Origin of the sequence: Paenibacillus sp. NPDC058367, from assembly GCF_042723305.1 — a bacterium.
Classification (GTDB): Bacteria; Bacillota; Bacilli; order Paenibacillales; family Paenibacillaceae; genus Paenibacillus_AQ.
In genome coordinates, this window is the sequence record NZ_JBHXIZ010000009.1 from 33,713 (window position 1) to 91,383 (window position 57,671).

Consider the following 57,671-nt stretch of genomic DNA (forward strand, 5'->3'; position numbering starts at 1 on the left):
CTATTTACTCTATCCATTCTATCCCCGCCATCTGAGGAGCATCGTTATATACACAATGAGCCGAATGATCAGAGGGAGAAGAGGATGAACGAAACTTACTAAAGAGTATTCCATCCTTTCCGGAATGGGACGCTATAGAATAATGAAACCTCAGAGCTATGACTTCTCGGCTGAGATTCTTTTTTGTTATTTTTGGAAGACTCCACTTCTTGCGGTACAATAGATGCGTGGAAGAAGATGAAGCGGAGGAACATTTATTTATGATACGTACACTTGCGGTGACGCATACAGGTGAGGTGCTGACAGACATACCTTTGCAGGATATCCGGCGGGAGGATTATGCATGGATATGGGCAGACTTTGCTACACCTTCGGCAGAGGAGACGCTGCTGCTGGATCACTATTTTCATTTTCACCCTTTGGCGATTGAGGACTGTATGCATGTGCTACAGCGGCCGAAGCTGGATCATTATGAGGAAGTACAGTTTTTTGTGCTGCATGCGCTGAATGAAGAGACGCTGGATGCTGAAGAGATTGACCTTTTTTTGAGTGCGAATTACCTCGTGTCCTATCATCATCAGGAAAAAACAGAGATGAATGAAGCTTGGGAGCAGGTGAAGCGTGAAATACATAGTCGTAAAGGCTGGTCGGGTGGTCCGATGGCGGCTGCATATACTGTAATGGACAAGCTGGTAGATAAGTATTTTCCATGCCTCTACAGTTTAGAGGACGAGCTTGCAGATCTAGAGAGCAATGGCGGCAGTGAGTCGGTGGAGGATTTGATGAGCCAAGTGTTTAATGTGCGCGGAAGGCTGCTCAAGATGCGGCGGACAATTGTGCCGATGCGCGATTTGATGTACCGGATCGTGAATTCGCAGCATGTCCAAAGCAACGGTGAGGAACGGATTTATTTTGGCGATATCTATGACCATTTGTTAAAACTGTCGGATATGATTGAGGCAGATCGAGAAATGACTGCGGATCTACGTGATAGCTACATTTCTCTTAACTCCAACCGGATGAATTCGATCATGAAAACACTAACAGTGATCACCACCGTATTCATGCCGCTGACGCTGATCGCCGGAATTTATGGGATGAACTTTGTAGTGATGCCTGAACTCGAATGGAAGTATGGGTATTTTGGCGTTCTGCTGTTTATGCTAGTGGTGGGTGTTAGCATGTTCAGATGGTTCCGGCGTAGTGGATGGTTTAAGTAAAAATAAAACGTCACCGCTATTTGCGGCGACGTTTTCCGGTAGAGGGAGTAGAGCGCCGGCGTGTGGTTGTAGTAGATTTACGACGCCCAGAGGTGGAGCGTCTTTTTTTGCGTCGACTCGGGCTGTACAGTGCGGCATCCTCTTCGGCGGCCAGTGCGCCTGCTGCTCCTTTTCCTTTGCCGAAGCTACCCATGAAGAGCTTAACCATCGGAGCCATCTGCTGGAAGCCGGACATCACCTTCTGCACTTTACCCATGGAGTTTACGATCCCGTCGATACCGCCCATTCGGTCGATGATACCTTTGATTTGCTCCATATTCCCACCGATTCCGCCCCCGCCGCCTAATCCGCCTAAGCCGCTAAGCAATCCGGCAAGCCCGCCGCTTGCCTTTGTTGTAGCTTCAGCAGCAGGAAGCGCTAGAGCTGTTTCAGTGGCAGCTTCTGCTCCTAAAGCGGGAAGGATTCCGCTCTCTCCTGGAGGGGATGAAGGCGCATATGGACTGAGCCCAGGGTAAGCAGATGCATTATAAGTATCGGTCAGTGAACGCTGGTTTCGGCGGGAATGATTATAGTAATGATCAGGCATAATATCACATTCCTTTGTTAGTGGTTTGCTATACTGTATGTCATGGGCGAACATACGGTATAGACGAATGCCCGGGTTACCCGTGATAGGAGCGGAAAAGGGCGAATGCCTATAATCGTCTTTAAGAAGTGAAAAAAGCGTGTACAAGCTTGATTTTCGGCGCTTATGTAGTACTATAGTGTAGGTGCTATTTCTTATGTAGGAAGAAACAAACGTAGTTTGATACATATTGAGTGTGCGCCACGGGTGGACGTTTGTCCATCGATTTCACTCTTTACAGCGTGAAATCGTTAATGCTTGAAAAATGCGCTCCAGTGCAATATAGTAAAGGCAGGATAGTCGCATGAGGTTTATGTTTCCGGAGCTAGTTTTGTACGGAGCTTAATTAGAGAAACTAATGCTGATAGAACTTTTAGGGGATGAAAAGCTGATGCAACTTAAGAAGTTGAATGATAAAAGTATCGACCAATTATTTGAAGCTATTTTAACGTTAAAAAATATGGAAGAATGTTACGTGTTCTTTGATGATTTGTGCACTGTGAACGAGATTCAATCGCTGTCGCAGCGACTGGAAGTAGCGCGTATGCTCGGCAAAGGCTCCACCTACAACCAGATCGAAGCAGAGACGGGTGCAAGTACAGCTACGATTTCCCGTGTAAAACGTTGCCTGAACTATGGCAATGACGGATATAAATTAACGCTGGAACGTTTGGGACGCTAATTTATGGTACCGGGCGTACTTATTATCAGTCATGGCTCTCGCGATAAGGCTTGGGTGTCAATCGTAGAGGAGGCCGTAAGCGGATTATCGCTAGGTGAAGAGATTCCTGTTGTGGTCTCTTTTTTAGAGCTGGTAGAGGGCCGTCTGATTCAAGATGGAATAAATGAGCTGGAACACGCAGGGATCACAGATATTATTGTGATCCCATTGTTCGTTTCCTCAGGAAGCACACATGTCGATGAGATAGAATATGCACTTGGCGCCAAACCTGAGCCTGAACGTGAGACGGATTTAGCGCTGTTCTCAGTGAAGGATAAAGTTCACTACGGTTATCCTATCGACGATGATCCAGACATCGCTGTAATGATCTGGGACAAGCTACGTGAGCTGTCTACGGAACCGAAGCGAGAGACGATTTTGCTTGTGGGCCATGGCAGTGTATATGATGGCTTCCAGCAGCGCTGGCAGAAAGGTATATCTTCGCTGGCGGGACGTGTACGTGAGGTAAGTGGCGTAGCGGCGGCCGACTATGGTCTGCTGAGTCCGGATAGTATAAGAAGCAAGGTAGAGTATTGGCAAGAGCAGGGTCACGAGGTTCTGGTGGCGCCGCTTTTTTTGAGTGAAGGCTATTTTACTAAGCATGTGGTTCCTAACAGACTTAAAGGGTTAACCTATAAGTATTCTGGTCAAACGCTTCTGCCCCATCCCCTTCTTCCGCATTGGATTGAGAGACAGGTAGAGACACTCCTCGAACAGATTCGAATGAAACGATAAAGCACCTACCCTTGAGCACACTTAATCATAAAAAAAGTGCCCACATCTGTGGATAATACGGGATTTGTTGCATACACATATAAATAGTTGTTTTTCTCTAAACTTAGTGTCATTAATTGCTGTATAATGGAATATTTGCATGAAAGGGCCTTTAACATTGATTGTAGTGGTCCGAATTAGGTATAATCAATTAGGTTATTCTATTATAAAAACAGGTGGCGTTCCGGTAATGAAAACTGCGAGATTGATTTATAATCCCACTTCTGGACGGGAAGAAATGAAGAAGCGGCTCGCCGATATTTTGGACCGGCTGGATATTGGTGGCATTGAAGCTACCTGCCATGCAACAACCGGAGAAGGCGATGCTATGCTAGCTGCTGCAGATGCAGTAGAACGCGGTTATGATTTGATCATAGCAGCCGGTGGCGATGGCACTTTAAATGAGGTTATAAATGGTATGGCGGAGAAGCCTAATCTTCCCCCGCTCGGCGTTTTGCCGCTTGGTACTACTAATGATTTTGCACGTGCAATGGGGATCCCGAAGAACTGGGAAGATTCCTGTGATCTGATCATTCGCCAAGAGACACGTCCGATTGATATCGGTAAGGCAAATGACCGTTATTTTATTAATATAGCAGGCGGCGGTAGTCTAACCGAACTGACATATGAAGTTCCTAGTAAGCTGAAGACCATGATTGGGCAGCTTGCGTACTATTTAAAAGGTATTGAAAAAATGGTCAGCCTATCTCCTCAGGAACTAATCATTCGTGCCAATGGGCAGGAAGTTATTCATGATGAGTTTATGTTGTTCCTGATTGCAAATACGAATTCTGTTGGCGGCTTCGAAAAGCTTGCTCCCGGCGCTCGGATCGATGACGGTCTATTAGATGTTATAGCGGTTAAAAAATGCAACCTGGCAGAGTTTGTCCGTTTAGTCAGATTGGCTCTTCGTGGCGAACATTTGAATGATAAGAAGGTTATTTATTTCCGTACGGACGCGATGGATGTAATCTCTCCAGGACATGTCCAATTGAACTTGGATGGCGAACTGGGTGGAGAATTGCCAGGGCGATTCCGGATTTTGCCACAGCATTTGCGGATTTTTGCTGAGAATAACTAAGCTAAGAACGATTGAAGATTATAGCGGGATATAGTTATGATAATGATTGAAGATAATGTGGGTTTATACAGCGCTGATAATGAAAGAAGTGAACAATAAATAATGAGTAAACACCGCAGTGGACGCAGCACCAGCCGCCCAGTCGGCAAGGCGCCTGTCGCCGGACTGCCTGTGAATAAAAATGATGAGGTTATGCTCGATATTATCGGCATGACCCATGAAGGTGAAGGGGTAGGCCGCGTAGAAGGCTTTACCCTTTTTGTGCAGGGAGCCCTTCCCGGAGAGAAGGTCCGGGCAAAGGTGCTCAAGACCAAGAAGCAGTATGGCTACGCCAAGCTGCTGAATTTAGTAGAGGCGAGCAGCGCCCGCATCGCGGCGCCTTGCGAGATCTATGACCAATGCGGCGGCTGTCAGCTGCAGCATATGGACTATGCGGCTCAGCTGGCGTGGAAACGGCAGCTGGTGGTGGACAACCTGGAGCGGATTGGGAAGCTCCGGGTGAGTGGTGGTGGCGGAGACGCTGGAACGGATCAGGCAGCGGGCATTCTCGTCCGCCCAACACTGGGCATGGACGAGCCTTGGCGATATCGCAACAAGGCTCAGGTGCCGATTGGCGTAACAGAAGGCGGCCTTGTGGGCGGCTTTTACGCGAGAGGAAGCCACCGGATCATCGATATGGAAACATGCTTGATTCAGCATGAAGATAACGATGACGTTGTACGCAAGGTGAAAGGCATCGGCAGAGAACTCGGCATCTCTGCTTATAATGAAGAAACCAGCCGCGGCCTGCTGCGCCATGTCGTCGTCAAAAAAGCCTTCCGTACTGGTGAAATGATGCTCGTCCTCGTAACCAACGGCCGCGACATCCCGCACCTGGACGCCTGGCTCGGGAGCATCCGCGAACAGCTGACAGATGTAGTCAGCATCTGCCAGAACGTCAACACTCAGCGCACGAATGTCATCTTCGGTGACGAAACCCGCGTCCTATGGGGCAGAGACGTCATCTATGACTACATCGGCGATGTACAGTTCGCAATCTCAGCGCGTTCGTTCTATCAAGTGAACCCGGCACAGACTGAGGTGCTGTACGGCAAAACCGTAGAATACGCCGGACTGACTGGCAATGAAACGGTTATCGATGCCTATTGCGGCATCGGTACGATCTCTCTCTTTTTAGCGCAGCATGCGGCTAAGGTATACGGTGTGGAGATTGTACCGGAAGCTATTGAGGATGCCCGGGCGAATGCGAAGTTGAACGAGATGAAGAATGTGGTGTTTGAGGTAGGCGCATCTGAAGATGTCATTCCTAACTGGAAAGAGCAGGGGATTACGGCAGATGTTATCGTGGTCGATCCACCACGTAAGGGCTGCGATCCGCGACTTTTGGAGACGATTCTTGCGATGAAGCCGGAGCGTGTTGTGTATGTATCATGTAATCCGTCGACACTGGCAAGGGACTTGCGGGTGCTCGAAGATGGCGGGTATAAGACAGTGGAGGTAACTCCGGTGGATATGTTCCCTCATACGGTGCATGTGGAGTCGGTGGCTTTGTTGGTGAAGAGTGGAATAGTGAAATAAAACCCTTAACTTAATTGGATTTTTCAATGTGGTACAGATTTAAAATGTTGATGGCACAGATGGCTGTCAACAGGTTTGCTGTAAACTTGATGTGAAAATCCAACCAATTTCAGCCTGAATGAAAAGATGACATCGGGAAACTTGAAGTGAACCCTGTAAAGTAGACAGCAAACAAAAAGTAATATTTAAGCAGCCTGAGTTCGGTATTCATATGGACTCAGGCTGTTTAGTTTCGTTTGGAAACGTGCATGGTTGTAAAAGTGGATGTATAGATAATAAAAGTATTGAATTGAGATCCAATGTAGAAAAGTACGAATAGCTTGTCCTATTTTATTCTTTGCCCCCCGTCCCTAAGTATAAGAATAAGCCCGCTGGATGGCAGTGTCTTTCCCATCCAGCGGGCTATTAGTGTTAGGAACTTAGTGACAGGGTAATTGACCTCGCATTCCTTCGTTACACCTGTCCAAGGAGGGGCTGGTATTACTAACAGGGAGGATAATGAAGATTAATTAAGGGGAGCCTTATCATAAGTAGGGCGAATTTTGTATTTAATTGGCACTAAATAATATGGTAAAATAAAGTAATCCTAAGAATCCTGAGACATAATACAACATGAATTTATATGGACCAGAGGATATATCTATGCTTCAAGATGATAAAAATATTGGTTTTAAGCATTGTTAGCCAACTTGGATCGAGTGTTACATCATGGGGCGAAGTGAAATGTGCTACAAATTTTGATTATTAGCGTGGATGAACAGATATTATTGTGGTTTCCAAAGACGGAAAAGTTATTGCAATCGAGGACTTGAAAATGAATAAAGAGGTAGTGATAGTGTGTTACTAGGAATAACAGTATGTTAAAACAAAGAAAAGACAGCATCCAACTTGTAAGTGAATGGGATTTAGACCCAGCACAAAGAGATAAAAAACTAGAAATATTAAATATGTGGGAGGCTATGATCGGGAAGGCTGACTTTGAATCCATACTAGAAATCTGTAGTAATTTTATTTATTATTCCGAGAGATTAACAGCATTGGCCTATAAAGATATCTTTAATAAAAACAATAGTGAAATAGATAATTTTGAACAATCATTGTTTTTCCCTTTGAGAAGGAAAGATAGAATTGAATCTTCTGTAGATATGTTTTCGAGCTTTAGATTAGCTAACAACATAGATGCTAATAAAACTTATGTAAATGGTGCAATAGACTATCTTATCAAGTACAGAGGGAGTAAAGAATTTAACAATAAGGTTATTAAAGAATTTGATGAGGAAGTATGCAAAATTGACGATTCAATTTACATTTTAAAAATGAATTTAGAAACCTATATTTCAGATCGAAAGACGCATTCTTCAATAAAAAAAAAAATTAGTGAGTTACAAGTAAATAAAGCTAGAAGAAAAGAACGTTTAGACAAATCGATTGAAGATTTTCATCGAAATTATTATTCCATTAAAAATTTGCTTATCATTGATGATTTCATTGGGACAGGTGACTCTGTAAACAAATTTCTAAAGGAAATACATGAAATTATTAATGGAAGTAAAATTAGTGTGAACTTTTTTTTATGGGTGATTGAGGCAAGCGAGTCAGGATTAGAAGCTATAGAACATAAAGCGAATGAATTAGGACTTGAGATTGTTATTCGTTTCTACAAGAAAACAAAGGATGTATTAGCAGAAGATGTGATATTTTCTAGAGATAACTTAGATAAAGTAAAAGCATTAATAGAACAAATAAACAAAAAAAATCGATTAAAACCAAGTCCGTATTGTAAGAATCATGCAATTGCTTCTTTTGTAAACGCACCAAATAACAACTTAACTTTGCTTTCAGAGGAAAGTTCAACATGGAAGGCACTTTTTCTCAGGACCAAAAGAAATAAGATTGAAAGAGAAGTGAGCAGCAAAGATCTGAAAGATGCATATCAATATTTACGTGAGTGAGGATGTGAGGTACGCAGTGAAGTTTTCTTCTTTGAAAAGAGACATTGTATTATTAATTATAAGAGACTATGACATGGCTCAGATTATAAATACTATTAAAGAGTATTTAAATATTACTACTGAGCAAGTTTTTCATGTAATTGATTATCTTATTGTTTCAAAATGGGTTGATTTTGAAAAAGGTAAACTGATAATCACTTTTGATGGTGAGAGCAAATTAGAGCATTCAAATCTTATTAAAATTTCTTTTGAGCAAATGAAAGGATTAAAATATTTTGTCGATGAGAGTCCGTTGGAAAATTATGTTCCTAAAAAGTCCTAAAGGAGGTATAATGTTTAGTGGTGACTAGACTTTTAGCAAGTGCTAATTGAAGTAAGTATGTATTTTATTTCTTATTTCAAACCTTAATGATAATTCTGCAAAAACCGCAGAATCATCACCACCTTTAAATTAAGAACTAAAATGTAATAATATTCTTAATTTAAAGGTGAGGTAGTCACTAAACATATAGAATATGATTAATCGGATTTTACATAATATTAAAATAAGCGATTTACCAGAGGAAGAGAAAATTGATCTCATTCATTATGCTGAGAAATTATACTCCAAGGGATGTCCTATCATTTTCGATACCGATCAGTTAATGGAGTTATTTGAGTTACAAGATCAAGATATAATGGGTTTCATAACCGAAAACACGAATCATTATTATATTAAAAAATCAAACGGAGATTTAAGGGATGTTTGTAAGCCAAATTATAAACTAAAGATTATTCAAAAATGGATTTTAAAGAATATTTTAAATAAACTAGAGGTTTCGGAATACGCCCACGGCTTTGTGAAAAACAGGTCTATTCTAACGAACGCTGAAACTCACAAGTATTCAAAACCATTTTGGGTGTTTTCAATGGATATAAAAGATTTTTTTCCATCCATTAAGTATAAAGATGTTAAGAAAATCTATACGGAAATTGGTTATTCAAACGAAGTTAGTGAAACTCTTAGTTTATTAACGACTGTTCATGGGAAGTTAGCACAAGGTTTCCCCACGAGCCCAATGTTATCCAACCTTTATTTTCGAGGTATTGACGAAGAATTTCAACGAATAGCTAGTGGGTATTATATTCGATATTCAAGATATGCGGATGATATTACTTTTTCAGGTATTCAAAAAAATGGTTATCTTGTACTTTATAAAAATTTAAAAGAAATAGTGACCTCTATTCTAAGCAATTATAATTTTGTGGTCAATGATGCGAAAACTAGATTAATGAGGGATAAACACCCAAAGATTGTAACCGGTCTAGTCGTTACTGCGGAAGGTGTAAGGATTCCACAAAAATATATTCGAAAGCTTAATAAAGAAATTTATTATTGTCGTAAATTCGGGGTAAATGGGCATCTTAAATATCACGGGCTCATCACTATTGCTAATTATAAGGGGTATTTAATCGGATTAGCGAGATATATTTATATGGTTGAACCAGTTAAAGGCGCAAAATTTATAAAAATGGTTAAGGAATTAGATTGGGATTAATAAAAACTTATAAAGTGAATCAATTGAGCCACTTCGCATAATTGGAGTGGCTTTATTTTATATAAATAATCGATATTGTGTAATCAAACCTTTTTCTGTGATTAGATACATTTCGCTTAACTGCATCATGATTCGAAAGAAGAATCGCTATTAGGTGTTTACTGTGAAACTAAAAACCCCAATGTGTAACATAATTAAAGTCATCACAAAGCCTAAATAGTCGTCTCACCAGCCGAGCGAAACTCAGGTATCCACTCCTGTTTCCTCGGCTGTTCTTTTGGAGTAGGGGAGGTCAGGGGAGGGGAATTTAGGGACGAGGGATGATCTAAAAATTACTGAATCCCTTGTTCTATAAATCTTTTCCTGAATGTCTTTCTCCAATTTTCCTCCGATTTATTTTCCCCTGATCCCTGCTATTCCCTCCGATTTGCCCCCGATTTTTCTCTTATTCGTAAGACGACTTTAATTACTCAGGATGAATCAGGGATGAAGGAGGGATGGCGTTAAAGCCAGGAGTAGCAAGGCTTTGAGGTGATTTTGAAGGGGAGGGGGCGTGAGACGACTTTTTAGGAAGTGTACATGTAACAGTGATTCAACCCCCTTTACTTACTTGAGTTTTCCAGTGTCTAGGAAATTTGAAGAAACCCTTGTCAAGTAGACACTAAATAATTGGGCAATTTTAATTCCACTACGGAGAACGTTAAAAGAGCAGGGAGTTAGACGAGCGTAGCCCCTAGGCTCCACCAAAAAAAACCGCCCTGTTCGCAATGTTGCTTACAGGGCGGTTCGCTATGTCATAGAGTGCAGCTTGAAAGTTAGCAGTCAACCTGCACTCAACAAACTATCTTGCACGTTTTTAAGGCTAACTTATTAATAGAGCACTTACACAAACAAACATAAGATTACTCTGCTACAACTTGTTTACCTGCAATCCGGCCGAAGGTGAAGATATCAGCGATGGCATTACCGCCAAGACGGTTTGCACCATGAATGACCCCTGTTACTTCACCTGCAGCGAACAGCCCAGGGATGACTTCGCCTTTTTCATTCAATACGCGAGTCTTCTCGTCGATCACCAAGCCGCCCATTGTATGGTGAACGGATGGTACAGCTTTTTCGATGTAGTAAGGGCCTTTTTCAAGAGATTTCAATCCACCGCGATGTTTGAAATCAAGGTCTTTACCTGTTTTCGCATAATCATTTACTTTATTAATCGTTTCTTTCAAAGTGTTCACGTCAATTTTGAAGAAATCAGCCGCCTCTTCAATCGTATCGGCTTTAAAGAGCAAGCCTTGTTTAACGAGTTGATCGTATTCGTCCTGATGAACTTCGATCGTTTTACCAATATCCTCAATGCCTTGATTCCATAATTGATACGTATATCCGCCCGTTTGGGCAAGAATTGCTTTAGAAATAACGTCACGACGTTCTAATTCCTCAACGAAGCGCTTGCCTTCTTGGTTAATCAGGATCGCACCATCGAAGCGGGAGTCTGCAACCAGGGAAATAACACCTGTCTCAGGATTACAGATTGGATACGTTTGAATACTCTCCATGTTTGTCAGTTTGGCGCCAATCGTTTCTGCCATAACGATACCGTCACCTGTAGATCCTGGTGAATCGGTAGACATATATTTTTCATCCATTTTAGGGTTATACTTTTTACGCATCTCTACATTGGATCCAAAACCACCGGTAGCTATGATGACGCCTTTGTTCGCATGGAATGTGATCTTGTCGCCAGTACCCGAAGTCGCAGTTACACCGGTTACTTTGCCACTTTCGTCCTTCAGCAAGGTTTCGGCTTTCATATTCGTTTTGATCGTGATTTGATCAGCGTCTGTTTTGGCTTTTAACTTAGTAATCAATTCAACCCCTGTATGACCTACAGGAATCAACGCACGTTTTCTGGAATGGCCTCCAAATTGGAACAGATGATCAGGTAAGAACTCTACCTTGATATCATCGCGCAGCCATTCGGCAGATGTTAGAGCATTGTCGGCAAGAATACGAACCATCTTTGGATCCCCGAGGTTGTCTCCGCCTTTCATCGTATCATTATAGAATAATTCAGCCGTGTCATCTGTGATGCCAAGAGCACGTTCAACCCAGTTGTCCGGCGCATTCATCTCACCACCGGAGATCAATGTGTTGCCGCCAACAGCTGGCATTTTCTCGAGCAGAACTACATTAGCTCCAGCGCTCTTCGCTTCGATAGCCGCACTAAAGCCAGCACCCCCGGCACCGATGACGACAACATCATAGGTTTGCTCGGCTTCTTCTTTGTCTTTGCTTCCACTGACTGCAGCGCCAGCGACAAGGGTAAGTCCAGACTTCGTAATTGCATCTTGAATGGCTTCGAGATATCCTTTGCTTGTAACCGTAGATCCGCTAACGGCATCAACTTTTGCGCTGTTAGTTGCCATGACATCTTGCTTGAGCTGCGTATAAACAGGTTCTGCAAGTACTTCATTTTCCTTATGCTCTGTTACTTTAATGTCAGTGATCTTGTTATCTAATAAGGAAACTTGTACTTTAATATCGCCATGTTTACCTTGCCCAACTCCTTCAAAGACTTGAACTCCGTTTGCATCTGCAGCGGGTGCTGCATCTTTACCGCCGCAGGCAGCAAGCGTGAACATAAGACTGAGAACTAGTAGAATAGATAACAGCTTTTTCGTGTGAGTTCGCATAATATCTCCTTCATTCTGTTGTGAATTGGTTACATACATTAGGGAGAGGAAGATTTGCTAGGCAAATCCTTTATCTCTAGCCTAGACATGAATGTTATTTCATGTGAAAATATGCACAAGACCTATTATAGATTTAGTACAGCATTATGTATTTGCACAGATTAGCGTTTTTTTGTCTTTTTCGGGCATGTAAGAAACGGATATTGTGAAGGGCTATGATTACAATGAGATCAATTCACTTAAAAATTACGTTAATCGCAGGAGGCTGCTTCTTGCTGCTGTTCGTTGCATTGCTTGTAACAATATATTTGGAGATGAACCATACGGTTGTCCCTTTGAATAAGAACTTAACGCAGCAAGTGGTTAATGCACGCAGCGACCAGATCGATTATTGGTTTAATCAGCGCATTGGAGAGATAGACATGCTTGCTTCTCTAGCTTCGGACCATCAGTGGACACGAGATGAATTGCTGCAAGAGATCGATAAGTTCGAGGCGAAGAAGCAAGTAGAGTACGAATCCATACGCGTGGTGGATATTCACGGAAATTCCTGGTCAGCAAGGGACAAGCCTTTTTCGATACTAAACCGACCCTACTATCGAAAACTGCTGAATTCAGATTCCAATTATGTGGTGAGCAATCCGATCGTATCCAAAGCGAATGCAGTTGAAATCGTCGTCATTCTCTATCGCGTGAATCCATCGGTGAATGATGAGGTGGCTTATATTGCCGCAGCCGTCTCCGTCAAGAAGATGAAGGAGATTGCTCAAGATGTAATGCTATATGACCAGTCAGGCCAGCTTATCATCGATTGCAGAGATCTGGTTGAAGGAGATGGAACGGAGGATGCAGCAGATAAGAAGAACATGAGTGTATTTGAGGCTCCAATTCAAAATGTGGAAGGCTGGAAGCTAGTACTCGAAGTACCGAATTCAAGTCTATCGCTAGCGGTGATCAAAACCCAGCGGACTGCATTGCTGGTAGGCGTTCTTATCGGTAGTGCGTTTATCGTCTTTCTGATGCTGCTTGCTTCTTCCATTATTCGTCCAATTCAGTTGCTTCGTCAGGTAATGGAAAATGTGCAGAACGGCAACCAAACCATACGAGCAGATGTTACGCGCTCGGATGAGATCGGCGATCTTGGACGAAGCTTCAATGACATGCTTGTTCAATTATACGCTGTGGAGCAGGACCGAAAGGAGATGGAACTCAGACTGATTCATGAGCAGATCAAGCCGCACTTTTTATACAACACATTGGATACGATCCAGTGGATGGCAACGGAACATGGAGCAGACAATGTGGTGGAGATGGTGGAAGCGCTTAGCGCGTATTTCCGATTAGGGCTTGGCACAGGCAGTCCCTACAATCTGCTTGATCAGGAGTTGTACCATGTCGAGAGTTATCTTCATATTCAAGGTGTGCGATATGAGGAGATTCTGGACTACGAGCTTCGATATGATGAAAAGCTTGCTCAGTGCCAAGTCGTTCGCTTCATGCTGCAGCCTTTGGTGGAAAATGCGATTTATCACGGGATTAAGCCACTTGGGGATCAAAAGTGCAAAATTTCGATTACAGCATATAAACAGGTCGATTATTTGGTCATTAAGGTTGAAAATAATGGGGTTATGATTCCTGAAGAGAAGCTTGAACAGATGAATCAAGCCCTTCTTGATGATAAATATGATCGTTCTGCCACAGGTTTTGGGCTATACAGTGTAAACCATCGCATTCGACTAGCTTACGGGGTGCCATATGGCCTTGCAGTGAAGAGCGAAGATGGCATTACCGTTATGGTCATTCGAATACCTTTGGAAGGGGAGCGGAATGAAGATGTGGAAGATTGTCATCGTCGATGATGAAACGATCATTCGCAAAGGCTTGCGACAATACATTGAGGAGAGTCCGTATCTTTTTGAAGTTGCAGGAGAAGCGAAAAGTGCAAACGAAGCATTGAATATGGTGGAGGAAGCCCCACCACATGTATGTCTTGTGGACATCAACATGCCGAATATGAATGGGCTCGATCTGATAAATATATTGCGCGAACGCTGTCCGTCGGTTCTGGTTGTCATCATCAGCGGCTACGATAACTTTGAATATGCGCGTCAAGCCGTGCAACTGCAAGCATTCGATTATGTATTGAAACCTGTGCCGAAGAGTGATCTGAACAAGCTGCTTCATCGGATTGATGAGCATCTTCAGGCAAAATATCCTTTGCATTCACATGAAAGCAGGGTGGATAAGGAGCTGGGGCTTCCCGGGTATACAGGGGATGGAACAGTGCTTATCCAAAAAGTGACCGAGTATATTGACAGTCATTATCAGGATCCGGAGCTGTCTATTACTCGAGTAGCAGCGCTATTTCATATCAACCAAACCTATCTTAGCAAGCGTATGAAGCAAGAAATCGGTGCTTCATTCCTTGACTATGTCACCGAGCTTCGGATATCGAAGGCGAAGGAGATTCTGGATGACGTAATGCCGAATATCAAAATCGGGGATCTGGCCGTGAAGGTAGGGTATAAGAGCCAGTACTATTTTAGTCGTGTGTTCAAAAATAGAGTCGGTTCAAGCCCCTTAGAGTACAAAAAGCATCCGTTCGGTTATGGATAGGGCATCAAGTTAGTAGAACGCCGCAGCAATTAGGCGCCACCATATATAAACACGACGCAACCTCGAGGGGGTTGCGTTTTTTTATTTGGCGGATTGCTTAGAGGACATTGCTAGAAAATAGGTAGGACCTAAGGAGGTAAGCGCTATCTTTATACCTATAAAAATGCGACGTGAAGGCCTTCATGTCAACAAGTGTATACCCGATGTCATTAATTATCTATTTGAAAGAAAGGCCACTTTTCATAATGTTACTATAAGGACATTGACATATGTTATAAGCTTCTGTGACGTGTCGGAATCTCGGAAGGGAGGAAAGAGCATCGAGGTAAGCTGAAATGGAAGCGCATACCATTTAGGAGATTGATGTTTCTTGACTCAAGAATCAGAAGGGAGTTCGTACGATATGAAGAGGAGTAGAAAATGGGTAGCTCTCGTCATGGTTGCGATCATGATCGTAACGATGATGCCGATCGCGCAAGCGGAAGAGGCGCTGCCGCCTACACAGACAGAGGAACAGACACCAGCGAACCCGCCGGGCGAAGCCGATCCGGTCGAGGTGACGAATCCATCAGACCTACCCGGAGCAGGTACGGAGGGTGTTATTGCGTCAGTGTATGGGGCGGTATATCACAATCTTGCAGCGGGCTTATCTTATGAGTGGTCGCAAGAGCCGGAAGCTTCCTATCCGGATGAAGGCAACACACTTACGGATGGTATATATGGGGCAAGCAATAGATCCGACGTAGCATGGGTTGGACATCATTTGGGTAAGACACGCGAAGTTGTGTTTGATTTGGGGGCGAAGAAATCACTCACGGGTATTAAAGCCAATTTCCTCGAAGATTGGCCAACGAACAATGTACTCGTGCCACTCACGGTATCGATGTACGTCTCCGATGACAAAGTGAACTGGGGACTGCTCAAAGACAATGCCACGCAGAAGCTGTGGAATGACGGCAAATACACGGAGACCTATGTGTGGGACGGCAGCAAGGACGGCATTAAAGCGGTCGGCCCAGATGCGAAAATCGCGTATGCTCGGTACGTGAAAGTGACATTCACAATGCATACGCGTGCAATGACCTTCGTGGATGAGATTGAAATCCTCGGTGAAGACGGCAAAGTTGCCGGAGCCATAACTGTTCCAATGCATACGCCGAAATTCTTGGCGGCAGGCGAAGCGACAGCGGGTATCGAGCATCTTGGACTTTTGTATAACGGGCAATATGCGAATGACTTAGGCATCTGGACGAAAGAACGGATCATTCCGAACATTAGTTATGTCGATAAGGACGGCAAGATTAAGGATCGACTCTTCGACGGCGTCCTGTATCTTGGCATTAACTCTCCAAATCCAGGTCGTGATTTCGGCGGGCGGGCTTATCTGGAAGATTGGAAATGGTATCTGGATAAGACCTTTGCGGTAGGCGGCGATATGGATGCGTTAAACGCAGCGGCTAAGGAAGTATCCGATGCGCTGAACGAGTCTGGCGTGAAGGAAAAGGTTGTCCTCATGATTCCGGATCCAGGTGAATCGATCACTAATTTCGGAGCTGTTGAACAAGGTGGAGAATCGCTGAACTTCAATGATTCCGTTGGCAAAGAGAAAGCCCTTGCGAACCGTGAAAAAGCAGTTCAATGGTGGCTGCAGCAAGTCAAATCGAGATGGGAAGCAAAAGGTTACGCTAACCTCGAGCTTGTAGGTATGTACTGGTTCGAAGAGCAAATCAGCACAAGCCAATCCGGACCGGATCTGATCCGTTCCGTGAGCAGCACCCTGCATGACATGGAAATTAGCGGCAAGGACCTGAAGTTCTTCTGGATTCCGCACTTCTTCGCTTATAAAGCGTTCATGTGGAAGGATGTCGGCTTCGATGCGGTGACGATCCAACCGAATTACTTCTTCGAGCCGACGGATATCGAACGCTTGGAGGATTCTGCGAATCTGGCGAAGCAGTATGGCATGTCCAATGAACTCGAGTTCGATGATCGGATGCTGACGGACGGCGTGTTCCGCGAGCGGTATATCGATTACTTGAACAGCGGTGCGAAGACAGGGCTTATGAAGGATGGCTTCAAATCGTATTACCAAGGCAACAATGCAGTCTATAACACCGCGGTAAGTAAAGATCCAGCGACACGCGTTCTTTACGACTGGCTGTATCAATTTGTTAAAGGAACGTATCAGGTCAACGAGGCTCCGCCTTCCGAGGTAGACGTGCAGATGAACGGCAAGCCGTTCCAGAGCGGGATGAAGCTGCCCGATTCAGAATCCGTATCCTTTACATGGAAACTTAGAACGGATGATGGTCTGACGAAAGTGACGGCGACGTATGACGGCAAGCCTTATACAGCGGGTACCGTTATTTCGCTTGCAGGCAAGCTTGGCAAGCATGAGCTTAACATTACCGTTACGGCGGGGCATATGGTGACTAAGTCATATGTTATCGAAGCAACGACAAATGCATCTGGTATGAAAGCGTTAGTCGACCGCTTCGAAAAAGCGAAGCAATTTACGAATTCTGCAACGGTGCGTTCTTTGAACAACTATTTGGAAATGATGAAGCGCTATGAAGGGAACGATGCAGCGCAAGTCACCAAGTATCTCAAAGGCTTTAACGCAAAGCTGGATGAATTCAAGAAGGCGGGTACGATAAAAGATGAGGCGTACAATACGCTGAAGGAAAGCATCTATTACCTCATAGGCAATTTGGCGCAGAATAAAACGGTAGAAGCTTCGTCGACCGAAGGCAATAATGCGAATTATGCACCGGCTAAAGCCGTCGATGGATTCCCTGCTTCAAGATGGGCGAGCGAATACGTGGACAATACTTGGTTCCTGGTCGATCTCGGTGAAGTGAAGGAAATGGATACAGTTCGAATCGATTGGGAATATGCTCGTGCAGATAAATACAAACTTTTTGTGTCGAACGATAAGCAGAACTGGATCAATGTCATGCCAAATGACGGAATTATTACCGCGCATGATGGCAAAGAAACGATTCAGTTCAACCCGGTCAAGGCAAGATACATGAAGTTACAAGGCATAAAAAGAGCAACCGATTACGGATATTCCATCTACGAGTTTGGTGTCTATAACCTCTCGGGCGCTGTAGACGTGAAAGGCATTGAGGGCATACAAGTAAAGGTTGACGAGGAAGCGAAAAAAGTAACGATTGATGGATTGCTGATGAATGGCGTCCTTACAAATGTGAAGTTGAAGGTGCTTGATTCGAAAGGCAAGGTTCATCTCGAAGATGAGACGAAGAGTACAGTCGCGGGAAGCTTCCAATTCACATTCAAACTTACGGGTAATTTAAAGGGAACCAATGAGGCATATCTATCGACTGGCTATATGAGCGAGCCTGTAAAAGTGACCTTTGAATACTCAAAAGAAAACCCAGGTAAAGGTCACGATAAATAATGGAGAAATAATCATCCAAGCAGCAATACGACCCGCGCTGAAACTTCCTGTACCGATTATCGAATTATCTGTCCGAGTAAGACTTATAACCGAAGTAAAAACGTTTGAGGCGTAACATAACAAGCCGATTAGGTACCAGACCACGGGGTCTATACCTAATCGGCTTGTTTCTATGTACAGTATCAAGATATTATTCAGGTTTTAGTGGGATTGTATTATGTATTGTATAATAGAACGACTGCCTCAACAGGTATTTATAACATAAAACATAGGAGGATACATGTCCTGGAGCAAATTGAAGCAACAACTGGAGAGTTTTCTCTGCCCTGCGTTATACGGCAGGGTTGAATATCGCGCAAGCAGTTACCGTTATTTACCTGATAAATCAGGGGATTGTTATATTTCGGTAGATAAAAAGAACGTACTTAATATGAATGATAGAACTAGCTCAATTAGATGGTATCAGACGGAGCAGGAGATTAAGAATGACTCAGATCTTCAAATTCCTATCAACCATGAAGACATTGAAGCGGTTAGAAAAGATAGCAAGGGGATCATCCCGGAGGATCGGCTAATAGTCATTGCAAGAAGCAGAAAAATATCAGAAGTTGCAAAGGAGCTTTTGTCAGCACAGGCATCATTAAGTAAATCGAATTTTATTGTTATAGCTACTAAGTATTTATCTATTTCCATAGAGGAGAGCTTAGAAAGTGACGATATCTTATTGAATATTCTAGCCTTAGTGGACAGACGAGTTGGAAAAAAGCGAATTTTAAACATGAGCGAGAAGATGAAGTTAAAGCATCCAAGTGTGCAATATTTTTATGAACTAAGGCGTAGTATATTATAAAAATAAATAACTTCATTGAATATTCAAGAAACACTCTCTACAAAAATCCCTAATTCTACGCGACTTCTTCTCACCATAACAATAGCCATGATAATGAGAGGGATGTTCGCATATAGTGCATATGGAATCGGAGAATGTCGCTCTACTGGTAAGGAAGGATACAGTGTTATGAGATCCTTATATTTATTGGACTTTACGGACAAGTATGAGGAAGAATCGTTATTCAAGAGATGGCATCATTGCCGTCTCTTTTTTGTTTCACTTTTTTAGTATTGCGCTGACTCTGGTTCCCGCTACCGCATCTTACGATCACAAGTATGAAGACTGCAGCAAAATTAGCGTTGATGCTTATGTTCGAGCTCTCTCTGCTCTGCTCAGCTAGGTGACGGGAATCATAGACGTACTTGTGTGATGTTGCTACGATGTTCCATGGAAATTAAGTGAAAGTGAACACAAGAAATTACAGAAGGAGTTATTTATCGTGAAAAGAATCGTAACACTAAGCACCCGCAAACTGATGGATACCGCAAAACACGGCGGATGCGGCGCATGCCAGACATCTTGCCAGTCCGCTTGTAAAACTTCCTGCGGCGTTGCAAACCAGAAGTGTGAAAATGCAATGAACAGATAGGATTCGGAATTTTACCGCCCATTGCTCTGCTGATGGGCGGCTATTTTTAAGAAATGGACGCTACCGCTACAGGATGGCAAAGCCGTTTCTACTTGTGTGCAAAAGGAGCTTGATTAGTAAGTATGATTCATCAATATAAACTAAACGGATACAATATTGTGCTCGATACCTATAGTGGCTCGGTGCATGTTGTTGATGACCTGGCATATGAAATTATAGCGGATTATGAGAAAGCTTCTGCCGAAAAAATCGTGACAACGCTGTTGGATAAATATAAAGAAGATTCCAGCATTTCCGAGAGCGACATTCGAGAAACCATCGCGGATATCGAGGCGCTTAAAAATGATGGACAGCTTTTTACAAAAGATGAGTATGAGAACCTCTCGCTCGATTTAAAAAAACGAAAAACTTATGTCAAGGCACTCTGCCTCAATGTTGCGCATACCTGTAATTTGTCATGCGACTATTGCTTCGCTAGCCAGGGGAAATACAACGGAGATAGGGCAATCATGAGCTATGAGGTTGGACAAAAAGCTATCGATTATCTGCTTGAAAATTCGGGTCATCATCGTAACCTGGACATCGACTTTTTTGGTGGAGAACCGCTCTTGGCTTGGAAAGTGGTTAAACAGATCGTAGCTTATGCAAGAAGCAAAGAACAAGAATACAAAAAAAAGTTCCGGTTCACCTTTACGACGAACGGAATGCTGCTGAACGATGAGGTCACTGAGTTTTTAAATCAGGAAATGTACAATGTCGTATTAAGCCTGGATGGAAGAAAAGAGGTTCATGACCGGCTTCGCCAAACGGTTAACGGAAAAGGCAGCTACGATCATATTGTTCCGAAGTTCAAGGAATTCGTTCGTAAGCGCGGGGACCAAGAGTACTATGTTCGAGGAACTTACACTCGTAACAATGTCGATTTCACCAACGATATATTTCATATCGCAGACCTTGGTTTTGACAAGATCTCTATGGAACCAGTCATCTGTGATCCAAAGGAACCCTATGCACTTACCGAGGAGGACCTGCCGGAGATATACAACCAGTACGAAATTCTCGCCAAGGAAATGATCGGTCGCGGTGAACAAGGTAAGGGGTTTACCTTTTATCACTACATGCTTGACCTCTCGGAAGGACCTTGCATCCAGAAGAGAATCACTGGCTGTGGGTCAGGAACCGAATATCTTGCCGTCACCCCTTGGGGAGAGCTTTTTCCTTGCCACCAGTTCGTAGGGGATGAAGAGTATAGCATGGGGAACCTCTGGGATGGCATCACAAAACCTGAGCTGCAATGTCAATTCCAAGAGAGCAACTGCTACTCGAAGCCGGAATGCAAGGACTGCTGGGCTAAACTCTACTGCAGCGGTGGTTGTCCTGCCAATGCGCTACACGCGACTGGTTCCCTGGTCGGAACCTATGACTTCAGCTGTGACATCTTCCGCAAAAGAGTTGAGTGTTCCATGATGGTAAAGGTGGATGAATCCATTAGAGCGATGGAAGGGTAATCTAGCTAGTTAACGTAACGGACGAATAAACTATAACCGAGAAATAGAACTTATAAATGAAGTGCTTTTTCTCGGTTTTTTTGTATGAATTCGGAGAAGAAGGACTGTAAGACAAGAGAGACGATCAGTTTCTGCAAAGTGCAGATTACTGATCGTCTTTTAATCTGAATCTATGGAATAAATTCTGTGGGTTGCTCGATAAATTTGGAAGCAAGGAGCAGGACGGGGCGGAGGAACGTGGAGATTAGGCTGCCAAGTTAGAATAAAGACGTGAAACGATTGAGGATCGGATAAATGGAGAAGGGGCAAACCCGGAGCCAACAAGCCTGTCCTCTGTTTTGTTATGGAAGGTGGAATTACATGTCCTGAAGCAAATTGAAGCAACAACTGGAGAGCTTTCTCAGTCCTGCGCTAGAGGGAATTGGATAAAATGTGAAGAATATATACCCAGTTGTAATACTTTCGCCATGTTCATTACTCCCAAAATAAGCAAATATAGATACAGAAGCTGATACGATTATGCAGCCGCTTAGAAAATTATCGAGCTGCTCCGATTGTTGTTGAAGGAATTATAGGAAGAGGTGTTGTGAACGATGGTTATTTTCTTCGATAGAGCTAAACGGCCACTTTGGGAGGGCAGACCCTCCATTTACTCCCATATTCAGGGGCAAGGGGAATCCGTGGACGGATCGCTGCCGGATGACGAAGAATTCTGGTCCGGTGATAAAATCAGATGGGTAGCGGGCGGTATGGATGGAGCATTCGGACATCATGCCGGAACTGCTAAGATGACGGATGAGGCACGAGAGCTGGTTCACCTGCTGGCAAAGCAATCCAGAAAGCCTAAGAATTCAACAAGAAAGGCCCTATATACTAAGCTTGTGAAGATAGATATAGGCGGAATGATGGATGGCGTTCTGGATGAGGTACGCAAGCAGCCCGGGATACAGCCGGACTCCGTATTACATGAAGCGAAATGGTTAGCGGAGAATGCAGCGCACCGAAATGCCGTTAAATTCGGGATTGCCTTACTGGGCCTTTTTCAGAACGAGCAAGTTAAGGATTTGCTTCTAACGTTGGGGAGACATGAGGAATTTACGCTTTATGCCGTGGTTGCGATTCATAATGGAATGGAAGACAGCAATCAAGTTCTTTTTGAATTGGTTCAACAGGTTCATGGCTGGGGGAAAATACATATCGTCGAGAGACTTGACCCTGCTAGTCAGGAGATAAAAGATTGGCTGCTACGGCAAGGATGCCACAACAACGTGATGAACGAATATTTAGCCTGTATTTGTGCTAGAAATGGTGGCTTGAGGGAGGCACTTTCTGCTGACCAGGTAGATAGTGCATTATTGGATGGGGCAGCCGATATCATTGAAGCGCTATTGAATGGCGGGCCTGCTGAGGACATAGATGATTATGAGCATGCTCCACAGGTGTTATTTGATTACGTGAGGCTCACTGGGAAGATAGGGGGAACTGCAAAGCATCTGTCATCTATATTTAGCATTTACGATTTCCTGGCTGAGGATGAGGAGAATTGGACCGTACGGATGTCTGCAGGCTGGAGCGAGCAGTTAAGAAGCGATATCAGCGATGCTTGCCAATCGATTATGGCTAACATCAAGTGGATGAGTATCGTTATGGATACTGTTAACAGCGGTGATTCGCCGGACCGTTACTATGGCGTAGCTTGTGCTGAAAAGCTTGGCATTGATATTTGGGACACTCTCTACAATCAGCTTGCAGCTAACCCGCTACAGGATTTCTATTACTATCAGCTCATGAAATCGAATGATCCAGACCGAATTCATAGGTTCGTACAATTCGCCATCGAACACCTTCCTTTGCAACAAATCGCAACTAGCCCAGGGAATGAGATGGGATTCGGCGAAGAATATGCAGCACATAGGAAATTGGGAGCTATCTTGCAGAGCCTGGATCGGTTCGAGGGGATAGGGGCAGAGTTGATCCTCACTGGCCTGAATAGTCCAGTGACCTCCAACCGGAACATGGCGATCAAGGCATTGGAGGGCTGGGACGTTTCATCCTGGGGGGAGAAGCTGGTTCACGCAGTCTCTAATTTATCAGTAGTCGAGCCTGACGACTCGGTAAAAGAACGGCTAGACCAACTCCGTGAGGCAAAGGGGTTGTAAGTATGAGGAATATTCATGATGGAGGAGCTGAATGGTTGTATGGCTTATATAAAAAGAACGTACTATTGTATTGAATATTCTGGCTTTGGTGGACAGAAGAGTTGGTGAGAAGCGGTTTTTGAGCATGGCTGAGAAGATAGTGTTGAAGCAACCGGTTGTGTGATGTTTTTATGAGTTGCGGGGTGGGACGTTAAGCAATAAGAGTGAAGTTAAGGACGTGGTATGCTTTTACGCCCTTTTTATTTTAGAGTGAGTATGTTAAACGAAATTGAATAGACGATGTGGTTTTCTTATTTTCGGTAATACAACTTTAACCTACTGTGGAATTCAGATTAAATTAAACACAAGGCGATTATGTCAGCCAATAGATTGTAAATACCCCTTTAGTTCCTCCCATCCCTCGGTTTCATCATTAGATTTGATGCGGATCAACTTGAATTCAGTGTATGAACATAAATCATCTTTCATTTTGTCATTCAAAATTGTTTTTGGATCCCGGCGATGATAACTTCCGTCGTATTCAATAGAGCAGAGCGGCTGCAAAGATTCCCTTTCGTAAATAACAAAGTCCATGTGACTCGAAAAGTAGAAGTTTTTTAAAGAATAGTCTAATGGTAGATTGATTGATAATACATCTTTTATGGGGACTTTAGGAAAGACAAGCAAAGGCATACCGCCAAGGAATATTAGCAGTTTATTATAAATCATCCGCTCACCTTCATGCATGAGCTTAATACGGTTTTCTTGCCGGATAATCTGGTTAAATGCAATGGATAATTCAATTGAGGGGCGATGAAAATTGCTTGCTTCAATTGTATAAATATAACGGCTCAATTTCGTTAAATAACCTTGCCCGTTATCAATTTGTGCAAGATTTCCGACAAGCATGAAATAATCAAGTGCACGGGTAAGGGCTACATTAATTAACCGGTAGCTGTTCTGTACAAAGTTAATCTGAAAAGATGTTGAACCTTGTGAAATCACTGTGCTGAAAATAATAGCCTTACATTCACCGCCTTGAAACGTATGAACAGTTCCTATTTTTATATTAGGTTTTCCGCTGAACATTTTTATGAGATGTTCTTTCTGAGCTGAGAAAGGTGTTACGATACCGATCTGATCAATGCCATTTTGTTCAAGTTTATTCACAATTGTATGGATTTCATTTAATTCATGATGATTGATCGTTCCTGATACAGAACCGTATACATTAGTAGAATATATTCCGGCTGTATAGGGTTGTCTCTCTGGTTCATGACGCATCATCCGTAAGCGGTTATGGTAAAATTGCTGATTGCTGAAGGACGCAATGGATGGAATGCAACGATAGTGATAGTTGAGGAGGTGTGTACCCCCTTCGCTTAGTTGGCACGCCTGTTCAGCTCTTTCGAATGCAGAATTATTCAGATAACAATAAGGTTCAGGGTCTATTCCTGGCGCATGTGTTTCAAACAAGTTTCTGCTAAAAGTATCCTCAATCGAAACAATATGACTCAATTGATTGGTATCCCCGAATAAACAGGCCTTACGTGCAGACTGGAGCAAGCAAAAAATACTTGGAATCGAACACTGGGATGATTCATCTATGATAGCAAGATCTAAGGACATTCCGGCTGGAATACAGTTGCGTGCAGATAGACTGCTAACGAGGAGTACAGGGAACAGTTTAAGGAAAGAAGGAAAAGCAGACGAGCTGTTTCTAATATTTCCTTTCTCACGCAGCTCTTGAATAAGCCCTTTGATTTTTTGGAGCTCTTTCATATCTTTGAGAACAGGACTGGCACTGTGAAGCCACTGGTACTGCAAAAGGTGCAGGTCAATTTCATTTTTCTTCTTATATAAATTCTTCAGGTCAACTGAGGCATCCTGTTGTTGTTTCTTTATCGAAGCCAGCTCTTCTACAAGTTGAGAGCAGCGTAATTCAAGGTTGATAACTTTGATAATCTCCTCACAGAAGGCCAGGGATTGAACCGGGGTGCTGCTGTCAATATGCTCCCAGAGCTGTATTGCACCAATGGACCTTAGCTGCTTTTTCATACGGAATTTCAAATAGGTATGTATTCTTCCGGCTATGTATGAACGAAACCTTCTGAATATATCATTGCCGTACAGTTGCAGCGGTTTATCTAACAGTTCACGTAAACGAAACTCTATTTTTTCATTGGCGATTGAAATGGACTTTAAATCATTTTTCATAGGGATCAAGTGATTCAGACGTAATCTGTCATTTAGAACATTAATTAGGTCTTGAAGCTGATTAATTGTGCTGGTCATATCAATAATTTGGTTCTCTATTTGTTCAGCACGAGTTATTTCATCCATTAAGGCTTTGCTCTTATTTTTATAATCTGAGTAAGTCTCTGCAGAAAGCACATTATATTGATTGTTGTTCACTATCTCTATCATACGGTCTAAAGCAGACTGAAGCGGTACTGCAGCTTCTTTGTTTTTTGCAATATTTCCTAAACGGACGTAGCCAAAGAAATACTTGCTTATTCCGTTAGCATCGAGTTTCTCCACAATATTATCTACGGCCTGGTTATTTGTACTTGCAATGACACAAGTTTCTTGATGATTGACCTGATTGGCGATTAAGTTCAGAATAGTCTGTGTTTTGCCGGTGCCTGGAGGTCCTTTAACAATATTAATCGTATGATTTATATCATGCAGAACAGTATTTTGAGGGAGATTACCAGGTACAATATGAATTAGCATTTGATCGTCAGACATATTTGGTACAGCATAGCTATGGTTTAGATAACTCTTTAAAACGGGACTCGGTTCAAACTTATCGTTCAAGATCCCCTGAATCTCTTGTGAGATATGGTAATTACTAAAGTCAGAATTCTTTGCCTGGAATACAGTATAGGCTGTTACGATTCTTGTTTCTTCGAGATCTGCAATCTCAAGCAGTTGTGTAATCATAGTATTGTCATCCAAAAAACAGGTAGGATTTGAGGAGAATTGTTCTTTTAGGTTAGTGAGGATGTTTAGAGACTGCTTATCAGCCAATGATTTATACACTTCCTGATGAAATCCGCATTGATCAGCTTTATAAAGATTATGATCTGATAGGAATGTTGAATTACTCCACAGAATTAATGGGAGATAAATAAAGCCGCCTTTCTTATTTACTCTCAATAGAGGGTAGCCAAACATAATTGTTTGATCGTCTTTTAAATCATGGCTTAGTTTTTCATACCGTTCAACGACAAACTCTATGTTTAATGGATCTATTTGAGCCTGGTTTAGATCGGAAGGTTTGAGTTGGGTTGAATAATAGCTTTCATATTTTAAGCATTCTAAATAATACTGGAGCAGGTTCTTGGTAATCATTTAGTTCTCCTTATGGGAAATAAAGCATGTATATTTATATTATCCTATAAAAGTAATGAATTTGATATGGGGTAATCAACATACAGATTAGGAGTTGCGTGTACTACAGGTGATTTTAGAGATAATTGGCGGGAGTTGCCCAGTACGTTATTCTGATAATCTGATGATACCTGTGCCGATATAAAAAGCTGGTGAGTAGCAGGAACAGGATAGTGGAAATTATTCCGATAAAGACCTTCCTGGATTATATTATAGGTGAGGTGAGCTTAGCTTAGCGTAAGCGATTGAAATACAATAATGGGCGTTACTCCTAAAATGTGCAGTTATCTTTTTTGGTACTTTGATAGTAATACAACAGGTGGAAAAGCTTTATAGAACAGCGTAACTTATTCATGCTGGTTAACGCTGTTCTATTTTGTTATTATAAATATACGAACATTAGTTTTTATTAAGGTTAAAATTTGATTGAGGCAGGGTAACAATAATGAATAAAGCACCAACTATTTTTTCATTTTTTTCGGGAGCGGGATTTTTGGATCTTGGCTTTGAAAAAAGTGGATTTAATGTTGCATTTGTGAACGAATATCATCTGCCGTTTATGGAGACATATCAGTATTCCCGTAATCACATGGGGATGTCACAGCCGGAGTACGGGTATCACTTAGGAGATATCACCGAGTTTGAGCGTAATCCTAAAAGTGAGCTCTTGTCAAAATTGATTAACCAAACCAAAAGTGAGGATCGGCTTGTTGGATTCATTGGCGGACCTCCATGCCCCGACTTTTCAGTAGGCGGTAAGAACAAAGGGCATGAAGGGGAGAATGGGAAGCTGTCTGCAACTTATATTGACTTAATTTGTAAACAATCCCCTGACTTTTTTTTATTTGAGAATGTTAAAGGGTTATGGCGTACCAAAAAACATAGGGCTTTCTATGAACTGATGAAAGATAAGCTACATTCCCACGACTATGTTACAACTGAACGGTTAATTAATTCCATTGAATATGGTGCACCTCAACTCAGGGAACGTATTATATTAATCGGCTTTAAGAAAAGCTTGTTGAATAAGCTCGGGATTGAGTTAGAAGCAGGTCAGACACTCACTGATGTGTTCCCATGGGAAGATCATCTTAAGTATCACATTGAAGAAATTAATGCAATGCCATGGCCGGGAATGGAACCGTTCGCTGAGAATGGAAAACGTGAAAGACCAGCCGGCATCAGTGAAGAATTAACCGTTAATTTCTGGTTTGAGAAAAATGATGTCGGGAATCATCCTAATGCCCACCAGCATTTTACCCCACAGGCTGGATTGGCCAGGTTTTTAACCATTCCGGAAGGGGATGATTTGAAGAAGTCTTATAAGCGGCTGCATAGATGGAGACCTTCTCCGACTGTGGCTTACGGTAATAATGAAGTACACCTTCATCCCTATAAAGCCCGCAGATTATCTGTTGCTGAAGCATTGGCACTGCAAAGTTTACCAAAGGAATTTCAATTACCTCAAAACATCACGTTATCCAACGCATTCAAAACAGTAGGTAATGGGGTTCCTTATGAAGCATCTAAAGGAATTGCTGTAACTATTCTGGATTTTTTGAAGGTGGGAGAGTATGGAGAAGCTAACCGCAGCTAATCTTGTACATGAAATTGGTATGTTACCAAGGGATGGTATTTTTAATTATATTAATAGCAAAACACCAACTTTGGTTAAGATCATTAATATTGTAAGACCGCAAGGGCCGATTAAAATTCAAAGAATTAGGCCTAACAAAGGTGAAACTTGGGAAAAGGCGAAAATTCAGTCTATATCTGTTCCAATGATTTGGAGACTAGCTAATGCCTTAATGCCAGATCATCCGATAAATGTAGACAGGATATTTGGCGGCAGCTACAATACCCGGTCTGCTCTAGAAGCTCTACTGGTGCATACACCGCAATTTTATTATTGTTATCCTGGACGCATAGAGAGTATTAGTTCAAAAAATAAGATCAAACCTGGTCATAAACACTTGATGTGGTGTCCGGATCACCCTCATGCTCCCAATATGCTGGTAAAAGCAGAAGTTGAGATGGTTATCTCGGAGGTACCAAGTACTGAGATTGTTTATGATGCTCTAGTTCTTCCGGATGAATATCATAGTCCCGGACTAGACATAGAACTGAAACGCAGACACTCCCAAATGCAAATTGCACTTATAGAAATCGGGCAGCACCTTGGCTTTAAAACATGGGTTGCCCAGAACGATAAAGGAATAATATATAAAAATCAGAAGCTTGGTGAAATGGAAGGCGTAATTGGATCATTGAGAAGAGAAGAAAATTTGATGTCGTCTTTTAATGAAGCTCAAAAAGCGGCTTTACTTATTGATTGTATCTGGTTTAAAAATGGCAGACTAATGCCAGCGGTAATGGAAGTTGAGCATAGTACAGGCGTGACGAGCGGCTTAACCCGTATGAAGGGGTTACAGGATGTACTTCCGCCGTTTCCTACCCGTTATGTTATCATTGCACCGGACGAGGACAGGGAGAAGGTTTTTAGAGAAGCATCACGCCCGCAGTTCCAGTCACTAAATGCAAGGTTCTTTCCTTACAGCGCAGTTGAAGAGATGTATGCCCTTTTTAAACGGCGTAATATTAAAGGTGTTACAGAAGAATTCCTGGATAGTTACATGGAGCCAATTCTGGTCCAGTTAGCTTGATATTGAACAAGCAATGTAAATACTCAGTAAAGTTTTCCCGGGTTTAAGTTTGGATCCATATCCATCATGATGGAAGTGATATTATGGCTGACAAAATAAGCAAGGAAAAACGAAGTGAAAATATGAGGGCAATCCGCTCTGTGTCAATGCTGGAAAATTTGGTTACAAGAGCAGTTTGGGCAAAAGGGTTACGCTTCAGGAAAAATGTTAAAGGTATGCCTGGGAAACCGGATATTGTTATAAAAAAGTATAAAACAGTTATTTTCATAGACTCGTGTTTTTGGCATAACTGTCCTATACATGGAACGATACCTAAGAGCAATACTGAGTTCTGGATTGAAAAACTTATGAAGAATAAACAAAGGGATATTAATATTAGTAACTATTACACTGGAGAAGGCTGGAGTATTCTTCGTGTGTGGGAACATGAAATCAGATCTGATTTTAACACGGCTATAGAAAAAATTACAGACTTTATAAACTTGGCTAAATCAAAGGAGTCCTTTCTGTAGGGACTCTTTTTTATTTATAAAAGAACATGAATTTTAATGTCGATAGAGAACTTATGTTCCTGTATAATCGAATTATTAATAATATCTAATTCATGTATTTAACATGTATTAATAGTAATTAGAGGGAAAACCCGAAAAAATGTCGAAGAATAAATATGGGATTTATGAAAGGGAGCACAAGAATATGCGGATAGATTTTACAATCATGAAACCGGAAATTCCGGTGTTATCCTTTTTTAGCGGTGCAGGCTTTTTAGATATCGGCTTCATGCAAGCTGGCTTTAAGACTGTCTGGTCTAATGAATATGACCGCAATTTTGTGAAGGGATTCGAATATGGTCTTAGCTCTATGACGGGACAACATCACAGAATAATAAATAATACATCAATTATCGGAATTGGGCCCAATCAAATTATGCGGGAAGCATTTCATAATACTGCAGTTCCTGATATTTTTGGAATAATAGGCGGTCCACCTTGCCCGGATTTTTCAATAGGAGGAAAGAACAAAGGGCGTACCGGAGAGAATGGTGTTCTTTCTAAGATCTATGTTGATAAAATAATGGATCTTCAGCCAACCTTTTTTTTATTTGAAAATGTGAAAGGGCTCTTTAAAACAGCAAGGCACCGTGAATTTTTCGATGATTTGAGAAAGCAGTTTTCGGAACACTATATGACTGATGTACGTATTTTGAATGCTCTGGATTTTGGAGTACCGCAGGACAGGGAACGTGTATTTATGGTGGGGTTAAAAAAGAAATGGTTAAAGAAAAAACTTGGTGTCAGAAATATTCCCAAGGATTATGAGTGGTTTCAATGGCCCGAGGATAAACATTTTGCAGGTGCAAAACAGCGGTTTGCATGGCCGCGGGAAGTGCCGTTTGGAATTACTCCTGAGAAGCCTGCCAATATTCCGGAACAATTAATGGTGGGGCCAATTATATGTAATCTGGATGAAACGGCTCTTTTGCCCAATGGTCTTGAAGGCCTAAGGCCTATGAGCGATAAATATCATGTTATACATGAAGGTGACGTATCACGGAAAAGTTTTAAACGGCTGCACCGCTGGCGCTATAGCCCCACTGCAGCTTATGGGCATAATGAGGTTCATTTGCATCCGACACAACCGAGAAGGCTGACAGTCCGGGAAGCTCTCCGGATTCAAAGTGTTCCTGATACGTACATATTGCCTGCGGAAATGCCTCTAACATATAAGTTCAAAACAATTAGTAACGGTGTACCTGTAAAACTGGCTCATGCAATGGCGGTTGCGATCAGAAGAATGATAGAGGAGGAACCTAGATGACGCCAACAGTTAAGTTTTTTGATTTTACACCAGATCCCAAAGTGCTGATAGCTCTGACTCATACCCCAATGCTTCCATTAGATGCATTATGCGAATTAATTGATAATGCGATAGATTCATTTCAGGCTGCCAGACTCACAGGTATAAGGATAGAAAATCCTCTAATTTCCATTGAGCTGCCAAGAAATTCAGATCTTAATAAAAATACCGGAATAATACGTATCCGTGACAACGGACCGGGCATGACGGCTGAAATGGCTGAAAAGTCAATCAGGGCGGGATTCTCCGGTAATAATTCATATGATAGTCTCGGGTTATTTGGTATGGGTTTTAATATTTCTACAGGTAAGTTCGGCAGAGTAACCAGGCTGCTGACAGTCCGGGAAAATGAAGAGCAGGCTATAGAGGTGGTAATTGATCTTGAAAGTATTAATCAGTCTAAAAATTATCAGCTGCCTGTAAATCCGGTTGATAAACCAAGGGGGATTAGTCACGGGACAGTTATTGAAATAAGCCAATGGTGGCCTGAGGGAAATGCAAACAGCCAGTTTGTCAAACGTCTCATTCATTATGGACTTCCAAAAGTGCGTTCTGAGCTCGGCCGGCGCTATGCCACAGTATTATCCAAGCGGGAAATTAGAATAATGGTAAATGGGGAACCTTGCGAAGCATTTGAGCATTGTGTCTGGGGCTCTAACAGATATGTTGAACGGAAAGGGCATGGGCAGATTCATGCTAGATATGACTTCGACCATATTATTGGGGTGCAAAGAAGATGCGGTAATTGTACAGCTTTAATTCCGGATGAAATGATTGAATGCCCTTCATGTAAATCTTCAAACATCCGGAGTGTTGAGGAAAAGGTGAAGGGCTGGGTCGGTATCCAAAGATTTGACGACAGTACTGAATACGGAATTGATTTAATCAGGAATGGAAGGGCGATCCGGATAGCTGAAAAAACAGCTTTTTTTGAATTTGTAGACGAATTCAAGAAAACAATAAAGGATTATCCAATTGACGGGCCATTCGGAAGAATAGCAGGTGAAGTTCATCTAAATCATGTCCCTGTAGATTTTCTAAAACAGGATTTTCAGCGCAGCAGCCCTGAATGGCAGCGTGCCATCTCTTATTTAAGAGGGGAGAGCTCATTGCAGCCTAGTCAGCCAGGGACGGATCAAAACAAAAGCTATATTTACAAACTGTATCAAGGTTACCGCAGAGTCAGAAAGCCGGGGAAAGCTGACTTATATATGGGATATTGGGATAGTGATTCTAATGAACCTAAACGTATATCAAGGGATGTAGAAAAAGAATATTATCAAAAATTCTTAGAAAAATTGCCCGGATATTATGATGATTCAGAATGGTGGAAGCTGGTAGAACAAGCTGATTCCCCGCCGCTTGAAGAACTGGTTGATTGTCCGGAATGCAGCGCGCAGAACTTGAAGGAACATGATACATGTAGCGTTTGCGGATACATATTACTAGGCAAGCCATGTATTAATCCGGATTGTAAACATGAGATCCCCAAGTCAGCTTATTCTTGTCCGGAGTGTGGCATGTCCCAGTTGCCAAAAATTGAAGAACCATGGACCTGTCATGTTTGCGGTACCAGAAACAGGGCAGCTGAAAATAGCTGTACATCTTGCAGTGAGGAGAAGGGCACTGAGAATACTCTTTCTAAGGAATTTCTCTCACAGAATGCCAACAAATCTGATGATTTGTCTATACCTGGCTGTTCAATTATGCTGGCTGACGGCGTCTATAGTTCACCTGTGAATGTAAATGTTTTTATTACTCAAATACCAATAAAGTCAAATCAGCAAACCGATGGCATTCCGCTGATTGTTTTTAAGGAAGAAGAAATAGATGTTTACCTGGACAAAACCCATAAATTGTTTAAATCATTCCAGATCCGGCCTGAACAGATGATAGCTGCTGAAGTTGCACTTTACATTTATGATATGAACAGGCGGCTTTCCGGAAAACAATATCACGGAGGACACACCCTCTCAACAATTGAATGGCAGATTATAAACAGCAGATGGTCAGATAAACTTGAGGATAGCCCTGAGAAAATTCGGGAAGAAGTTTATATATTCTTGACCCAGTTAAAAGAGAAACTTCCTGAACTTTTAAAAGAAACAGCTGCCGATATATTTGACGAGATGGACGAAGAACAGAAAAGAGCAATGGTTGATAACATGCTTAATCAAAATGCCGATATCAGTCGGCTTGGAGAGATGAAGGAGACCGGTTTATTTCTATTGTATATTGATGAGGCAGTTATTACCGATATTTTCAAAAAGTATCCGCATGTATTTTTCGATGGAGGGATATGGGAAGTTCCATACTCAAGTCCGTCGGAAATAACCGATACAATATTACACAAAGCGCAAATAAGGATCAGAAATATTTATCTTAACTGTTTAAATGATTTAGTGAATTATATTAAGTATCGTTCAACTGAGACAGGAATCTCTCAAAAAACAAGACTGTCTTTGGACTTTCTCCAGCAAAAGGTGATAAAGTGAGTATTTTTATCAGTGAAATAATTCTAAAATCCGGAACGTGGCAAGCATTCGAAAGAGTGGTATCGCGTTTATTGGCTCATGAAGGTTTTGAAGGCATAAGACTTGTGGGCCAATCCGGTGACCGTGGAGCTGATGTTCTTGCACACCGGGCTGGTAAACGGTGGCTGTTCCAAATGAAACACTGGAAAAACAGGGTTGGTGTTGATGTTGCTGACCAGACGCTGGAGGCTATGAGAATTTACAGGGCACAAGTTCCTGTAATTGTAGCTTTAAACGGTTTTGATGAAAAGCTGATGGAGCACCAAAGAACTTTAATGAGCAGAGGAATACCGCTTCAGCTGTGGGATACAAAGGCGCTTATCACCAGGGCGAAAAAACTTCCGGAAATGCCCGTACTTAACAGAAATCCGCGCGGGTATCAGGAGGAGGCCATACGGTCTACAATACAAACATTTAACGAACAGAATAAAAAGGCCCTGATTGTGATGGCTACAGGACTTGGTAAGACTTTTGTTGCATGTGAAACTGTCAGACGGATTAACGCAATAACTCCGCTGAAATTTCTTGTAATAGCCCATACGAATGAGCTTGTTTATCAGATAGAGAAAGCTTTCTGGCCGTTTCTGTCTAAGGAACAGGAAACAACGGTATGGAACGGGTATGAGCAGCCGGGTGAAGAGCGTCTTGAAAAAAGTAATGCCGTTTTCGCATGTTTAAATACAGTTGCTGATTATGTCCAGAGAGGGAAAGAACTGCCGCTTTTTGATCTCATAATTATTGATGAATGCCACCATGTTGGGGGACAAATGTATAACGCCGTATTACAAGAGACTCTGGCTGGTACGGGTGGCGGGCCATTTCTTCTGGGGTTGACAGCAACACCGTGGCGTCCGGATGATGTTGATCTTTCAGAATATTTTGGTGAACCTCTTGTTAGTGTGGATATCGTTACCGGTTTACGTAACGGCTTTTTATCTGATGTCGATTACAGAATGTATACTGACAATATAAACTGGGAAGCTCTGGGAGAATTAAAAGGAAGGAAATTTTCACCGCGGCATATTAACAGGACTCTGTTTATCACTGAGTGGGACGATGCTGTTGTATTTGAGCTGAAAAGGGTGTGGCAGGAACAGAGTAAACCAAGGGCAATTGTTTTCTGCGGTACGATAGATCATGCAGCTACAATGAGAGACCGTATTAATTCACTCGGATTCTGTAACGCGTCGGCAATATATTCACAGACTACTGCCGGCCGTTCAATGGACCCTGCTGAACGTAACCGTATACTCTGCGATTTTCAAGACGGTGTAATTGATGTTTTATGTGCAGTTGATATTTTAAACGAGGGTGTTGACGTGCCGGATGTGAACATTATTGTATTTCAGAGAGTGACCCACAGCCGGAGAATATTTATTCAGCAGCTAGGCAGAGGTTTAAGGTTGTCAAAAGATAAGGAGAAAGTTATTGTTCTTGATTTCGTATCTGATATACGCAGATTTGCAGCAGGCATTAATTTAAAAGATGGCCTCGCTGATGATGGGCCGGCTCCGGGGAATCCGGTGAGAATCAGCCTGCCGCATAAAGTTACATTCAGAAAAGCAGGCGGAGAAGACCCGCAGACGGAATCCTTTTTAAGACAATGGCTTGAGGATGTGGCTGCGGTAGAAGGAGCGGGGGAAGATACAAGCGTACTCAAGTTTCCGCCGGAATTTCGAGGAGGACGAAAATGACATTTGATGAAGTCATCAATGATATTGAGAAGATGATCGGGTTAGAACTGGAAAGTATTAAGGCTGGTGCTAACATTACGCTTACAGGGATAGACAAGATAGCTAAGAGGATAGAATTAATGACATCTGTAGGCAAAATTAAAACCAGGCCTTTTAGTGAGCTGGAGAAAATATGGAACACACTCTGTTCTTCACCAGCTGCTCACGTAGATAGTGTTCTTGGAGGATCCGGATCAAGCAGAAACCAGCCGGAAACCGTAATGGCTAACCTGCCATATGTAGAATGGTTCTTTCTAAACGGTAAAAAACATCTGGCTTTAGTTAAGGAGTCGGCACATGGTTACGGGACACTTTTAAAGATGGATGAATTAGCTGCAATTGAAATAAAAGATAAATTATTGAACGCAGCAAATACTGCTTGCGAAGTGGTTGTTATTACTGAAAACATTAAGGAAACTGCCTATGCTTATGAGAAGGTTACAGGAATACCGTTATATCCTGTATCTCCCGGCGTTTATGAGCAATATAAGGATAAAGTCAGATTTATTTTTGTGTCCAAAAGCAATTTGGATAATCAAGTTAAGCCGGGAACTTATATAGTGGTTTCTGGGGGGAGCAATAAAGGTTCTGAGCAGACAATACATTTAGATGGGCGGGAATTCCAAGTGTTTTGTGAGGGAGGGATCCAGGTTCTCGTAACATTATAATTACTAGAATTCAGACGTGAAATGCACCCATATTTAGGGTGTGTTTTTATTTATCATCAAAAAAAGGAAGGAGTTTGATTTAATTATGTAGGAATCTTGGAGTAATTATCTAAAAGTTGAATGAAGAAATAGTCTTAGATATCAGGGACGACAAATGGAATGAGAGTCTCTTTAAGTATTTTTTTGAGTAACATAATTCTCAAAAAGTAGTTTAACTTTATACTAACGAAAAAGTTCTCATGGTAATGGGAAAGAAATTAAATATTCCACCAGGGGGGGAATGTTAAATGATTTTTGTTTGTATGTTCAAACGTACATAAGGGATGTTAATGACCTATTTGAAATAGTAAATATGAGAGCTGATTCCGAGAAGGGGATTGGTGGCCGGAATTATAATATCAGACTACGTGAATTACTTGGTCTCGAAGGTAACGGGAGACCTAGAGGGTTCTATGAGAAAGGCTCGGGGGAATACGAACGAAGCATGTTCGGTGCTTATGTGTTATTTCCCTATCCGGATGAGGAGCGGTATAAGACACACCAGTTCTACAAAAGCATCGAGCTATTGAATATTGGCGCTTTGCCGTTCCTACCGAATTCTACAAGCCTGGTAGAGCAATTCTTGGATGAGATTATTCAGGATAGTCCGGAAAAGGCTTATGAACGATCTACTCATCCACGCGGTACGAAAGAATACTATGCCAACCAACTCGCGGGTAAAAATGTTCTTGTCGGCTCTGTTTGTGGCCCCAAACAAGTGGAGGTGGCCATGCAGCATTCTTTTTACCATGTACCTGTGGAGAACCTTGCAAGCCAGAAGATAATAACCCAAATCGAATATGTAGCGATGTGCCAATCCAGAAGGAAATTCATCGATCCTGCAAAGACAGGGATTCATTGGGTGGGTAAAGTGGTAGATTGGGAAGTGGTGAAACGGAAGGAAATAAAGGAGATCGTCCCTGAGCCTCATAAGGAAGAGAAAGATTATGTTAGATTTACAGTCGAGGAATGGATACCTTTAAAGCCTCACATTGCTTTAGGGGGACAGGGAATAAATACAGTCCTTTACACAAGCAAATATGTCCTAGACCGAGCGATGGAAATCGCTGAGCTTCGCTTAGAAACGGAGGAAGATCTTCGTGAATGGCGTGAGAAGCGCCGAAAGGGCAGAGTGAAGGTCGATCATGAGCAGTTTGTGGATTTAGGGAAGGTTGTGGAAGTTCGGAATATTTAAAGTTAGTGAAAATGAAGTAAGGTTATTGTCCTGCCAATTTATCAAGCATCCCGCTGGATAATGGCAGGATTTTTTTTATTGGGCAAATACAAAACATCCTGTTAATAGACGGTACTTGGAATGAACATGTTATGATAACAGTTATATAGAAAGAGATCACATGGAAAAGCTTATAGATGCACTGGATGTACAAGTGTTTTGTATAGATTCTGAAAGTCTTGAAGTACATAATTATGAAATCATTGAATTGTAGCGCTGAGCTTCTCCCCTTCTCTCCCTCACATATATCCACCCCGCAACTCAAGTATCGCCGCTTTTACGGATTGTGATCTTTCACCCGTTTCTCACCATCCCACAATCATCAAAAGATTAGTTAAAGGTTTAGGCTTTTCTACGTATTGACATATGTAAGTTTCTTCGCAACAAATTGCACAATTCGTTTAGCTTTTCGATGAAGGTGAGGTGTAAGGAGGGGGAGATGGAGGAGATGGAGGTTATCCAGGGTACTGTGGATCGTTACAAGAACATCGAAAGATCACGCGATGCCATGATGTCAATAGAGGAATTTACCCGGATGTACGATACGTACTACAAACGTGTTAACAAATATTAGTTATCGCATTAATAACTACCACGTGTCGGAGGACATTTGCAGTCAGGTGTTTGAGACGGTGATGTGTAAGTATTATAGCTTTTCAGAAGAAAAATCGAATTTTGAGGTATGGCTGTTTGCCATTGTAAGGAACGTTTTGACGGATTACTTCCAGGGGCAGAAAAAAAGAAGCTACACCTCACTAGATTCTTTGCTGGAGCTCATATTTCCCAAGCCGTCTCCGGAGGAACTGGATATTCGTGAGGATAATAATCAAACACTGTTTAAGGAGCTCTCCAAGCATGAAGGAGCATAATATCACAGCAATGAGATATGGGGCTGGACTGAAAAATTCCGAAGTCGCACAGATCATGGAATCATTGAGTCCAAGATAGGATTAACATCACAGTAAAGGCGAGAGGATTTAGCCCCTGAGAGTGTGCATTAATTGATTTCTGGAAGGGCTTACGAACAGAGAATGTATTGCAAAGTATGGAAATACATTTTTTACATACTATGAAAGATTTCTGACAGACTATTCATCGAACGAATGATAGCATCTAGTGAATACGAAACCTATTTATCATGTATGGGAGAATCGATAATGAAAACTATGCTACGTCTTTATCATGAAGGAAATACGGATTACCATTCAACCTTTTTTGATTTGTTACATGGGGATACAGAGACGAAGCAGACCAAAGGACTCTCGTACCTATTTTCAAGATATCCTAACTTGATACAGTTATTTTTAAAAGAAGTAACTCGTCTGACTTCAAATAAGTACATGGAATTTAAGCAGGGATTTGATTTTGTTCAAGTAGACGCAGAAATGTTATCAGCTGGAGTAAAGAAAATAAGACGCGATATTACCTTATCTTTGTTTCAAGGGAACACTAAAAAACTAGTTATAATAATTGAAGCTAAGAGCGTAAGTGCTTCTGTACAACAAAAGGATATATCAAGACAACTTGAGTCGTATCTCGATCCAACAAATTTTCCACATGATGCTAATGTGCCTATGCTCGGTGTAACTTTAACAAAGTATAAAGTTCTTCATCCGCCTGAGAATGGATTTGTCAGCCTTACTTGGACAGACATTATAGAATTGATAAACGATGTGATTAGTCTAGAGAAAAGAAAAGGTGAGGATGTAAACATTGCAACAGAATTTATAGATTTTATTAAAGGGGTGAGAAAAGGGATGAAATACTATGAGGTTGAAGTTCTGTCGGTTGCTGCGGGTAAGACGTATGAGTTAACGAAAAATTACTTTGTTCATGCGTGTCCACATACTGCGAAGGGTTTTTCATATAAAACTCCAATATATATAACTTTCAGATCTAGTGGTGGTGGAGAAATGGAGTTTCTTTATAAAATTGATGAGATTGTTGTTTTCGATCCGTTATCACCTTCTCTCAACGTTTTATTAGAAGGTGTACAGATAGATTTTGCTACTAGAATTAAAGAATACATATCAAATCGTATAAACGGTGGGTATGGATTTAATCATCCGGGAGAAGAGTATCGTTTTTATAATCTTTGTAGTAAAGATGTAATTCATTTGAAGCATCTACCCAAACCACTGATTAATAACTCTGGTGCACGATACTATTCTATCGCTGAACTCATAAAGGGTGAGAAGGTAGTGTTTGTGGAGAGTCAAGATCGGTAAATACATCAGGTAAATAAGCTTCAAATGAGTCGCTATCTCGTAAGCGGAAATATATCAAACTTTTTTGGAGATTCATCGTATAAAGTTGTTCACACCGGACATTCATCCCTTGTGGAGAGTGGCTGTGTTGGTGAGCAATGCTGTGAAAAATGTAGTAGTAGATCGGGTTGAGTCATAATACTGATGGTGCGGAAGAATAAAATACAGATAAAAAAGATTGGAGTAAATGATGAACTAACATCGCTCTTGTCATAAGCGGAGGCAACATTGATGGAGATGTATTAACAGCTATATTGACCAAATATTAATAGGTAATTCAAAAGAGTCATGTAGGCATAGATTGCTAACTACATGACTCTTATTTATCTCAGATTACGAAGAAAGTTCTTCATCGGTGGGTATGATTCCATAACGCTCTAAAGCTTTTGACGATGATTCGAGCATCCGCTTTTTCAAATAATCGCCTTCGACCACCCAAACCCGCTTTCCCAGAAAACGTATCTTGGAAAGTAAATACTCGAGCTCATCCCCAAGCAGAGAAACTCTGACTCGATAGGTATCCTTCTCCGTATCATACTCAACATTTTTTTCAAAGCTGGAGAAGGCGTATAGAATACGGGATAGCTCTGCGTTATAAACGCGGACAATTTCAATGATGACTTCGGTTTTACGCGATTCAAGCGTTTCTCCGATCTTCCTTAGAATGTTCTCTGCTGCTGAGGGTTCGATTGGTTCTGATGTGACGGACTGGATCTTCTTTAGCCGGGTACTCATCAAGGAGTGATGCCGAGTGTGATACCAGAGTAAATACCATTCTCTTTTGACCATGGAGTATTCCAGCTTATACGGAAACCCCAACTGATCCTTATTAATACGGTCGCCCTTAATCGCGTAGGTGATAAGAATCCCCGTTTTATTCATGATATGCCGGCGCAAAGATCGCAGAAGAGGGTGGTAGACCTGTTTTTCTAGCGTACGGGCTTTTTCAATCAAATGATTGGAAATATCCATCCCCTGTTCCGACTCAAGGGCAGTACGTAGCTTGTCCATAGTATCCGCAGTGAAAGCATCAGCTGCCGAGGGATGCTCCAGCATCGTCTTCAGCCAGGCCCGTTCGTGCGTAGTGATCATGAAAGTACCGGAGTCCTCCAATCGGGAAATGATCTGGTGATTGAATATTTTCTCAAACAGATTCATAGTAAGCTTGGATCTCCTTCCATTCAGCAATGATTTCCTGGCGAAACGAAGCGGGCTCCAGAACCTCGCAGCTGGAACCGAAGCTACGTAGCCATGGCTTAATTTCAGTAACCCCGTTTACGATGATTTCATAAATAAACGAATGTTCATCCTCAAATACAATTTCCCCCCATTGTCCCTGCAAGAGTACCCGTTCCTTGATGAAGTTCGGTTCCGAACCTCCCGGATTAAAAAACCGGACACGTACGGTCACCGGCCGGCCAGTATCTATCAACCAGCTGTACCTAATCTTCTCGGCAAGTTCTTTGTTCTTTTCGTCGTACCAGATCTCATCCACAGGTTCAGCTTCTTCGATTTGCGTAATTCCTTCCATCCGGTATTTCCGAATACCCTGTCTATCATATGAGAGCAAATACCATCTTCCATATTGATGATCGTACACAATTTTAAGTGGAACCACCTTTTCAGCTTTGCCCTCTGGTTCACGTTCAAACAGGGGATTGGTGTTTTTGGATGCGTAGCTTTTCTCAGACTTCGGTGAGAAATACAGAAACCTGACTTTGCGGCGATGGCGCATGGCATGAAGAAGTGTAAACAGATGCGCCTCATCTAAAATCCTCGAGTAATAGTGATAATTATATAAAAATGGTTCAACGGCATGCCGCTCAACTTGATTGCGGAGAAGATGTTTTTTTAATCCATCACGCAGTAAATATCCTTGAACGGAAGGGACTTGAGTGTTCGCCATCACATCTACAAAATCATATAAATCGATAAGCTCTGCATCCAATAAGCTTCGAATCAAGTCGTCTTGGATTCGATACCGGTACGGGCGAGATCCCGGCTCTCTTGTAATGACTCCGACCTCCTCCAAGTATTTGAGATCCGAGCGAATGGTCTTTTCGTCAGGTAAAGGTAGATCAGAAGGCAGACTACTGCAGCACATCTCCAATAAATCCTTCGCAGTCAAGGCTTGTCCATTCATTGCACCTAGAAGCAGCGAGACTCGCTGGCTTTCAGATTCCTTTACGGATTTGGCGCGGAATAGAAATAAGAGTAATGGATCGGTGGAGTCATAATATCTGAGGCGAAAGGTCTCGGAAAATTCCCTGCTCTGTTCATCCGCCAAGTGCTGGTGCGTGGAGCTAGCTACTTGTTTGAGTCGTCGGATCGTTTTATCAAAGGTGTGAACGGAAATCCCCAATCTGTCTGCGAACTGTTGTCTGCTGAATGCCCCGCTCGTAAGCACCAGCATTCGCAGAAACTGTATTTCTTTATCAAAGCTTTCCTTAGCCAAAGGTATCCCCCGTTCAAATGAAGCATCTTCTTCCATTGTAACAGGGGAGGGATTTGGGTGTAATGGAAAAGTTTATATGCAGTCGTAATACTTTCACCATGTTCGTTAAGGCTGAAATGAGCGATTATAGAACCTGTAAGGCAGTATTTAGCAAGATGGTAAACGCCAAATGGCGTTTCATCATACATTGGTTCTTATTTGGACGGTCGTAACGAGGCGCGGATATCGATGTATCCCGCAGTGCCGTGCATGCTATGTTACGGTATCCTGTACGATCGGATCGGTAGGAACCACTTATTAGGGGTTCAATTCCCCAATCTCCTTGGACGCGATTCTGGTAGAGCACTCGACTTCAAATCGAGCGAAAAATTGAAGAAAAGACCAAAGGCTAGAATCCCTTGCAGCTAGCTTTAGTGCACTGAAGTTAGGCTTTGCAATCCGTGGATACCGCTTGTGCGAAATTTCAGGAAGTTCTCTTAGATTAAAGTGTGAGAATATCCATGAGAACAACAGATAAATCGCTTAGCTAAAACGAGATTCCGCCAGAACTTCAGTGGGATTCTAAGACCAATGGTCGAACTAATTAGGGGGAAACATTATGTTGAACAAAGTAACGATTCAAGCTGACGAACGTGGTTTGCTATTTCATAAAGGAAGTTATGTGAAAAAGCTGATGCCGGGGAGCTATCACTTTTCAATGTGGTCAAAATCCACCGTTGTGGTGTTGAATATCGCTAAACCATTTAATGTGGAAGGAAAAGATATGAAGTTATTCCTTCATGATGAAGATCTCGTGCGTGAGCTCGATATCGTACGTGTACAAGATCACGAGTATGTTCTGTACTATGAGGACGGGAAATTTGTTCAATTACTTAAGCCTGGTGTCTACGCATTCTGGAATATACTTAAAGAACACACCTTTTTCCATGCAGATATCAGACAACCTGAATTGCCTGTCGAGGTAAACCGTGCAATTATAGCGAAGCTAACATCTAGTGTGCAGTCCTACGAAATTGCGAGCTACGAATCTGGATTTCTGTTTTATGATCATGTATTACAACGAGAACTTCCTCCTGGCAAGTACCACTTCTGGAGAGGTCCAGTTTCGACTGTGGTAAAGACGATTGATTTAAGACAACAACAAATGGATCTCATCGGCCAAGAGATCATGACGGAAGACAAAGTTTCGCTGCGGCTTAACTTCGTTTGTCAGTACAAGATCGTAACGCCATTACGTGCTCTGGAAATGAAGTCATTTGACGAGCAAATCCATATCCAGCTTCAGCTTATGCTGCGGGAATATGTCGGAACGCTCAAATTGGATGATCTTCTGAAACGAAAAGAGGACGTTGCGTCGTTCGTCCTATCCCGTTTACGTGAGAAGGGTGAAGAGTTCGGAGTAGATTTCCTGAGTGCTGGGGTTAAGGATGTCGTTTTGCCAGGGGAAATGAGAGATATAATTAACACTGTTCTGCTTGCGGAGAAAAGAGCACAGGCAAATCTAATTACTCGTCGTGAAGAAACGGCCTCAACCCGAAGCTTGCTTAACACCGCAAAGCTAATGGATGAGAATCAGACGCTGTTCCGACTGAAAGAGCTGGAATTCCTCGAGAGAATATGCGAGAAAATCGGATCCATATCTTTTACGGGTGGCGGGGATTTGTTGGAGCAATTAAACTCTTTGCTTGGTGAACGAAAAGCGACAGGCAAATAAGGAATATCAAATGGAATAGATAAGTGCCACTCTTAATGGAGATTGGCATTTTTTTGGTTTTTTTTCTGAAAAGTTTCTGTATATTCATCCAGTTCACAATAGGTTCATATAAGTGGTTTAACTTATGGGTATCAAGAGTTTAGTACGATATTTGGAGGAAGAAAACCCATGAAAAAAGCAAAAGAAAATTTAGATTACCCGTTTTACAATGAATTACCTGTACAAATTCCTGTTATGAAATGGCTCGTTGTAATGGTAGCGATTGTATTGGGATTTATCGCGTTGACCACTCGAATACCGTTTATCCCATTGAAAGTTAACGAATATTTAGCACCTATATTGTTCACGGGAATTCCGCTTGTTGCATTCATTTGGGCATCTAAGGGTCATGCGAATCACCTGTTTCGTAAAATTACAAAGAATGATGTTAAGTGGGGTGTGCTGTTCTTTATCTTTAATATAATTGCTACTCCGATTGTCGGTCTCATTCTAGTCTATGTAGTAAAAGTTAATACTGTAGCTGATGCGGTAGTTAATGTCTTTGCAGAACTTGATTCTCTTGGTAAAGTATTGATGTTTGTCAAAATGGGGATTCAACTTGTTGGTGAAGAATTGTTAACCATTTTACCATTCCTGTTTATATTGCAATTGTGTGTGGTGAATTTCAAGCTTTCTCGCAGAGCGGGAATCTGGATTGCATTTCTTGTTACAGCAGTGATCTTCGGAGCCATTCACCTACCAACCTATCATTGGAATCTCGTACAAGCACTTGTAGGTATTGGCCTTGTACGTCTTGTTCTTACAGGGGCTTATATGAAGACTAAGAATATTTGGGCATCTAGTATCGCGCATATTTTGAACGACTATGCAATTACATTGTTCAGCTTGCTTACAGCTTCGTCCGTAGCACCATTCATCATGCAGCATTTCATTCATTGAATAAATATGCCAATACTGGGTTTAATTAAGTAGAGTTGAATTTATTGTTGACAATCCCACCGGATTAAAATATAGTAATCCCATCAGATTAATACAAATTGCGAATATTTAAATTTAAATATTCAAATGTTTAAAACGGAATATGCTGACTGGTTCAACCAGAGGCTCAGGGGACAAACGCTAGTCGTTGTCATCTGAGCCTTTTTGGCGAACAATCACTTTCCCGTAATCATAACTAGTTGAGGTGAAGTCAATGGCTGCTGCAGAAAAAATCAGATTTGAGAGTGTCACCAAAACCTTCAGTATCCGAGATTCCAAGCAAAAGGAGGCAACGCAGCAATTCACAGCGGTAAAAGAGTTGGACTTTTCCGTAAATAAAGGTGAATTTATAACGATAGTAGGTCCAAGTGGCTGCGGGAAATCAACTTTACTTGATTTGATCAGCGGTTTATCATCACCAACACAAGGTCGCATTTTAATAGATGGTCACCCCATAACAGGTCCAGGGCTTGATCGGGGCATTGTGTTTCAGCAGTATGCTTTATTTCCGTGGAAGACCGCGCGTGGCAATATTGAATTTGGATTGGAAGCAAAGGGGATTCCTAAGCATGAACGTAGAGAGCAGGTTGGGCATTTTCTTTCATTAGTTGGGCTTAGTGATTTCGGAGATCGTTATCCACATGAGCTTTCCGGGGGGATGAAGCAGCGTGTAGCCATTGCCAGAAGTCTGGCCTTTAACCCAGACGTCTTGTTAATGGATGAGCCTTTTGCCGCACTGGATGCCCAAACAAGAGAATCACTGCAAAGTGAGCTTTTACGAATTTGGCAGAAGACCCAAAAAACCATCATTTTTATTACGCATGGTATTGATGAGGCCGTTTATCTTGGGGAGCGAGTAGTCGTCTTGACACCAGGGCCGGGTACGGTGAGGAAAATTGTAGATATTCCGCTTCAATCACGATTGGAAGATGCGGATATTCGCTCACATCCTGATTTTGTGAAGGCTCGTCATGAAGTGTGGGGTTATTTGCATGAACCTGAATACAAAGGTGCGTATATTTAGTTGATAAAGGAGGGTATTCCCATCGAATCGGTAAAGACTGCTCATTCAACGTTACAGCTTAAGAAACGTAATCCTGTTTCTTTTTCCGGCGTGCTTAAGGTGTTTAAACAGTCTATTGTTTTAGTCTTATTGTTCTTACTATGGGAAATCGCACCACGGGCGGGCTTAGTTGACACAGCATTTTTCCCACCTATTTCTGAGGTAATCACCGCCCTATGGAATTTGATAGCTTCAGGTGAGCTATTCACTCATTTCTTAGCGAGTATCATTCGCTCGTTCAGTGGATTTGCGTTAGCGGTAATAATTGCGATCCCGTTAGGATTACTGATTGGCTGGTATCCATTAGCTAGGGAGTTGTTAAATCCAGTGTTGGAGTTGTTCCGAAATACGGCTGCGCTCGCTTTACTTCCGGTATTTATGCTGCTGCTAGGGATTGGTGAAACCTCCAAGATTACGATCGTCCTATTTGCTTGCACATGGCCTATTCTTCTAAATACGATTGCTGCTGTAGGTAACGTTGATCCCTTGCTTATAAAAGCGGCCAAATCCATGAATATTAAGTCGTTTAAGTTATTTCTAAAGGTGATTTTGCCGGCATCCGTGCCAACTATTTTTACAGGTATTCGGATGGCAGGAACAGGGGCGATATTAGTATTGATTGCTGCAGAAATGGTAGGGGCAAAAGAAGGCTTAGGCTATTTAATCACTTATTCTCAATATAACTTCCAAATCCCTCAAATGTACGCCGGTATATTAACCATTGCCTTATTGGGCTTGCTAATCAACCAAGGCTTGACCTTACTCGAGCGTAGATTTTCTAAATGGAAGCAACCGGTGAATGAATAGAGGATGATTTTGAATGATATTTTTTTAGGAATAATACCCACTAAACAAATTGAATTAATTATATATTGATTGAACTTAAAACAATCTAAAAAGGAAGAGTGGCGGAGGGGAAGTTTGGAACTGTAGCTCAGAAAAATAGAATTCATTTGGAAAAGGAGAAGTGAGATGAACAAAACAGTAGCACTGCTTATACTTGTAGGTTTGGTTAGTGGTATTTTATCTGGCTGCTCAGAGGGGAAGTCCTCCGCCAAAAGTGGAGAAGATCAGATCCTGCAATATCAGTCTGCACCTGGAAGTGTCTCTTTCCCAGAGCTGGCAGCGGATTTAGGTTACTTAGGAGATTTGAAGCTAGAGTCTATAGGTGACAGCGTGGGTGGTCCAGAAAGTATTCAATTAACCGCGACGAAACAAATTGACTTTGGTGCAGCATTTAATGGAGCCATTATTAAGTCTTACGCCAAGAACGTAAAAATAAAGTCGGTCATTGGCTCCTATGGCAGTGATAAAAATACGTATGTAGGTGCATATGCCCTCGAGGGGGGAGCTATAAAGTCGGCTAAAGATTTTATTGGTAAAAAGGTAGGGGTGAATATTCTCGGTGCCCATTCGGAATTCGTCATTAAAGATTATTTACGCCAAGGCAACTTGACCGAAAAGGAAATTGAACAAGTAACCTTGGTTACAGTCCCAAGTTCTAGTGCAGAACAGATTCTGCGAAATCATCAGATCGATGTGGTTATGTTAAGCGGGATTGCCCGGGATCGGGCTTTAACAACAGGAGGGGTCGCAGAAATTTTCAAGGATATTGATGTGTTTGGGACAGAGTTTACTGCGGGTGATTACTTTTTTACAGATCAATATATCAAGGATAATCCTAATACCGTCAGGCAATTTGTAGAGGGGGTTGCAAAGGCCATTGAATGGGCCCGAACGACACCAAGGGAGGAAGTAATTAAACGATTCGAGGAAATTATTAATAAGCGTGAACGCAAGGAAACCACGGATAATCTTAAGTTTTGGAAGAGTACGGGCATCTCTGAAAAAGGCGGTGTGATCACACCATCGGAATACGATGTTTGGATTGATTGGCTTGTGGCAAATGGGGAGCTAAAGGAAGGCCAAGTGAAACCGGAAGAGTTATATACGAACGAATTTAATCCTTTTGCTAAATAATTTTCTATATAAGTTGAAAAATAAACAATAGGAGTGATTAGCATGACAAAAAAACAAATGAAACTCGGGGCATTCATTAATCTACCTGGTCATCATGTAGCAAGCTGGCGTCATCCTTCTTCAGGGGCAAGTCGGGCATTTGATTTGGAGTATTTAACGGAGATTGCACAAACGGCTGAGCGTGGTAAGTTCGACATGGTGTTTTTTGCAGATGTATTGGGTCAAAAGCTTTCGGGAAATGCACAATCATCATTGAAGCTAGACCCCGTTATTATTATTTCGGCACTCGCAGCGGTAACTAAGAATATTGGGTTAACGGCCACTTTGACGACTACCTATAACGATCCATACCATGTAGCGCGTAAATTTGCAGCTATTGATCATTTATCCAAGGGGCGTGCCGCCTGGAATGTAGTAACATCAGCTAATGAGGGGGAAGCTCTCCTGTTTGGTAAGGATAAACATTTGCAGCATGCATCCCGCTATGAACGTGCAGAGGAATTTGTGGAGGTTGTCAAACAGCTCTGGTTATCCATTGAGTCTGAGGCGCTAGTCATCGATAAGGAACAAGGCCGGTATTTAAATGTAGACAAGGTACATCCCGTTGACCATGAAGGAGCCTGGTTTAAAGTGCAAGGTTCACTTGACTCATCCACAACACCACAAGGACATCCAGTGATAGTTCAAGCCGGGTCGTCTGAATCTGGAAAAGAACTGGCGGCGAAGACCGCGGAAGTTATTTTTACAGCATGGCAAACCCTTGAAGAAGCGCAAACCTTTTATCGGGATGTAAAGGGTCGGTTGGCTAAATATGGACGTAAGCCGGAGGACTTGAAGATCATGCCGGGTGTGTTTATTACTGTAGCGAAAACTGAGGAAGAAGCTTTGTTGAAACAGCAGCAATTAAACAGCTACATTTTGCCTGAGGTAGGATTATCGTATTTGTCAGCTTTCACTAACATTGATCTGTCAGGGTATGATGTCGAAGAACCACTTCCGGAATTCAGTTCCATTGAAGATGAGACCAATCCGCGTATCCGCTACAACATTATTCGTGATATTGCCAAACGTGAAAATCTGCAATCCATACGTGCAATTTATGAACGGATCGCTGGAGCACGCGGACACCGGGAAATCGTTGGAACCCCTGAACAAATCGTAGATCAATTAGAAGAATGGTTCTTAAATGAAGGGGCAGATGGATTTAATGTGATGCCTCCCCATTTCCCAGAGGGCTTTAACGATATTGTTGAATTGGTAATTCCTGAACTACAGCGTAGGGGCTTATTCCGCACTGAATATGAGAGTAACACGCTTCGAGGAAATTTAGGACTACCTGTACCTGTTGTACCCACATTTGAAAAAACACTAACCGTTGCGAGCACAGGAGGGAATGTGTAATGAGCAAAGCAGTCATTATTAATGGAGGGAATACTAGAAAGTCCCGGTTGACTGCTATCCATCAGCAGGTTGGAAGATTTTTAGAACAAGAGGGGATTGGGCATCATTCGATCTATGTCCATGAGCTACCTGCAATTGATTTGCTTACGGCCAATTTTGCCAGCGAGGAGATTCTTGGGGCCAATGCGCTAGTGGAAGAAGCAGATATTGTTGCCATATTAACGCCTATCTATAAAGCTTCCTATACGGGGATTTTAAAAACCTATTTAGATCTCCTTCCGCAAAAAGCGCTGGTTGATAAGCGAATTGTACCTATTGCTATTGGGGGTTCGTTAGGTCATCTTCTAGCTATTGAATATGCATTGAAACCTGTATTATCCGTGCTGGGTGCTACTGAGATTTTTAATACGGTTTATTTCTTAGATCGGCAAATAGAACGGTTAGAAGCAGATGGGTATCGTATTGATGAGGAAGCAGAGCAACGCCTAAATGTAGAATTACTAAAGCTTGCACCTGCAAAAATAATTAATTAAGCTAGGGGAGCAGTAAGTAAGGGATAAACATTAACGCAGCCTTTCGGGGTGGCGTTTTTTTGTGTTGTGATTATTAACCCCATGAACGATCGCTGAAAAAGGTCCTCCGTCTCCATTTGGTGAACTATAAGTTGTATGATGGTTTCTTAATCCCACAATTATCAAAACATTTGTTAATGGTTTGGGCTTTTCTACGTATTAACTTATGTAAGTTTCTTCACAACAAATTGCGCAATTTGTTTAGCTTTTCGATGAAGGTGAGGTGGAAGGAGGGTGAAGATGGAAGTTATCCAGGGTACTGCGGACCGTTACAAGAATATCGAAAGATCACGTGGTGCCATGATGTCAAAAGAGGAATTTACCCGGATGTACGATACGTACTACAAACGTGTTTACAAATATATTAGTTATCGTATTAATAACCACCACGTGTCGGAGGACATTTGTAGTCAGGTGTTTGAGACGGTGATGTGTAAGTATTACAGCTTTTCAGAAGAAAAATCGAATTTTGAGGTTTGGTTGTTTGCCATTGTAAGGAACGCTGTGACGGATTACTTCCGGGGGCAGAAGAAAAGAAGCTACACCTCACTAGATTCTTTGCTGGAGCTCATATTTCCCAAGCCGTCTCCGGAGGAACTGGCGATTCGTGAGGATAATAATCAAGCACTGTTTAAGGCGCTCTCCAAGCTGCGTGAGAAGGAACGTAATATCATTGCAATGAAATATGGGGCTGGGCTGAAAAATTCCGAAGTCGCACAGATCATGGGCGTCAGTGAGTCCAATATTGGTGTCGTATTGCATAGAAGTCTGAAGAAACTGCATATTTCCTTAAAAGCAGGAGGATTCAACCATGAATAAGAAAAATGATGATCTCACAAAATTCAGCAAAACCATAGAACTGCTTGAGAATGTTGAACAGGATAACACTGCCGCCAAAGAAAGAATTTATAACCGTTTAGTATACAAGTTGGACCATGGAGCTCTTGAACTCAAATCAGAGAAAAAGGACGGGATAACGATGAAAAAAAGTAGCTGGAGAAATGCAATAGTGATTGGTAGTGCAGTAATTTGTCTAGGTGGCGCATTCTCTGCAACCTCCTATGCACAGGATATGTTCCAATCGATCATGGCAAAGTTTGAAGTAGGAAATCTCGAAATCACACAATACGATAAGGAAATCCCTTCGGCTGCACAGTCAATGACTCCATCTGAAGAGGGGAAAGGCGGGGAGAATGTTGCCATTGAATTGCCGGTTGTAGCTAAGTTAACCCTGGATGAAGCACGTGCAGAGCTTGGAATGAACTTCCCGGCACCAACCTGGATGGCAGACTATGAGTTTGTGAATGTTGTTCTTCAGGGGACCAGCATGGTTGAAGTGCAGTATAACTCCGGTGATAAAGCTGTTAATTTCCTAATCTCCAAGGGCGGCGACAATGGGATCAGTACTACGGAAGAAGTGAAGACAGAAGTAATTAACGGGACTAAGGTTTATTTTGCAAATGGAATTGTGATTTGGGAAAAAGATGGCTTTACCATTGAACTTTACGCTCAAGAAGACTTTGACCAAGCCACACTTGGGAAGATCATCGATAGTTTCAGCATCGGTGCTCCTGTACAGTCCTTAGGGACTGAAGAAGTGAAAGAGAACTTGCAGAAGAATGAAGGGGGAGTTGCAGCTCCAGCTTCCGTTCCGGTTGTTGATTCAAAATAAGAAGGGCTATTTAGGGTAGAGATGCCCATAGATACACATAAAGAAGACGCGAGGGGATTTCCCTGAGCGTCTTTTTTTTACGAGGCTATACACTTCCAACCATTGCTAGCTTCCCAAAACAAAAGTATAATTGAGAATAATTATCAATCATCGAATTAATCAAGCTGTATTAATATATAAGCAGTAAAGAGGTGACAGAATGCAAAAACAATCTCAAAAGACAGATTTAAGTGAGGTTAGAAAATACATAGAAAAGAATTTCACGAAGCCCTTATCTTTGGCTCATTTAGCAGATCTTACTGGTCTTAGTTCCAGTTATTTCTCCTCAGCGTTCAAACAGGAATATATACAAAGTCCAATGGAGTTTGTTACCCAGCTGCGGATTCAAAAGGCTAAACAATTATTACAAAAAGAAGACGTTCGCTTGAAGTTTATAGCAGAGGCTGTTGGATATAGTGATGAGTTTTATTTTAGCCGAGTGTTCAAAAAGGTCGAAGGGATCTCCCCAACGATGTATTCTAGCCAGCAAAAATCTAATATCGGTGTTGTAACTGGGAATATGATGGGTTATTTACATGCGGCAGGAGTAGTCCCGTTTGCTGCACCATTAAGTGCAAAATGGACAGCGTACTACTATAATTTGTGGTCGCAAGAAATCGAGCATAAGGTAACTTTGACGCAAAATAAAAATTATTGCAGCCCAAATGAGCTATTGCATTTGCCAATCGATCTTCTTATTTCTCCCAAAGCATTGTCGTCAGAGCTGGTAAAACAGATAGAGGATCATTTTCCAATCTATTGGCTGGATGATAAACAAGATTGCTTAATAGCGTTAACTGAACTTGCTGCCCGATTAAATAAACAAGAAGAAGCGAAACAATGGATCACACAGTATAGGGCAAGATTGGAAGACGTTCGTTGCGAGTTAGGGTGGATCACAAATCCACCTAAAGTTCTAGTTATACGTATCTATCAGCAGCAAATTTTTGCTTATTGCAATACAGGCATCGAGCATCTTTTATTTCAGGATTTGGGAGCGGTATCTAGTTATGAGCAGCCTGGTCTGTATAATGCCGAGATTACTTTTGATGAGTTAGGTGAGTTGGAGGTAGATAAGCTGTTTACAATTATATGCCCTGATGATGAGTCACGTGCAACATGGCATCATTTGCAGAGAGACGCTGGATTTAAACAGTTAGAGGCTATTAAACAGCAACAAATCTATGTCATTCATTCAGATCCTTGGTTCGAATATTCGCCTGTAGCTTTAAAGCGGATGCTAGAAGAAGTTGCTGTGATGATGATACCTTGAAAATGTACATGAGGAATCATAAGATGTTACATGGTCAATGAGCCCTATCTCTTATACACTCAATACTGAGAATGATTATTATTGAGAAAATAGGAAAGAGGGAAGGTCAATCATGAAGGGGTTTAATACAAAGATAATAAGTTATGTTGTAATGGTTGGTTTATTATCCATTCTACTAACAGCTTGCGGCAGTAATAATACAGCGAATCAGCAAGCAACAGATACTCCAGCAACAACTAGCGAAGCGAGCGCAACGGAGGAACCAGCTGTAAAAGAAACGGAAGTAGTGGCTAGAGAGGCGTTTGTAGTAACTGACCAAGTAGGCAATACAGTAAACATTCCCGGAACTGTACAAAAGGTGTATGCGCCTGGTCTAGAGGACTACTTAGTAACGCTTGGTGTAACCCCGGTAGCGCAATGGTCCACGGGTGAAAGACCGCAGCAATATCTACAGGATACGTTAAGTGGTGTAGAAGAAATCAGCTTCGCTAATGGTATTCCCTCTCCAGAATCTGTAGTGGATTTGGAGCCGGAATTAATTATATTCCCAACTGCTTTTTATGCACAAAATGGTGTTTATGAAAACTACTCGCAAATTGCTCCAACTTACGTGTTTAAGAATGCACTTGGTAACGTAGTGGAAGCAACAGAAACGATTGCGAAATTGCTAGGTTTAGAGGATAAGGCAACAGAAGCTATTGCTGCTTATAATACAAAGCTAGAAGAGACTAAAGCACAGCTAGCTAGTGTTTCTGCCGGTAAAAAAGCGATTTATATTAATGCGAATGCGCGTAAGATCTTTTTAGTGGGTAACTTCCATTACGGGGGATATGTGCTGAGTGAGCTAGGCTTTGCTCAAAGTACTCTTGTAGAAGGTGAGATGTCTGCGGATATTTCGCTGGAGATGCTATCTGATTTAGACGCTGATTACATTTTTATTAACGATAATGATGGTCTCGGGGATGCCTTCCTGGCAGACATTAAAGCTAGTCCTTTATGGAAGGCGCTGCCTGCAGTCCAAGCGGGTAAAGTGTTCGAGGTGGATGGCGATCACTGGAGATCCAGCGGATTAATTGCTTATCAAAAGACGATGGACGATATCGTGAAGTTCCTAAAGCCATGATCATCAAACCGTATGTAAAGCCCAACTATGAAACGATGCTGATTACGAGTAAAGCTAATCATAAGGACTATGAAATCTTTATTGCTAAACCTTTAGATGAGCCTGCAAAAGATGGCTACGGCGTCATTTATGTACTTGATGGTAATGGACTTTTTGAAACCGCTGCTGAAATCACCCGATTGCTAACGCGTAAGCCTAAAGGATATCCACCCGCGATTGTTGTCGGCATTGGTTATCCTGGGGGTGAGGCATTCGATACAGTGCGTCGAACCTATGATTTAACTATGCCAGCCGAGCTTGCGAATTTACCGAAACGTCCCAACGGGGAGCCTTGGCCTGAATTTGGCGGGGCAGATGAGCTGCTAGCTTTTTTTGAAAAAGAGTTAATGCCAGCCATTGCCCAGCGGTTCGTTATCAATAAGCAGAAGCAAGCATTGTTTGGTCATTCCTTTGGCGGATTATTTGTTCTGCATGCCTTGTTTACACAACCTACCTTGTTTTCGCATTATATTGCAAGCAGTGCTTCCATCTGGTGGAATGATTATTCACTATTAAATGAGTATGAGAATTTTAAAGCTGATTTACACAGCAATACGTTAAGTCATTTACCTAAAACGCTTATGATTGCCGGTGGAGAAGAGCTGGATTATATGGTCAAGGATAGTTTGGATTTATGTAACAGCATGATGTCCTTACACATTCCAAGCTTCGAAGTAAGCTGGGCATTGCTTGAGCAAGAGGAGCATGTGAGCGTAATCTCTGGTGCGATTAGTCGGGCCGTCAAATTTTTGCTTATAACATCCTCTGACTTACGTTAGAAATCATATTCGTTTGCATCTGAGCTGGCCCTTGGCTGGCTCTTTTTGTAAAGTGAAGGGAAAGGGTTGGAAACATTGGCCGCAAATGTTCAGAAATCATCTCTAACAGGAGAAAAAAAGCTCTCCTTTTTATTATTGCTAATCTTCATGCTCCTCCTATTAATAGGCGTATTAGTGCTTGCTATGGCCCTTGGCGCGAAAAAAATACCCTTTGCAGATGTATTCATGTCGATCATTGCTTTTGATGATAAGGCGTCTACTCATCAGGTGATCCAGTCGATTCGTTTACCCCGAGTACTTGCCGCTATGGCAACGGGCGCTGGATTTGCAGTAAGTGGAGCGATTATTCAAGGAATTAGTCGCAATCCTTTAGCGGATTCGGGGATTCTTGGATTAAATGCTGGAGCAGGTGTCACGCTAGTTATTGCTATGGTTTTCCTGCCGACGCTTACATTTACGGGCACACTTTGGCTCTGTATTCTAGGTGCAGGATTGGGAGCGGGTTTAGTCTTTAGTGTTGGATTATTAAGTAAACGAGGAATGACACCTATTCGACTCGTACTAGCGGGTGCCGCCATATCTGCGATGCTAACTGCCTTAAGTGAAGGAATAAGTATCTTTTTTTCAGTGGCACAGCAGGTGGCTTTTTGGTATGGAGGAGGTTTAAGTGGCATTAGCATGGCTCATTTACAGCAAATGTTGCCTTGGATGCTCCTTGCTCTATTACTTGCTATCGTAATTTCAAAGTCGATTACCATATTATCTGTAGGGGATGAGACAGCGGAAGGTCTAGGCGTTAATATTAAGCTTATCAAAAATCTCTCACTATTATCCGCCTTTATGTTAGCTGGGATTTCATGTGCTTTGGCCGGATCTGTAAGCTTTGTTGGCTTAATTGCTCCGCACTTGGTACGTTACATAGTGGGTGTAGATTATCGTTATATTATTCCATTATCCGCAGTTCTGGGGGCCATCCTTGTTGTGCTTGCTGATTTAGTGGCACGTATCGTAAATGCCCCTTATGAAATACCTGTAGGTGCTGTAATTGCAGTTATTGGAGTTCCGTTCTTTCTGTATTTGGCACGTAAAGAAAGGCGGGAACTATAGTGAAGCTAAGATGGAAATTTATAATTATAGCTATCATTTTACTGCTAGGCTTTATATATAGTGTATCTACTGGTCAAAGCAGCTTAAGCTTACAAGAGTTATGGCAGACCCTATTAGGAAATGGAACATCGAGGCAGGAGCTTGTACTTTTTCAGTTTCGTATTCCTCGAATGATATTGGGGTTTCTAGTGGGTGGCGCGTTGGCGATGGCAGGAATGCTGCTACAAGCCATAAGTCGAAATGCTTTAGCAGACCCAGGCATACTCGGGATAAATGCTGGAGCTGGATTATCCATGATGTTATTTTTGCTGTTACAAAATAGCTCTACCGGTTTACATACTTATGTTCAGCCATTCTATGCTCTATTGGGCGGTTTTATTGTTGTGGCCCTATTATTTATGCTTTCCTATGATCGCAATCAAGGCATTATTCCCATTCGATTAATTTATACAGGTATTGCTGTTGCAGCTGCGATTAGCGCATTTATGATTGTGTTAACCTTCGTACTAGATCCTTCGCAATATCAGATGATCAAAGTGTGGCTGGCAGGGAACATAGGGAATAGTAATTGGAGTCACGTGTATGCTATGCTGCCTTGGTTACTTATTATTGTGCCTTTATTAATTCGGAATCATCTTATATTGGATGTGCTAAGGCTTAACGATCCTGTAGTCATTAGTTTAGGGGTATCTTTAAATAAATATCGCGTTTGGTTTTTAGTATGTAGTGTATTATTGGCGGCACCAGCGGTTGCCGTTAGTGGGAGTATTGGATTTGTAGGTTTAGTGGTTCCACATTTAGTTAGACGACTCTTTCGTGGTCACAAAATAATGATTCCCGCATGCCTATTAATAGGTGGAGGATTAGTTGTTATTGCAGATGCGCTTGGTAAAATGGTAGTAGCCAATACTGAAATACCAGCAGGAGTGATCGTGGCTTTAATCGGTGCTCCATACTTTTTATATTTATTGATTAAAAGTGAATAATTGAAAAAAGCTTTGCGATTGGTGCTGGATATAAAAAAAGAATGCCTTGATTATGCTATAATCCAAGGCATTCTTTTTTATATAGATTTCGTTTTCAGCTTTTCTAAAAGCTCTTTCCACCAGTGAATAGATTGCTCTAGTTGAGAAACGTAGTAGCTTTCCATGAAATCTACGACTTCACGAGTGGAGCTAACTACATCTATTTGATGGTAAATTTGATTTAATTGATCTTTTCTTATCAGTGACTGTTCAATTTTCTTCTCGATAATAGGGATCACTTTATCAGTCTCTACAAAACGAAGATTCACAAGAGCGACAATCATCTCTGAAATAGATTCTGCATTTTCTATTACCTTATAAATTTTGATCGGGAGTTCTTTACGCCCTTTATCAGTAATGGAAAACACCTGTTTGTCTGGGCGATGTTCTTCTTTGATAATCTCTACCTGTTCAACTAAGCCCTGTTTCGAAAGAGATTCAAAGTGATAATATAGCTTGCTTTCAGATAGATTGAGCAATTTATCAAAAGGAATAGGGGTGGATAGTTCTTTTTTTAATTTATAAGGATAATTATTTTCATCCATTAACTTACTTAAGATATAAATTTGAATTGACATCACAGAACCCACTCCTAATTGTTGGCTAAACTCTATCTTACCAAACCTAGGCGGTTATTTCAGCTGTATTTTTAACTTCAACGGGCAGTATAGCTTCTTTAGTCAGAGGTACAGGTTTATGAACAAACCGGAC

The 57,671-nt window shown here is 41.9% G+C and carries 49 protein-coding genes and 1 pseudogene (1 of these 50 cut by a window edge); 42 read left to right on the forward strand and 8 right to left on the reverse strand.

Features of this window, described 5'->3' with window-relative positions; all coding sequences use genetic code 11:
- Positions 1–260: 260 nt before the first annotated feature.
- Positions 261–1,220 (forward strand): magnesium/cobalt transporter CorA, encoded by a 960-nt coding sequence (corA, locus tag ACFWMP_RS29110; RefSeq protein ID WP_379425762.1) that lies wholly within the window; start codon positions 261–263, stop codon positions 1,218–1,220.
- A gap of 16 nt (positions 1,221–1,236) precedes the next feature.
- Here the strand turns inward: corA and ACFWMP_RS29115 are convergent, their stop codons facing one another.
- Entirely contained in the window at positions 1,237–1,806 is a 570-nt protein-coding gene (locus ACFWMP_RS29115; protein WP_149647572.1) for a tyrosine protein kinase, read from the reverse strand.
- A gap of 430 nt (positions 1,807–2,236) precedes the next feature.
- Between ACFWMP_RS29115 and ACFWMP_RS29120 the strand changes: the two genes are divergently transcribed.
- From ACFWMP_RS29120 to rlmD, 4 genes are all read left to right on the forward strand, one after another.
- Positions 2,237–2,527 carry a YerC/YecD family TrpR-related protein gene (locus ACFWMP_RS29120; protein WP_019913624.1) on the forward strand — a complete coding sequence of 97 codons (291 nt, stop codon included), beginning with the start codon at positions 2,237–2,239 and terminating at the stop codon, positions 2,525–2,527.
- Between the two features lie 3 nt (positions 2,528–2,530).
- Positions 2,531–3,301 carry a sirohydrochlorin chelatase gene (locus ACFWMP_RS29125; RefSeq protein WP_379425764.1) on the forward strand — a complete coding sequence of 257 codons (771 nt, stop codon included), beginning with the start codon at positions 2,531–2,533 and terminating at the stop codon, positions 3,299–3,301.
- 229 nt (positions 3,302–3,530) lie between these two features.
- Positions 3,531–4,421 carry a diacylglycerol kinase gene (locus ACFWMP_RS29130; protein ID WP_042184783.1) on the forward strand — a complete coding sequence of 297 codons (891 nt, stop codon included), beginning with the start codon at positions 3,531–3,533 and terminating at the stop codon, positions 4,419–4,421.
- Between the two features lie 102 nt (positions 4,422–4,523).
- On the forward strand, positions 4,524–5,999 hold the full coding sequence (gene rlmD / locus ACFWMP_RS29135) for a 23S rRNA (uracil(1939)-C(5))-methyltransferase RlmD (protein ID WP_379425767.1): 1,476 nt from the start codon (positions 4,524–4,526) through the stop codon (positions 5,997–5,999).
- A 185-nt stretch (positions 6,000–6,184) separates the two neighbouring features.
- On the opposite strand, the gene ACFWMP_RS29140 is transcribed toward rlmD, so the two are convergent.
- Positions 6,185–6,328: an IS3 family transposase gene (locus ACFWMP_RS29140; RefSeq protein ID WP_379425938.1), complete on the reverse strand. Its 144-nt coding sequence runs from the start codon at positions 6,326–6,328 to the stop codon at positions 6,185–6,187.
- 528 nt (positions 6,329–6,856) lie between these two features.
- Here ACFWMP_RS29140 and ACFWMP_RS29145 point away from each other — a divergent pair.
- From ACFWMP_RS29145 to ACFWMP_RS29155, 3 genes are all read left to right on the forward strand, one after another.
- Positions 6,857–7,951, forward strand: a complete 1,095-nt coding sequence (locus ACFWMP_RS29145; protein WP_379425768.1) for a phosphoribosyltransferase-like protein — start codon at positions 6,857–6,859, stop codon at positions 7,949–7,951.
- Between the two features lie 73 nt (positions 7,952–8,024).
- Entirely contained in the window at positions 8,025–8,273 is a 249-nt protein-coding gene (locus tag ACFWMP_RS29150; RefSeq protein WP_379425770.1) for a hypothetical protein, read from the forward strand.
- A 193-nt stretch (positions 8,274–8,466) separates the two neighbouring features.
- Entirely contained in the window at positions 8,467–9,489 is a 1,023-nt protein-coding gene (locus ACFWMP_RS29155; RefSeq protein ID WP_379425772.1) for a reverse transcriptase family protein, read from the forward strand.
- 902 nt (positions 9,490–10,391) lie between these two features.
- Here the strand turns inward: ACFWMP_RS29155 and ACFWMP_RS29160 are convergent.
- Positions 10,392–12,221: a flavocytochrome c gene (locus tag ACFWMP_RS29160; RefSeq protein ID WP_379425774.1), complete on the reverse strand. Its 1,830-nt coding sequence runs from the start codon at positions 12,219–12,221 to the stop codon at positions 10,392–10,394.
- 233 nt (positions 12,222–12,454) lie between these two features.
- Between ACFWMP_RS29160 and ACFWMP_RS29165 the strand changes: the two genes are divergently transcribed.
- The 8 genes and pseudogenes from ACFWMP_RS29165 to ACFWMP_RS31515 form a co-directional block, all read left to right on the forward strand.
- Positions 12,455–14,041 carry a sensor histidine kinase gene (locus tag ACFWMP_RS29165; protein WP_379425777.1) on the forward strand — a complete coding sequence of 529 codons (1,587 nt, stop codon included), beginning with the start codon at positions 12,455–12,457 and terminating at the stop codon, positions 14,039–14,041.
- Positions 14,010–14,798 (forward strand): response regulator transcription factor, encoded by a 789-nt coding sequence (locus ACFWMP_RS29170; RefSeq protein WP_379425779.1) that lies wholly within the window; start codon positions 14,010–14,012, stop codon positions 14,796–14,798. Before ACFWMP_RS29165 ends, ACFWMP_RS29170 begins: the two co-directional genes overlap by 32 nt.
- A 403-nt stretch (positions 14,799–15,201) precedes the next feature.
- Positions 15,202–18,222, forward strand: coding sequence for a DUF4855 domain-containing protein (locus ACFWMP_RS29175; protein WP_379425781.1), 3,021 nt, complete (start codon positions 15,202–15,204; stop codon positions 18,220–18,222).
- Positions 18,223–18,502: 280 nt separating this feature from the next.
- Positions 18,503–19,072, forward strand: coding sequence for an SF0329 family protein (locus ACFWMP_RS29180; RefSeq protein WP_379425783.1), 570 nt, complete (start codon positions 18,503–18,505; stop codon positions 19,070–19,072).
- 481 nt (positions 19,073–19,553) lie between these two features.
- Positions 19,554–19,703, forward strand: coding sequence for a six-cysteine ranthipeptide SCIFF (gene scfA / locus ACFWMP_RS29185; RefSeq protein ID WP_076098734.1), 150 nt, complete (start codon positions 19,554–19,556; stop codon positions 19,701–19,703).
- Positions 19,704–19,825: 122 nt separating this feature from the next.
- Positions 19,826–21,211 (forward strand): thioether cross-link-forming SCIFF peptide maturase, encoded by a 1,386-nt coding sequence (gene scfB, locus ACFWMP_RS29190; RefSeq protein WP_379425786.1) that lies wholly within the window; start codon positions 19,826–19,828, stop codon positions 21,209–21,211.
- A 593-nt stretch (positions 21,212–21,804) separates the two neighbouring features.
- Positions 21,805–23,370 carry a limonene hydroxylase gene (locus tag ACFWMP_RS29195; RefSeq protein ID WP_379425788.1) on the forward strand — a complete coding sequence of 522 codons (1,566 nt, stop codon included), beginning with the start codon at positions 21,805–21,807 and terminating at the stop codon, positions 23,368–23,370.
- Between the two features lie 64 nt (positions 23,371–23,434).
- Positions 23,435–23,533 (forward strand): annotated as a pseudogene (locus ACFWMP_RS31515) (SF0329 family protein); the annotation flags it as partial.
- A 194-nt stretch (positions 23,534–23,727) separates the two neighbouring features.
- Here the strand turns inward: ACFWMP_RS31515 and ACFWMP_RS29200 are convergent.
- The gene (locus ACFWMP_RS29200) at positions 23,728–26,706 is read right to left on the reverse strand and encodes an AAA domain-containing protein (protein ID WP_379425790.1); all 2,979 of its coding nucleotides are present in this window, start codon (positions 26,704–26,706) and stop codon (positions 23,728–23,730) included.
- A gap of 484 nt (positions 26,707–27,190) precedes the next feature.
- Between ACFWMP_RS29200 and ACFWMP_RS29205 the strand changes: the two genes are divergently transcribed.
- The 11 genes from ACFWMP_RS29205 (at position 27,191) to ACFWMP_RS29255 (ending at position 39,701) form a co-directional block, all read left to right on the forward strand.
- On the forward strand, positions 27,191–28,342 hold the full coding sequence (locus ACFWMP_RS29205) for a DNA cytosine methyltransferase (RefSeq protein WP_379425792.1): 1,152 nt from the start codon (positions 27,191–27,193) through the stop codon (positions 28,340–28,342).
- A complete protein-coding gene (locus tag ACFWMP_RS29210; RefSeq protein WP_379425794.1) occupies positions 28,320–29,408 on the forward strand; it encodes a restriction endonuclease in 1,089 nt (362 codons plus the stop codon). The genes ACFWMP_RS29205 and ACFWMP_RS29210 overlap by 23 nt, the downstream gene beginning before the upstream one ends.
- An 83-nt stretch (positions 29,409–29,491) precedes the next feature.
- On the forward strand, positions 29,492–29,920 hold the full coding sequence (locus tag ACFWMP_RS29215) for a very short patch repair endonuclease (RefSeq protein WP_060626949.1): 429 nt from the start codon (positions 29,492–29,494) through the stop codon (positions 29,918–29,920).
- A 184-nt stretch (positions 29,921–30,104) separates the two neighbouring features.
- Positions 30,105–31,226, forward strand: coding sequence for a DNA cytosine methyltransferase (locus tag ACFWMP_RS29220; protein ID WP_060626950.1), 1,122 nt, complete (start codon positions 30,105–30,107; stop codon positions 31,224–31,226).
- Positions 31,223–33,760, forward strand: coding sequence for an ATP-binding protein (locus ACFWMP_RS29225; RefSeq protein WP_379425797.1), 2,538 nt, complete (start codon positions 31,223–31,225; stop codon positions 33,758–33,760). The genes ACFWMP_RS29220 and ACFWMP_RS29225 overlap by 4 nt, the downstream gene beginning before the upstream one ends.
- Positions 33,757–35,493 (forward strand): DEAD/DEAH box helicase family protein, encoded by a 1,737-nt coding sequence (locus tag ACFWMP_RS29230; protein WP_379425798.1) that lies wholly within the window; start codon positions 33,757–33,759, stop codon positions 35,491–35,493. The genes ACFWMP_RS29225 and ACFWMP_RS29230 overlap by 4 nt, the downstream gene beginning before the upstream one ends.
- Positions 35,490–36,200 (forward strand): hypothetical protein, encoded by a 711-nt coding sequence (locus tag ACFWMP_RS29235; protein WP_379425800.1) that lies wholly within the window; start codon positions 35,490–35,492, stop codon positions 36,198–36,200. The genes ACFWMP_RS29230 and ACFWMP_RS29235 overlap by 4 nt, the downstream gene beginning before the upstream one ends.
- A gap of 352 nt (positions 36,201–36,552) precedes the next feature.
- Positions 36,553–37,434 (forward strand): hypothetical protein, encoded by an 882-nt coding sequence (locus ACFWMP_RS29240; RefSeq protein WP_379425802.1) that lies wholly within the window; start codon positions 36,553–36,555, stop codon positions 37,432–37,434.
- A gap of 478 nt (positions 37,435–37,912) precedes the next feature.
- Positions 37,913–38,047: a hypothetical protein gene (locus ACFWMP_RS29245; RefSeq protein WP_379425804.1), complete on the forward strand. Its 135-nt coding sequence runs from the start codon at positions 37,913–37,915 to the stop codon at positions 38,045–38,047.
- 46 nt (positions 38,048–38,093) lie between these two features.
- A complete protein-coding gene (locus ACFWMP_RS29250) occupies positions 38,094–38,342 on the forward strand; it encodes a hypothetical protein (protein WP_379425940.1) in 249 nt (82 codons plus the stop codon).
- 288 nt (positions 38,343–38,630) lie between these two features.
- On the forward strand, positions 38,631–39,701 hold the full coding sequence (locus tag ACFWMP_RS29255; RefSeq protein WP_379425806.1) for a hypothetical protein: 1,071 nt from the start codon (positions 38,631–38,633) through the stop codon (positions 39,699–39,701).
- Positions 39,702–40,073: 372 nt separating this feature from the next.
- Here ACFWMP_RS29255 and ACFWMP_RS29260 read toward each other — a convergent pair whose 3' ends face one another.
- Both ACFWMP_RS29260 and ACFWMP_RS29265 read right to left on the reverse strand, forming a co-directional pair.
- On the reverse strand, positions 40,074–40,898 hold the full coding sequence (locus tag ACFWMP_RS29260) for a WYL domain-containing protein (RefSeq protein WP_379425808.1): 825 nt from the start codon (positions 40,896–40,898) through the stop codon (positions 40,074–40,076).
- The gene (locus tag ACFWMP_RS29265) at positions 40,885–42,195 is read right to left on the reverse strand and encodes a helix-turn-helix transcriptional regulator (protein ID WP_379425942.1); all 1,311 of its coding nucleotides are present in this window, start codon (positions 42,193–42,195) and stop codon (positions 40,885–40,887) included. Before ACFWMP_RS29265 ends, ACFWMP_RS29260 begins: the two co-directional genes overlap by 14 nt.
- 62 nt (positions 42,196–42,257) lie before the next feature.
- Between ACFWMP_RS29265 and ACFWMP_RS29270 the strand changes: the two genes are divergently transcribed.
- The 15 genes from ACFWMP_RS29270 to ACFWMP_RS29340 all read left to right on the forward strand — a co-directional run bounded on the left by ACFWMP_RS29270 (position 42,258) and on the right by ACFWMP_RS29340 (position 56,921).
- Positions 42,258–42,407, forward strand: a complete 150-nt coding sequence (locus tag ACFWMP_RS29270; RefSeq protein ID WP_379425810.1) for a hypothetical protein — start codon at positions 42,258–42,260, stop codon at positions 42,405–42,407.
- Between the two features lie 386 nt (positions 42,408–42,793).
- Positions 42,794–43,909, forward strand: coding sequence for a slipin family protein (locus ACFWMP_RS29275; RefSeq protein ID WP_339244787.1), 1,116 nt, complete (start codon positions 42,794–42,796; stop codon positions 43,907–43,909).
- 168 nt (positions 43,910–44,077) lie between these two features.
- Positions 44,078–44,848 carry a CPBP family intramembrane glutamic endopeptidase gene (locus ACFWMP_RS29280; protein WP_379425812.1) on the forward strand — a complete coding sequence of 257 codons (771 nt, stop codon included), beginning with the start codon at positions 44,078–44,080 and terminating at the stop codon, positions 44,846–44,848.
- Between the two features lie 253 nt (positions 44,849–45,101).
- Positions 45,102–45,911 (forward strand): ABC transporter ATP-binding protein, encoded by an 810-nt coding sequence (locus ACFWMP_RS29285; protein ID WP_379425814.1) that lies wholly within the window; start codon positions 45,102–45,104, stop codon positions 45,909–45,911.
- Positions 45,912–46,757, forward strand: a complete 846-nt coding sequence (locus tag ACFWMP_RS29290) for an ABC transporter permease (RefSeq protein ID WP_379425816.1) — start codon at positions 45,912–45,914, stop codon at positions 46,755–46,757.
- 165 nt (positions 46,758–46,922) lie between these two features.
- Positions 46,923–47,930, forward strand: a complete 1,008-nt coding sequence (locus ACFWMP_RS29295) for an ABC transporter substrate-binding protein (RefSeq protein ID WP_379425818.1) — start codon at positions 46,923–46,925, stop codon at positions 47,928–47,930.
- Between the two features lie 42 nt (positions 47,931–47,972).
- A complete protein-coding gene (locus ACFWMP_RS29300) occupies positions 47,973–49,331 on the forward strand; it encodes an LLM class flavin-dependent oxidoreductase (protein WP_379425820.1) in 1,359 nt (452 codons plus the stop codon).
- Complete coding sequence (ssuE, locus tag ACFWMP_RS29305) at positions 49,331–49,864, forward strand: NADPH-dependent FMN reductase (RefSeq protein WP_339800355.1); 534 nt, start codon at positions 49,331–49,333, stop codon at positions 49,862–49,864. The genes ACFWMP_RS29300 and ssuE overlap by 1 nt, the downstream gene beginning before the upstream one ends.
- Positions 49,865–50,143: 279 nt before the next feature.
- Positions 50,144–50,722 (forward strand): sigma-70 family RNA polymerase sigma factor, encoded by a 579-nt coding sequence (locus tag ACFWMP_RS29310; protein WP_052404147.1) that lies wholly within the window; start codon positions 50,144–50,146, stop codon positions 50,720–50,722.
- Positions 50,715–51,575 carry a hypothetical protein gene (locus ACFWMP_RS29315; RefSeq protein ID WP_339800358.1) on the forward strand — a complete coding sequence of 287 codons (861 nt, stop codon included), beginning with the start codon at positions 50,715–50,717 and terminating at the stop codon, positions 51,573–51,575. The genes ACFWMP_RS29310 and ACFWMP_RS29315 overlap by 8 nt, the downstream gene beginning before the upstream one ends.
- Before the next feature lie 199 nt (positions 51,576–51,774).
- Complete coding sequence (locus ACFWMP_RS29320; protein ID WP_379425823.1) at positions 51,775–52,887, forward strand: helix-turn-helix domain-containing protein; 1,113 nt, start codon at positions 51,775–51,777, stop codon at positions 52,885–52,887.
- Between the two features lie 112 nt (positions 52,888–52,999).
- Positions 53,000–54,010, forward strand: a complete 1,011-nt coding sequence (locus tag ACFWMP_RS29325; RefSeq protein ID WP_339244804.1) for an ABC transporter substrate-binding protein — start codon at positions 53,000–53,002, stop codon at positions 54,008–54,010.
- A complete protein-coding gene (locus ACFWMP_RS29330) occupies positions 54,007–54,828 on the forward strand; it encodes an alpha/beta hydrolase (protein WP_379425826.1) in 822 nt (273 codons plus the stop codon). The genes ACFWMP_RS29325 and ACFWMP_RS29330 overlap by 4 nt, the downstream gene beginning before the upstream one ends.
- A gap of 66 nt (positions 54,829–54,894) precedes the next feature.
- A complete protein-coding gene (locus ACFWMP_RS29335; protein WP_379425828.1) occupies positions 54,895–55,935 on the forward strand; it encodes a FecCD family ABC transporter permease in 1,041 nt (346 codons plus the stop codon).
- Positions 55,935–56,921, forward strand: a complete 987-nt coding sequence (locus tag ACFWMP_RS29340) for a FecCD family ABC transporter permease (protein WP_379425830.1) — start codon at positions 55,935–55,937, stop codon at positions 56,919–56,921. Before ACFWMP_RS29335 ends, ACFWMP_RS29340 begins: the two co-directional genes overlap by 1 nt.
- A 77-nt stretch (positions 56,922–56,998) precedes the next feature.
- Here ACFWMP_RS29340 and ACFWMP_RS29345 read toward each other — a convergent pair whose 3' ends face one another.
- Both ACFWMP_RS29345 and ACFWMP_RS29350 read right to left on the reverse strand, forming a co-directional pair.
- A complete protein-coding gene (locus ACFWMP_RS29345) occupies positions 56,999–57,538 on the reverse strand; it encodes a PadR family transcriptional regulator (RefSeq protein WP_379425832.1) in 540 nt (179 codons plus the stop codon).
- 46 nt (positions 57,539–57,584) lie between these two features.
- On the reverse strand, positions 57,585–57,671 hold the end of the coding sequence (locus ACFWMP_RS29350) for a YhgE/Pip domain-containing protein (protein ID WP_340974088.1). The gene runs 1,101 nt beyond the window's last position; the window shows 87 of its 1,188 coding nt (coding positions 1,102–1,188); its start codon lies beyond the right edge, outside the window — the gene reads right to left on this strand; it ends in the stop codon at positions 57,585–57,587.

Coding starts and splice junctions, on each gene's coding strand:
- corA (WP_379425762.1), top strand. CDS start 261: ATGATACGTACACTTGCGGTGACGCATACAGGTGAGGTGCTGACAGAC.
- ACFWMP_RS29115 (WP_149647572.1), bottom strand. CDS start 1,806: ATGCCTGATCATTACTATAATCATTCCCGCCGAAACCAGCGTTCACTG.
- ACFWMP_RS29120 (WP_019913624.1), top strand. CDS start 2,237: ATGCAACTTAAGAAGTTGAATGATAAAAGTATCGACCAATTATTTGAA.
- ACFWMP_RS29125 (WP_379425764.1), top strand. CDS start 2,531: ATGGTACCGGGCGTACTTATTATCAGTCATGGCTCTCGCGATAAGGCT.
- ACFWMP_RS29130 (WP_042184783.1), top strand. CDS start 3,531: ATGAAAACTGCGAGATTGATTTATAATCCCACTTCTGGACGGGAAGAA.
- rlmD (WP_379425767.1), top strand. CDS start 4,524: ATGAGTAAACACCGCAGTGGACGCAGCACCAGCCGCCCAGTCGGCAAG.
- ACFWMP_RS29145 (WP_379425768.1), top strand. CDS start 6,857: ATGTTAAAACAAAGAAAAGACAGCATCCAACTTGTAAGTGAATGGGAT.
- ACFWMP_RS29150 (WP_379425770.1), top strand. CDS start 8,025: ATGGCTCAGATTATAAATACTATTAAAGAGTATTTAAATATTACTACT.
- ACFWMP_RS29155 (WP_379425772.1), top strand. CDS start 8,467: ATGATTAATCGGATTTTACATAATATTAAAATAAGCGATTTACCAGAG.
- ACFWMP_RS29160 (WP_379425774.1), bottom strand. CDS start 12,221: ATGTATGTAACCAATTCACAACAGAATGAAGGAGATATTATGCGAACT.
- ACFWMP_RS29170 (WP_379425779.1), top strand. CDS start 14,010: ATGAAGATGTGGAAGATTGTCATCGTCGATGATGAAACGATCATTCGC.
- ACFWMP_RS29175 (WP_379425781.1), top strand. CDS start 15,202: ATGAAGAGGAGTAGAAAATGGGTAGCTCTCGTCATGGTTGCGATCATG.
- ACFWMP_RS29180 (WP_379425783.1), top strand. CDS start 18,503: ATGTCCTGGAGCAAATTGAAGCAACAACTGGAGAGTTTTCTCTGCCCT.
- scfB (WP_379425786.1), top strand. CDS start 19,826: ATGATTCATCAATATAAACTAAACGGATACAATATTGTGCTCGATACC.
- ACFWMP_RS29195 (WP_379425788.1), top strand. CDS start 21,805: ATGGTTATTTTCTTCGATAGAGCTAAACGGCCACTTTGGGAGGGCAGA.
- ACFWMP_RS29200 (WP_379425790.1), bottom strand. CDS start 26,706: ATGATTACCAAGAACCTGCTCCAGTATTATTTAGAATGCTTAAAATAT.
- ACFWMP_RS29205 (WP_379425792.1), top strand. CDS start 27,191: ATGAATAAAGCACCAACTATTTTTTCATTTTTTTCGGGAGCGGGATTT.
- ACFWMP_RS29210 (WP_379425794.1), top strand. CDS start 28,320: ATGGAGAAGCTAACCGCAGCTAATCTTGTACATGAAATTGGTATGTTA.
- ACFWMP_RS29215 (WP_060626949.1), top strand. CDS start 29,492: ATGGCTGACAAAATAAGCAAGGAAAAACGAAGTGAAAATATGAGGGCA.
- ACFWMP_RS29220 (WP_060626950.1), top strand. CDS start 30,105: ATGCGGATAGATTTTACAATCATGAAACCGGAAATTCCGGTGTTATCC.
- ACFWMP_RS29225 (WP_379425797.1), top strand. CDS start 31,223: ATGACGCCAACAGTTAAGTTTTTTGATTTTACACCAGATCCCAAAGTG.
- ACFWMP_RS29235 (WP_379425800.1), top strand. CDS start 35,490: ATGACATTTGATGAAGTCATCAATGATATTGAGAAGATGATCGGGTTA.
- ACFWMP_RS29240 (WP_379425802.1), top strand. CDS start 36,553: ATGAGAGCTGATTCCGAGAAGGGGATTGGTGGCCGGAATTATAATATC.
- ACFWMP_RS29245 (WP_379425804.1), top strand. CDS start 37,913: ATGGAGGAGATGGAGGTTATCCAGGGTACTGTGGATCGTTACAAGAAC.
- ACFWMP_RS29255 (WP_379425806.1), top strand. CDS start 38,631: ATGAAAACTATGCTACGTCTTTATCATGAAGGAAATACGGATTACCAT.
- ACFWMP_RS29260 (WP_379425808.1), bottom strand. CDS start 40,898: ATGAATCTGTTTGAGAAAATATTCAATCACCAGATCATTTCCCGATTG.
- ACFWMP_RS29270 (WP_379425810.1), top strand. CDS start 42,258: ATGGAAAAGTTTATATGCAGTCGTAATACTTTCACCATGTTCGTTAAG.
- ACFWMP_RS29275 (WP_339244787.1), top strand. CDS start 42,794: ATGTTGAACAAAGTAACGATTCAAGCTGACGAACGTGGTTTGCTATTT.
- ACFWMP_RS29280 (WP_379425812.1), top strand. CDS start 44,078: ATGAAAAAAGCAAAAGAAAATTTAGATTACCCGTTTTACAATGAATTA.
- ACFWMP_RS29285 (WP_379425814.1), top strand. CDS start 45,102: ATGGCTGCTGCAGAAAAAATCAGATTTGAGAGTGTCACCAAAACCTTC.
- ACFWMP_RS29295 (WP_379425818.1), top strand. CDS start 46,923: ATGAACAAAACAGTAGCACTGCTTATACTTGTAGGTTTGGTTAGTGGT.
- ACFWMP_RS29300 (WP_379425820.1), top strand. CDS start 47,973: ATGACAAAAAAACAAATGAAACTCGGGGCATTCATTAATCTACCTGGT.
- ssuE (WP_339800355.1), top strand. CDS start 49,331: ATGAGCAAAGCAGTCATTATTAATGGAGGGAATACTAGAAAGTCCCGG.
- ACFWMP_RS29310 (WP_052404147.1), top strand. CDS start 50,144: ATGGAAGTTATCCAGGGTACTGCGGACCGTTACAAGAATATCGAAAGA.
- ACFWMP_RS29315 (WP_339800358.1), top strand. CDS start 50,715: ATGAATAAGAAAAATGATGATCTCACAAAATTCAGCAAAACCATAGAA.
- ACFWMP_RS29320 (WP_379425823.1), top strand. CDS start 51,775: ATGCAAAAACAATCTCAAAAGACAGATTTAAGTGAGGTTAGAAAATAC.
- ACFWMP_RS29325 (WP_339244804.1), top strand. CDS start 53,000: ATGAAGGGGTTTAATACAAAGATAATAAGTTATGTTGTAATGGTTGGT.
- ACFWMP_RS29330 (WP_379425826.1), top strand. CDS start 54,007: ATGATCATCAAACCGTATGTAAAGCCCAACTATGAAACGATGCTGATT.
- ACFWMP_RS29345 (WP_379425832.1), bottom strand. CDS start 57,538: ATGTCAATTCAAATTTATATCTTAAGTAAGTTAATGGATGAAAATAAT.